General features: G+C 48.1%; 47 protein-coding genes (2 of these 47 cut by a window edge). 17 read left to right on the top strand and 30 right to left on the bottom strand.

What is annotated here, in order from left to right; all coding sequences use genetic code 11:
• A protein-coding gene (locus NC980_RS06495) for an ABC transporter permease (RefSeq protein WP_190377956.1) crosses the window boundary here: on the top strand, nucleotides 1–177 show its end. The gene continues 930 nt to the left of window position 1, outside the view; the window shows 177 of its 1,107 coding nt (coding positions 931–1,107); its start codon lies off the left edge, out of view; the stop codon is at nucleotides 175–177.
• Between the two features lie 5 nt (nucleotides 178–182).
• Nucleotides 183–1,304: an ABC transporter permease gene (locus NC980_RS06490; protein ID WP_190377955.1), complete on the top strand. Its 1,122-nt coding sequence runs from the start codon at nucleotides 183–185 to the stop codon at nucleotides 1,302–1,304.
• A gap of 64 nt (nucleotides 1,305–1,368) precedes the next feature.
• On the opposite strand, the gene NC980_RS06485 is transcribed toward NC980_RS06490, so the two are convergent.
• A complete protein-coding gene (locus tag NC980_RS06485; protein WP_190377954.1) occupies nucleotides 1,369–1,977 on the bottom strand; it encodes a chorismate lyase in 609 nt (202 codons plus the stop codon).
• 27 nt (nucleotides 1,978–2,004) lie between these two features.
• Between NC980_RS06485 and NC980_RS06480 the strand changes: the two genes are divergently transcribed.
• Nucleotides 2,005–2,436, top strand: coding sequence for a hypothetical protein (locus tag NC980_RS06480; RefSeq protein WP_190377953.1), 432 nt, complete (start codon nucleotides 2,005–2,007; stop codon nucleotides 2,434–2,436).
• A gap of 55 nt (nucleotides 2,437–2,491) precedes the next feature.
• On the opposite strand, the gene NC980_RS06475 is transcribed toward NC980_RS06480, so the two are convergent.
• The 22 genes from NC980_RS06475 to NC980_RS06370 all read right to left on the bottom strand — a co-directional run bounded on the left by NC980_RS06475 (nucleotide 2,492) and on the right by NC980_RS06370 (nucleotide 26,696).
• Nucleotides 2,492–3,412 carry a class I SAM-dependent methyltransferase gene (locus NC980_RS06475; protein WP_190377952.1) on the bottom strand — a complete coding sequence of 307 codons (921 nt, stop codon included), beginning with the start codon at nucleotides 3,410–3,412 and terminating at the stop codon, nucleotides 2,492–2,494.
• Nucleotides 3,406–4,665 (bottom strand): glycosyltransferase, encoded by a 1,260-nt coding sequence (locus NC980_RS06470; RefSeq protein ID WP_190377951.1) that lies wholly within the window; start codon nucleotides 4,663–4,665, stop codon nucleotides 3,406–3,408. The genes NC980_RS06475 and NC980_RS06470 overlap by 7 nt, the downstream gene beginning before the upstream one ends.
• 51 nt (nucleotides 4,666–4,716) lie before the next feature.
• The gene (locus NC980_RS06465; RefSeq protein ID WP_190377950.1) at nucleotides 4,717–6,132 is read right to left on the bottom strand and encodes an oligosaccharide repeat unit polymerase; all 1,416 of its coding nucleotides are present in this window, start codon (nucleotides 6,130–6,132) and stop codon (nucleotides 4,717–4,719) included.
• A gap of 5 nt (nucleotides 6,133–6,137) precedes the next feature.
• Nucleotides 6,138–7,397 carry a glycosyltransferase gene (locus NC980_RS06460; RefSeq protein WP_190377949.1) on the bottom strand — a complete coding sequence of 420 codons (1,260 nt, stop codon included), beginning with the start codon at nucleotides 7,395–7,397 and terminating at the stop codon, nucleotides 6,138–6,140.
• Between the two features lie 471 nt (nucleotides 7,398–7,868).
• On the bottom strand, nucleotides 7,869–8,981 hold the full coding sequence (locus tag NC980_RS06455) for a glycosyltransferase family 4 protein (protein WP_190377948.1): 1,113 nt from the start codon (nucleotides 8,979–8,981) through the stop codon (nucleotides 7,869–7,871).
• A gap of 3 nt (nucleotides 8,982–8,984) precedes the next feature.
• A complete protein-coding gene (locus NC980_RS06450; RefSeq protein WP_348253911.1) occupies nucleotides 8,985–10,187 on the bottom strand; it encodes a glycosyltransferase family 4 protein in 1,203 nt (400 codons plus the stop codon).
• Nucleotides 10,188–10,195: 8 nt separating this feature from the next.
• Nucleotides 10,196–10,927 carry an FkbM family methyltransferase gene (locus NC980_RS06445; protein WP_190377946.1) on the bottom strand — a complete coding sequence of 244 codons (732 nt, stop codon included), beginning with the start codon at nucleotides 10,925–10,927 and terminating at the stop codon, nucleotides 10,196–10,198.
• Nucleotides 10,928–10,929: 2 nt separating this feature from the next.
• Nucleotides 10,930–11,883 carry a glycosyltransferase gene (locus NC980_RS06440; RefSeq protein WP_190377945.1) on the bottom strand — a complete coding sequence of 318 codons (954 nt, stop codon included), beginning with the start codon at nucleotides 11,881–11,883 and terminating at the stop codon, nucleotides 10,930–10,932.
• Nucleotides 11,880–12,800: a glycosyltransferase gene (locus NC980_RS06435; protein WP_190377944.1), complete on the bottom strand. Its 921-nt coding sequence runs from the start codon at nucleotides 12,798–12,800 to the stop codon at nucleotides 11,880–11,882. The genes NC980_RS06440 and NC980_RS06435 overlap by 4 nt, the downstream gene beginning before the upstream one ends.
• On the bottom strand, nucleotides 12,794–13,360 hold the full coding sequence (locus NC980_RS06430) for an acyltransferase (protein ID WP_190377943.1): 567 nt from the start codon (nucleotides 13,358–13,360) through the stop codon (nucleotides 12,794–12,796). Before NC980_RS06430 ends, NC980_RS06435 begins: the two co-directional genes overlap by 7 nt.
• A 74-nt stretch (nucleotides 13,361–13,434) precedes the next feature.
• Entirely contained in the window at nucleotides 13,435–14,484 is a 1,050-nt protein-coding gene (locus NC980_RS06425) for a glycosyltransferase family 4 protein (protein WP_190377942.1), read from the bottom strand.
• A 47-nt stretch (nucleotides 14,485–14,531) separates the two neighbouring features.
• Nucleotides 14,532–15,497, bottom strand: coding sequence for a glycosyltransferase (locus NC980_RS06420; RefSeq protein WP_190377941.1), 966 nt, complete (start codon nucleotides 15,495–15,497; stop codon nucleotides 14,532–14,534).
• 179 nt (nucleotides 15,498–15,676) lie between these two features.
• Entirely contained in the window at nucleotides 15,677–16,840 is a 1,164-nt protein-coding gene (locus NC980_RS06415) for a glycosyltransferase (RefSeq protein ID WP_242027064.1), read from the bottom strand.
• Nucleotides 16,795–17,697: a hypothetical protein gene (locus NC980_RS06410; protein ID WP_190377940.1), complete on the bottom strand. Its 903-nt coding sequence runs from the start codon at nucleotides 17,695–17,697 to the stop codon at nucleotides 16,795–16,797. The genes NC980_RS06415 and NC980_RS06410 overlap by 46 nt, the downstream gene beginning before the upstream one ends.
• Nucleotides 17,698–17,736: 39 nt before the next feature.
• The gene (locus NC980_RS06405) at nucleotides 17,737–18,648 is read right to left on the bottom strand and encodes a glycosyltransferase family 2 protein (protein WP_190377939.1); all 912 of its coding nucleotides are present in this window, start codon (nucleotides 18,646–18,648) and stop codon (nucleotides 17,737–17,739) included.
• A 21-nt stretch (nucleotides 18,649–18,669) separates the two neighbouring features.
• Nucleotides 18,670–19,635, bottom strand: coding sequence for a glycosyltransferase family 2 protein (locus NC980_RS06400; protein ID WP_190377938.1), 966 nt, complete (start codon nucleotides 19,633–19,635; stop codon nucleotides 18,670–18,672).
• A gap of 87 nt (nucleotides 19,636–19,722) precedes the next feature.
• Nucleotides 19,723–20,538: an FkbM family methyltransferase gene (locus tag NC980_RS06395; RefSeq protein WP_190377937.1), complete on the bottom strand. Its 816-nt coding sequence runs from the start codon at nucleotides 20,536–20,538 to the stop codon at nucleotides 19,723–19,725.
• Nucleotides 20,539–20,540: 2 nt separating this feature from the next.
• A complete protein-coding gene (locus tag NC980_RS06390; protein ID WP_190377936.1) occupies nucleotides 20,541–21,809 on the bottom strand; it encodes a glycosyltransferase in 1,269 nt (422 codons plus the stop codon).
• A 194-nt stretch (nucleotides 21,810–22,003) separates the two neighbouring features.
• Complete coding sequence (locus NC980_RS06385) at nucleotides 22,004–23,815, bottom strand: ABC transporter ATP-binding protein/permease (protein ID WP_190377935.1); 1,812 nt, start codon at nucleotides 23,813–23,815, stop codon at nucleotides 22,004–22,006.
• 408 nt (nucleotides 23,816–24,223) lie between these two features.
• A complete protein-coding gene (gene crtC / locus NC980_RS06380; protein ID WP_190377934.1) occupies nucleotides 24,224–25,147 on the bottom strand; it encodes a cyanoexosortase C in 924 nt (307 codons plus the stop codon).
• Nucleotides 25,148–25,171: 24 nt separating this feature from the next.
• The gene (locus tag NC980_RS06375) at nucleotides 25,172–25,783 is read right to left on the bottom strand and encodes an HpsJ family protein (RefSeq protein ID WP_190377933.1); all 612 of its coding nucleotides are present in this window, start codon (nucleotides 25,781–25,783) and stop codon (nucleotides 25,172–25,174) included.
• A gap of 169 nt (nucleotides 25,784–25,952) precedes the next feature.
• The gene (locus NC980_RS06370) at nucleotides 25,953–26,696 is read right to left on the bottom strand and encodes a PTPA-CTERM sorting domain-containing protein (protein ID WP_190377932.1); all 744 of its coding nucleotides are present in this window, start codon (nucleotides 26,694–26,696) and stop codon (nucleotides 25,953–25,955) included.
• A 1,325-nt stretch (nucleotides 26,697–28,021) separates the two neighbouring features.
• On the opposite strand from NC980_RS06370, the gene NC980_RS06365 reads away from it, so the two are divergent.
• The 13 genes from NC980_RS06365 to NC980_RS06305 all read left to right on the top strand — a co-directional run bounded on the left by NC980_RS06365 (nucleotide 28,022) and on the right by NC980_RS06305 (nucleotide 47,820).
• Nucleotides 28,022–29,833, top strand: a complete 1,812-nt coding sequence (locus NC980_RS06365) for an SLBB domain-containing protein (protein WP_190377931.1) — start codon at nucleotides 28,022–28,024, stop codon at nucleotides 29,831–29,833.
• Nucleotide 29,834: 1 nt separating this feature from the next.
• Nucleotides 29,835–32,006 carry a polysaccharide biosynthesis tyrosine autokinase gene (locus tag NC980_RS06360; RefSeq protein ID WP_190377930.1) on the top strand — a complete coding sequence of 724 codons (2,172 nt, stop codon included), beginning with the start codon at nucleotides 29,835–29,837 and terminating at the stop codon, nucleotides 32,004–32,006.
• 4 nt (nucleotides 32,007–32,010) lie between these two features.
• Nucleotides 32,011–33,702, top strand: coding sequence for a hypothetical protein (locus tag NC980_RS06355; RefSeq protein ID WP_190377929.1), 1,692 nt, complete (start codon nucleotides 32,011–32,013; stop codon nucleotides 33,700–33,702).
• Between the two features lie 250 nt (nucleotides 33,703–33,952).
• Nucleotides 33,953–35,401, top strand: a complete 1,449-nt coding sequence (locus tag NC980_RS06350; RefSeq protein ID WP_190377928.1) for an FAD-dependent oxidoreductase — start codon at nucleotides 33,953–33,955, stop codon at nucleotides 35,399–35,401.
• 39 nt (nucleotides 35,402–35,440) lie between these two features.
• Nucleotides 35,441–36,487 carry a glycosyltransferase gene (locus NC980_RS06345; RefSeq protein WP_347272625.1) on the top strand — a complete coding sequence of 349 codons (1,047 nt, stop codon included), beginning with the start codon at nucleotides 35,441–35,443 and terminating at the stop codon, nucleotides 36,485–36,487.
• A complete protein-coding gene (locus NC980_RS06340; protein ID WP_190377926.1) occupies nucleotides 36,484–37,572 on the top strand; it encodes a glycosyltransferase in 1,089 nt (362 codons plus the stop codon). The genes NC980_RS06345 and NC980_RS06340 overlap by 4 nt, the downstream gene beginning before the upstream one ends.
• Before the next feature lie 3 nt (nucleotides 37,573–37,575).
• Nucleotides 37,576–38,760 carry a glycosyltransferase gene (locus tag NC980_RS06335; RefSeq protein ID WP_190377925.1) on the top strand — a complete coding sequence of 395 codons (1,185 nt, stop codon included), beginning with the start codon at nucleotides 37,576–37,578 and terminating at the stop codon, nucleotides 38,758–38,760.
• The gene (locus NC980_RS06330; RefSeq protein ID WP_190377924.1) at nucleotides 38,757–39,998 is read left to right on the top strand and encodes a glycosyltransferase family A protein; all 1,242 of its coding nucleotides are present in this window, start codon (nucleotides 38,757–38,759) and stop codon (nucleotides 39,996–39,998) included. The genes NC980_RS06335 and NC980_RS06330 overlap by 4 nt, the downstream gene beginning before the upstream one ends.
• Before the next feature lie 37 nt (nucleotides 39,999–40,035).
• Nucleotides 40,036–40,962: a class I SAM-dependent methyltransferase gene (locus NC980_RS06325; RefSeq protein WP_199298607.1), complete on the top strand. Its 927-nt coding sequence runs from the start codon at nucleotides 40,036–40,038 to the stop codon at nucleotides 40,960–40,962.
• An 11-nt stretch (nucleotides 40,963–40,973) separates the two neighbouring features.
• On the top strand, nucleotides 40,974–42,209 hold the full coding sequence (locus NC980_RS06320) for a glycosyltransferase (protein WP_190377922.1): 1,236 nt from the start codon (nucleotides 40,974–40,976) through the stop codon (nucleotides 42,207–42,209).
• Complete coding sequence (locus NC980_RS06315) at nucleotides 42,206–42,994, top strand: ABC transporter permease (protein ID WP_190377921.1); 789 nt, start codon at nucleotides 42,206–42,208, stop codon at nucleotides 42,992–42,994. The genes NC980_RS06320 and NC980_RS06315 overlap by 4 nt, the downstream gene beginning before the upstream one ends.
• A complete protein-coding gene (locus NC980_RS06310) occupies nucleotides 42,995–44,263 on the top strand; it encodes an ABC transporter ATP-binding protein (RefSeq protein WP_199298606.1) in 1,269 nt (422 codons plus the stop codon).
• Nucleotides 44,260–47,820, top strand: coding sequence for a trifunctional glycosyltransferase/class I SAM-dependent methyltransferase/polysaccharide deacetylase (locus NC980_RS06305; protein ID WP_190377920.1), 3,561 nt, complete (start codon nucleotides 44,260–44,262; stop codon nucleotides 47,818–47,820). Before NC980_RS06310 ends, NC980_RS06305 begins: the two co-directional genes overlap by 4 nt.
• Nucleotides 47,821–47,882: 62 nt before the next feature.
• On the opposite strand, the gene NC980_RS06300 is transcribed toward NC980_RS06305, so the two are convergent.
• The 6 genes from NC980_RS06300 to NC980_RS06275 are packed head-to-tail and all read right to left on the bottom strand — an operon-like array spanning nucleotide 47,883 to nucleotide 55,059.
• Complete coding sequence (locus NC980_RS06300; protein WP_190377919.1) at nucleotides 47,883–50,213, bottom strand: response regulator; 2,331 nt, start codon at nucleotides 50,211–50,213, stop codon at nucleotides 47,883–47,885.
• Between the two features lie 10 nt (nucleotides 50,214–50,223).
• Nucleotides 50,224–52,353: an ATP-binding protein gene (locus NC980_RS06295; protein ID WP_190377918.1), complete on the bottom strand. Its 2,130-nt coding sequence runs from the start codon at nucleotides 52,351–52,353 to the stop codon at nucleotides 50,224–50,226.
• Nucleotides 52,350–53,351, bottom strand: coding sequence for an ATP-binding SpoIIE family protein phosphatase (locus NC980_RS06290; RefSeq protein ID WP_190377917.1), 1,002 nt, complete (start codon nucleotides 53,349–53,351; stop codon nucleotides 52,350–52,352). Before NC980_RS06290 ends, NC980_RS06295 begins: the two co-directional genes overlap by 4 nt.
• Nucleotides 53,352–53,386: 35 nt before the next feature.
• Complete coding sequence (locus tag NC980_RS06285) at nucleotides 53,387–53,785, bottom strand: anti-sigma regulatory factor (RefSeq protein ID WP_190377916.1); 399 nt, start codon at nucleotides 53,783–53,785, stop codon at nucleotides 53,387–53,389.
• Entirely contained in the window at nucleotides 53,772–54,188 is a 417-nt protein-coding gene (locus NC980_RS06280) for an STAS domain-containing protein (RefSeq protein ID WP_190377915.1), read from the bottom strand. The genes NC980_RS06285 and NC980_RS06280 overlap by 14 nt, the downstream gene beginning before the upstream one ends.
• A gap of 10 nt (nucleotides 54,189–54,198) precedes the next feature.
• Entirely contained in the window at nucleotides 54,199–55,059 is an 861-nt protein-coding gene (locus NC980_RS06275; protein WP_190377914.1) for an STAS domain-containing protein, read from the bottom strand.
• Nucleotides 55,060–55,426: 367 nt separating this feature from the next.
• On the opposite strand from NC980_RS06275, the gene NC980_RS06270 reads away from it, so the two are divergent.
• Entirely contained in the window at nucleotides 55,427–57,457 is a 2,031-nt protein-coding gene (locus NC980_RS06270; protein ID WP_190377913.1) for a PAS domain-containing sensor histidine kinase, read from the top strand.
• Nucleotides 57,458–57,485: 28 nt separating this feature from the next.
• On the opposite strand, the gene rpsU is transcribed toward NC980_RS06270, so the two are convergent.
• A protein-coding gene (gene rpsU / locus NC980_RS06265; RefSeq protein WP_190377912.1) for a 30S ribosomal protein S21 crosses the window boundary here: on the bottom strand, nucleotides 57,486–57,671 show its 3' portion. 3 nt of this gene lie beyond the right edge of the window; the window shows 186 of its 189 coding nt (coding positions 4–189); the start codon falls outside the window, past its right edge; it ends in the stop codon at nucleotides 57,486–57,488.

Below are 57,671 nucleotides of genomic sequence, written 5' to 3'. Positions count from 1 at the left end.
TCGCTGGTGACCAACATTGTTCCGGCTCGGTACTTTATTGAAATTTCTCGTGATGCCTTTGTTCGAGGAACAGGTTGGTCTGGTGTTTGGCTCGCTCCCTTGCTGCTCGCAGTGCTTGCTTTTGTCTTGTTTAGTCTTTCCCGCCGCATTCTCGGCCGGATGCAACTTCCTGGGTAATTGATATGAATCTCTTTCGACGTTTCTTAGAAAGCCGTTTCTTTGTGCTTGCAGTCAAGGAAATTAGTCAGATTCTGCGGAATAAACAACTGATCTTCTTGCTGGTGTTCCCACCAACCATACAACTGCTAATTTTCGGATTTGCACTGAGTCCGAATGTGGAGCATATCAAACTCGGCGTGATGGATTACTCGAACACACCGATGAGCCGCGAACTTACCGCAGCAATGACGGCGAACGGGGTCTTTGATGTGAAGTCAAGGACGATCGACGAAACCGACCTAAGCAATCAAGTGAGACGCGGCGATGTCACGGCAGGGTTAGTGATTCCGACGGATTTTAATCGATCGCTGTGGAGCGATCGACCGGCTGAAGTTCAAGTCCTGATTGATGCGGTCGATGCCAACACTGCAGGAATCGCCAGTGGCTACGCTACTCAGATCATCAATCAGTTTGGGCGGCAATTTACGCCTGAAGCTGTGCCTCCGATTCAAACTGAAGCCACGATTCTCTACAATCCGGGTCTTGTTTCCAGTTGGTTTATCGTTCCGGGTGTGATTGGGTTAGTGTTGAATTTAGGCAGTTCGCTTGTGTCTACGTCTGCTGTAGTGCGCGAGAAAGATACGGGAACCTTGGAGCAGCTCCTGATGACCCCGGCGGCAGACTGGGAAATTATCTTAGCGAAAGTGGTTCCGTTGTTTGTTCTGCTGCTGGGTGAAGTGATGTTAGCGCTCTCGGTAGCGCACTTTATCTTTCAAGTGCCATTTCGAGGCAGTCTGCCGCTGTTCCTGTTTTTCTCTGGGCTGTATGCTTGTGTAGGAATTGGAGTTGGCTTTCTGCTAGCAACGATTTCACGTACGCAACAACAAGCCATTCTCACCTCGTTTTTTATCAATCTGCCTTTGATTCAGCTTTCAGGTGCGATCGCACCCGTTGAAAGTATGCCGAAGTTCTTCCAAATCCTGTCGCTTGCGAATCCGTTGCGGCACTATATCAAAATTGCGCGGGGGGTTTTGTTAAAGGGCAATGGGCTAGACGTGTTGTATCCAGAAGCGATCGCGCTATTTTGTTTCGCGATCGCGCTTTTGTATATCAGCACCAGTAAATTTCGTAGCCAGTTGAACTAGCTTGAAAAGCATTTTAGAAGCGCGATCGCGCTTTAGATTAAGGATTAAGCGATCGCTCAAACATTCAAGCTTGCGCTTTGCCCAAATACTTCTCTAAGTAGGGTGAAAACACCTCATAAATTAGCGTAAACGGCTTGCCATGATGCCAGAACAAATAATGTCGTCCCCACAACGGAGTCGAATAGCCAAATGCCGCTTCTAATGCAGGCGATCGACCGTAATGTAAGCCTTTAATTTCGCGATACAACTCCAGGCGCGATCGCGATAAATTCGCCCAAACGGGCTGCGACTTATTCTGCAAATACTCGTCAACATGGCTCAATTCCCACCAAGAAGCAGCATAGCCTAAACGCTGACCTGAAGCAGTTTTCAGCCAAATCTGCCGCCGCAAGCGTTCAGTCGGGATTTGCGCGATCGCAGGGGGCGCATTATCGGTAGAGAAACCGATCGGAGACATATCCAGCACATCGACTTCGGTTCGCTCTCCAGTGAGAAGCTGCAAATGCCGAGTCGGAGAACCATCGCCCAGCAGCATCATTTGCCAAGCGGGAGAGAGTTTGCTGTGCGGTAAACCCTGCTGAATTTCGAGTTCGCTGGCTTCCCAGATCGGATCGAGACAATGCCAGGTGGTCGGCAGAATCGCGCTGTCGGTGGGTCGAATGATCGCAGTCACGCTGTTTACATAAGTTAACTTTCTTTTATGATAACGCTGCCTGCACGTTCGCGCAGTACAAACATCGATTCAGGCGCTCGGATTATGGCGCAGGTGGATCAGCTGAGTTTTGGTATTACAACTTTCCAGCCTTGGCACGAAATATCGAGTTATCGCGATCGACATGATGGATTCGGGGAGTGGATTGATTTGCGTTATCCGATTTTTGCGCTACCGGGGCGCAAAGAGCCATTGATTCAGATGGCGCGGACAAATTTGAATTTACTAGGTGTGTGGGAATCGGTCTATCAGTCGCTTATGCAAAATCTTGCAAACATTACAGCACCCACATTAGTCATCTGGGGCAAGCAAGCTCGGATTATTCCGATCGCTCATGCTCACATTGCCGTGCAGAATTTGCTGAATGCAAAATTTCTCGTGGTGACCCGATTAATCGGGTCACCACGGTCACGGATGTAACGAATCAGGGATCTGCCTCATTAAACTGGGCTAATTCGACTTGTACCGTGTCATCTCAAAGCGTGTCATCTTGAGGGATGAGGGAACGTTGAGCAACACACATCATCACCAGTGCCCCTTCTGCCGAATTAGGATTAACCCCACTCAGCCACTGTGCCAAACGAATGTTCCAAGAAGAGCGTCCCCACCTACCTTGAAGTACATCCGCTCCAGCAGTACGGTTGTGTGGAAAGAGCTTGACACTAAATCCCATAGGCTCCAAGGTGCTGTAGAAAAACTCAGGTGTCACGCCATCACCTGGACTATGATGAACTTCGGTCGCCACCATCCACTTTTGTTCCTCGCTCGTGGCATGCCCACCGCGCTTTAGCAGGCGATACAATGGTAGGCGAACATTCCACAGCCAGTGCGCGATCCTATTGTTGCTCCACATCGTTTTTTGTAGATCGTGATCAGTGATTAACAATCCACCCGGACGCACGATTCGAGCAGCCTCACGTAACACTTGCCGCATATCATCACAGTGATGCAGCGTTCCATTAATTACAACAATATCGGCAAATTCGGAGATAAAGGGAAGGCGTTGAGCATCAGCAAGCACGGGTGTATATCCTAGCTCAGCGGCGATCTTAAGTCCCCCATGAGCAACATCGACCCCAATCAGATGATTTGGCACTCCACAATGATCGCGTAATGCAGCAAACACATTACCCGGACCGCATCCAATGTCTACGATAATCTTATCCTGCCAAGAACCCGTTATCGTAGACCAGCGTTCTTGAAACTCGCGATCGCGATGTACCGCGTCTAAATAGTTCTTTGCCCATTCAGGATGTCCAAAATAGTAAGCATTTGCTTCAATGCCAGGGGAAGGATGATCAATTGGGAATGATAAGACTTCATCTTTCCGAGTTGCAAGAGATTGTTGTTCAACCGAGATGAAGGGTTCGAGCGCTGTATGGTTCCGAGTCAACATATCTGAGTTTTCTTGTCAAAGATGGGACAGGAGATCGGCTGAAAGCAAGGTTCTTTCGGTAAAGGTTGCCTTGCTGCGATCGCGCGATAGGCAGGAATGAGCTGCTGCGCGATCGCTTGCCAAGAATAGCGGGATTGAGCAAGATGCTGTCCGTTTTTGCCAAGTTTTTCGCGCAGGTAAGGCTTCATTAATAGTTGTTCAATTGCCAAAGCTAAAGATTCAACGGTTTCTTCTACCACCAGCCCCGCATCGGCTGCTTCGATTTCTGGTGCAATTTGAATCCCGGGTGTGATCACCACTGGTAATCGAGCATTCAGAGCTTCTGCAACCGCAATTCCGAAGTTCTCAGAAAACGATGGCAACACAAACAAATCTGCACCCTGCAATAAACAGTCTTTTAGCTTCCCTAATACTAATCCTGGAAATGTGATTCGATCGCTTAAATTTAGCGATTGAGCGATCGTGTGGAGCTTCTTCACATAGGCTGGATCACCGTCACCTGCGAGAATGGCATGAAACGATAAGCCTTGACTTGCTAGATGATGTAACGATTGTAGGAGCAGTTCAGGACGCTTTTTCGGATGTAGACGCGACAAGAATAGAACGATCGGCGTTGCATCGGAAATTTGGTACTTTTCGTGAATCAGCGATCGAGCATCTTCAATTTCAATCAGTGGGCTAACGCCAAGCGGTAAGGTAAGCGTTGGCGTGTCTACACCAAAGTTGCGGACATCTTCGACTTCAGATGGCGCAGTGCAGTGAATTGCGGCGGCTCGATCGAGATTGCGACGTTCGATAAGGGCGGCGTAAACTTGCTTTTTCACTAGGCGTTGTGAGAGTGCCCAAGGAGTAAGCTGTCCCATCGTGCGAACGGTATAGGGAACGCGATGCCAACGCGCGATCGCCGCCGCACAGGTTGGAGCATAGCAAAATAAGTAGTGATTATCTAAAACATCATAGTTCTGGGCATTCTGCCATAACCATCGCGTTGCAGCCGGAGAAAAGAGAAACTCTTTGAGTGCTGGACGTTTGAAGGGCATAAACCAAACTGGAACAGTCGCACCATCTTCTCGAAATTGATAGTTCACTCGCTGGGTGAGTGGAACATCTAGCTCAGTTGCGCCATCGTGATTGGTAGTCAGAATCTCAGCGTCCACCCCCAATTGCTGCAATGCCCACACCAAATTCATTGCAACCTGTGGTGGCCCTCCCATGCTAGGACTTAGCGAGGGAATCACGTGCAGAATTTTCATTTCGTTTAACCGGGTTTAGAATTTATTTACAAGCAAGCATCGTCAATCTGATTACCGAATTAGTCCGCTTTTGCGGGCGACAATTAGCCCAATCACAGGTAGTATGGCAGTTGTGAGCCAAAGCATACTTCGCATTGTAATTGAGCCAGCAAAAAAACCAAGAGCGTAAACGACCATTGCATAGTCAGACTGTCGCTGCAATACCAGTCGATTCCACCAGTTTGCCAGCGCTCCCAAGAACAGAGAAGTTGCGATCACTCCCCAGTAGCCCGCCATCATGTAAGCTTCGCCAATGTATGTAGTCGCAAGCGTATAGCCTTCTACACCCGCAATTTCTTCGATGCTTACACTCAATCCTTCGGGTTTACTTGGCAGGAATACTCTGGGAATCGGTTTGATGATTGACCAAACTAGGATCTCACTACCAAGATAGTTGTGTGCTGAAGGAATTGCATCCGCAACAATACCGAGAGAAGCTAAATTGTAGTCAACTGAGAGCGTTTGTCGAACCGTATCACTGGCGTAAACTCGATTTTCAAGATAGTTCCGCAATCCAATGGTTCTAAATTCCAGCATATGGTACGAGCCATAGGCCGCAACCCAGAATGTCAACGCCACTGGAACAATCGTGTTGATAAAGGTATAGCGAGGCAAGGTTAGCAAGTAGCCCACAATGAAGGTGGCAAGATACGCTACAAAGACATTGCGAGTTCCCCCTGCAAAACCTTGAAACATCGTTAATGCAAACACTGCCACCAATAGGCTCTGTTGGTACAGAGGGATCAGATGACGACGATTGCACAATACGCCAAATAGGGGTGGAATCGCATAGCGCAGCAAGCCTAGCTCGCTGATCAAGCTACTTGCGCCTCCTAGGCTAGATCGCGTCCAAGGCTCGCTAAATCGCGCCCCCATCATCGCATTGATCATTTTAATGATGTCGAAATGGACGGACTGAAGCATATAAAGATAGCCCAGTCCCGTTGATATCATGACGACTCGAAAGAGCGTATTGGTCGAGACATCTTCAAAGTTAAGCCAGGGAGACTGCATGGCTTGCGGTTTGATCAGATGACGACCTATTGCAAAAGCGGCAAAGGCAACGAGAACGATCGCGATCGCATTGCGAGTTTGAGCAACGTCTAACAGCGTATTGAACTCTTCTTGGGGAAAGAGGAATTCAGCCAGAATCAGATAGTAGAGCGAAATTAAGCAAAGCAAATCGGTGCGAAAGAGATTTCGTAGTCCTCTTCTGCTGTCGAGATAGATGCTGGTCGTCAGTCCGATCGCAACTGGAATTGCAGCAGCTCTCGCAATTAATGCAGGCTGATCCGATGGGGACTGCATTTCTATGAATCCAAGCGCCACCCCACTGAGAATTGCTAAGGTTGCTGCACCAGAAGCAGAGGGAGGAAAATGCTCGACCTCGGAGTAGATGTCTTCTGAAAAATCGTGGGAGAGTGACATAGAACTCAAGCAGGAATTTGAGCAAGGGTGGGTTGCGGACGTTGGGGAATGACCTGCTCTAAGATCTGAACCAGTTCTGCGGCTTTGACATTCCAAGTGAGGTGATGCTGAATCAGATGTTGGGCTTGCTGTCCCATTTTGAGTCGTTTGTCATCCTCGCTGAGCATTCGATCGAGCGCGATCACAGTTTCGTCAATGTTCTTCGGAGGGACGGAATAGCCGTGAACTTCCTGAGTGATGACATCATTAATGCCACCATCGTTGCAGCAAATGATTGGCTTTCCGACTGCCATCGCTTCAAGGTAGACCGTAGCGAAGGGTTCATCCCATCCCACTAAGGCAAAACAATCTGCCCAAACCATTTCTTGCAGCACTTCGACATGGGGCTTTCTCCCGACCAGTTGGACTTGAGCGGTGACATCATAGCGATCTGCGGCTTGTTGCACTTTCTCTGCATCCGGGCCGCTTCCAATAATTCGCAGTACCGCATCTGGATGTTTACCAGCGATGCGACAGAACGCTTCGATTAACAATGGCACGCCTTTTCGTTCGGCAAACAGTGCACAAGCGAGAATTACTTTTTTGCCTTGAAGTGAGATCGGGCGGGGTGTGTTTAAGGCTTGCTCACTCGGTAGATTGACGCCGTTGTAATTGATGCAAACTCGGCTCTTAGGAAATAATCTACGTAAGTCTTGCTGCATCGGTTTAGAAGCGGCAAGAAGAAGTGAAGCGCAATTGACAACCGTTTGCATTGCAGCTTTGCGGTGCGGATGGAGGCCTGCGTCTCGAACTTCGTCGAAGTCTTGATCAAAGGTCACGATCGGCGGACGAATGGCTTCGGGAAGTTGAGCCGCAATCCAACCGTTCGGTAGCGTTTGGTGGCACAGCATCACATCGGGCTGAAAGTCTTGCACTAAACGGCAAAGATTCTGCTGAATCGACTTCCAGGCAAGTTGCAGATAAGGTTCGGGATTACGATGTGCCCAGGCTTTGAATGGAGGCACTGGATAGTAGAGCCACCGGGGATAGCTGACACGAACTGAATTTGACCAAGTGAATGTGTCGGGACAGTTGGCATAGGCTTTTGCTCCGGGGGTGAGCGCGATCGCGCTTGGGAGCCAGGAGGTTGGGGAAACAACGAACAGTTCGATGTTCTGCCGTGCGAGGGCTTCGGCCTGAGAAAGCGCCCAGGTTCCCATCAAGGGATTATCTGGTCTGGGGAAGTAGGAGGCAAGTAGGAGAACACGCAGACGGGGAATGGTCATGCTGAGGCGGCGGTAGTTGGGAGACGGTAGAAACGGTGGTGCTAAATAAGATGTACATCGCTTCGTCCTGAGAAGAGCGATAGGTTCTATGTATATTTAGCAACACCGAAATTAGAAATCAGGACAAATTAGTCGATCGCGTTCTCTTTTTTGCGCTTGCGGCAGGCAACGTCGCTTAACAGACGAAACAAATTTCATAAAAGTTGTGACTCCGCAATATCATTGAGTTTGATTGGTAGGAGTCCCCTGAAGATTGACGAAGTTCCTACACTTCTCAGGCTTAATTTGCAACCTGAGAAACTGTAGTGTGGAATGAAGGAGAGTTTCGGCAGGTCAATCGCGAAAAAGATTCTTGCTTGAATTCTAGGCTGAACTGCTGCGTGCGTTGTTTAACCTTGAACTCCCTGAGTTGTCTAAATACTACCGCAGCTAGGAAAGTGTAGCACCAGCCTTTAAGCAATCTTCATAGATTTACTTTGTGTAACAAATTTTATGCTGCTTGGATACCTGCACACTTAGAAGCACCTCACACCAACATTTCGCGCCTGCTTCTGGGGTCAGTGTTGTCGCCTTGATCTGGGAAGCTTGACTCGCTTGCTGTATCGCTTTGGAATCCTGAGTATAAAAAGACAAGGCCTGATAAAGCGCGATCGCGTCACCCGCAGGCACGATCGCACCATTGACCCCAGGCTCGACTAAATCAACTGCCGCCCCAACCGCATCGGAACAAATAATTGGCAATCCCGCCCCTACTGCTTGATTCACCACCACGCCCCAACCGTCATAGCGACTCGGCAACACAAACAAATCTGCTCGCTTAAAAAACTGCGGTAAATATTCGGGATCGTGAAAGCCCGCATAGTTTATTTGTTGTTGAGTTTCGGGCGAGAGTGATCGCATCATCTCAGGCAGCTCCGCTTCGCGCCCAACGAGCAACAATCGCGCTTGAGTGCCCGATTGAATTAATTGATCGAAAGCTTGCAGCAACAGATCAACTCCTTTGCGCTCGATCATTTGACCACAAAATAGAATCGTGATCGGATTGCGGGGACGCTCGATCGAGCTTTGGAACTCGGATAGATTGCAGTAGTAAGGAATGTTAAAAATGGGATGCTTGGGAAAGCGCTGTTGATAGTCTTCTTGAGCGCGAGAACCAATTGCCGCGATCGCAGCACATCGATTCAATGCGGCTGAAAAGACTTTCTGTAATTGCCCTTTGATGCCGCTAGACTCTCCGACCATCTTTTCACCCCAGAAAATACAGGGAACTCGATCGGCATAAAACCGGAGTATCAGTTGCGACATCAGATTTTGATAGCCATTGAGCACAACAACATCCACATGCTTCAAAGCGGGAAGATGCCAATTGAGATGGAATCGCGACAATCCCCAAGTTAAATGGAATCCTGGAAGCACAGTTTCGTAAGCTTGAATTGGCTTCTCAGTCCAGGGAGAATCTGCACAACCGGATTCAAGATAGTACACCTGTAAATCAATTTCTGGACAGCGAGACAAAGCGTAAAACAGATCTCGCTGATAGGGAGAAGGCACGATCGAATAAATGACAACTTTAAGCGGGCGCATACGTCAAGAAACAGCCAGAGACACTAAAGATTGCAGCCGATCGCTCAGTTGCTCTAAATCGAGAGCAGAGCGCGATCGACTTCCTTGGGAAAGTTCGATTAGCTGCTGCGGCTGATCGAGGAAGGATTGAAGGACTTGGGCGATCGCAGATCCTGAAACTTCAGGCAACACCTTGCCATTGATGCCATCGCTCACCACTTCTCCGCAGAACTTTGACACAATCAACGGGAGCCTCCAGGCTTGGGCTTCGAGTTGTGTCAGTCCAAATCCGTCTGACAGGGTGGGAAACAGAAACACATCCGCCTGCTGATAATATTGAGCAGTCATACTTCGAGGAACGCCATTGAGCCAGCGAATCTTCAGATGCTCGGTTGAGGGCGGCTCGATTTCGGAGGATCCTACAATCCAAAATTCGATCGGTCGATCGCGCAATTGTGCCGCTGCTTCTAAGACGGCTGCAATCCCTTTGCGTAAGATCACTCTTCCAAGAAACAACACTCGCAAGGGACGCTCTGAAGAAAACTGCGCTGGATAAGTCCGCTGAAAGGTTTGAGCCTCAATCGGAGGACGATACACCAATGGAACGACTCTTAATTTATCTGCCTGGATGCCTGCTTGAATTAGAGCTTGCCGCGACCATTCTGAATTCACAAGAATACAATCTGCGATCGCACATTCTTCTCGCCAACTCTCCCAATATGAAGGCGGTACCGGACTCCAACTCGGAGAGAGTGTTGGATATCGCTGCTGTTCCGCTTTCACGATTTGTTCTTCAACAATTCCGGGATCAATCTGCCCTAAAACTGTGTACCAACCCTGTGATCTCGCATATTTCAGCAAGTCTAAAGCGGCATAGCTATAAGTGAAAAAGATCGGACATCCTTGAGGTGGATGATTGCGAAGCTGTTGTAAAACTTGATGCTGAAACCAATGATTTCGAGCAATCATGTCATTCCAAAGCGTTGTTTTCTTCAGCTTTTGCCTCAATTCAAACTGAATCAGCGAAGCCGTCATCGCCTCAACCGTTGCATCGGCTAAATCGGGATGAAAGCGATCTCGCAAACTTCGCAGTTGTGGAATTGGAATAGATTGAATCATTGATCGTGGAGTCACCCAAGCATCAGTAATCAATCCCGCTAACTGCCCGGATTGATGTAGGGCACGAGGAATGGCGTAGTGCTCACGCGCACCTAGTTGGCAACACATCCAAGAACTCATGTCGCTTCAAAAGTTTCCTTGCGAATAAAAATGCAGTCATACTGCAGGACATGCCCTTTCTGAGAGTCTACATGGACAGGCGACATCGAAATCAACTCAAACCCCAAACCACGAATGTAATCAAGCATTTCTGGAAAGAGCTTTTCCCCGCTGTAGAACGATCGCATCGAGAGTTCGACTTCTAGCATCTGAATGTTTTGGCCCTGAAGCATCCCTTTGCCTCCCCGCAAAACATTCTCCTCAAAGCCCTGTGTGTCTACCTTCAGAAATATTTGGTGCTGATTTAGCTCCAACTCATCGCTCAGAGAATCTAATCGACGAACCTGGATTTTCGCCTGAGTGTTGCCCTTCCAGTAATTGGTATCCGCGATTCCAGTTGCCGTTAGGATCGAACTGACCTGCGAAAAGGCAGAGACATTAATCTTTGTATATCCGTCAAAGTCTCCCAGCGCCTCATTTCTAGCAGTCCAACTTGAATGGGATTGGCACTGCTTTGTCAAGGTTTGAAACACCTGCTGCACAGGCTCAAAGGAGATGATTTTGCCCTGATAGCCCAATCGCCTAAGCAAAGCGCCAAATTGCCCTTCATTTGCCCCAACATCCAGCACCAAAGAGATATTCTGTTCTTTCAAGAACTTCACCCGTCGGACTTCATGCGATCGCAAAAAGTTGTAAGCATTCACCTCATAACCAAAACTACAGAGTAGATTTCTCGCAAGTTCTTTCATCTCTAATGCCCTTTGGTAGAATTTAAGCAAGACTGAGGTCCTTTTTTCAACAACATCCAAGCCTGAATTAGACCTGCAATCACACCCGGAATCACCGTTACTTGCCGCCAAGGACGCTGTAAATTCGACTTCATCAAGATTGTTTTTCTCAAAACATGGTTGTAGAGCAAGTGCCCAAACATATCAGGTGTGCTGTGCCGCAGCAGAAATAACCAAAATCCAGTTGAAGTTCGGCTGTAGCTAACCTGATTTTTCGGATCGCTCATTCTCAATCCGCCCATTGGCACTTTCAGATGAATTAACCAAGTATTGGGATCATAAACACTGTGATACCCCTGCTGATGTAAGCGTAAAATCAGATCATAATCATCGCCGTAAGAGTTACCGCGAAAGTTCTCATCAAAGCCGTTGACTGCGAGAAAAGTTTCTTTGCGAATCGAGCCGTTGCAGGTCGAGAATGTACAAATAGAGGTACGAATCTCGCTATTGCGATCAAACCAAAGTGCTTGTCGAAGTGGAGAAAGCTGTTTGAGGGACTCTAGTTTCTCAGAATCAGCCTGTGTGTTGGCGGTTGGGTCGGGTAACGCTTCTAATCTGCACTCGCGACCAATCACGACATGAATTGATGGATCAGAAAAGTTCGCAATGTGTCGTGCAATAAAGTCTCGCTCTGGTATCTCGACATCATCATCGATAAAAATTAAGATATCGCCAGTGGTATATTTCACGGCTGTATTTCTAGCAGTGACGACTTCAGGCTTCTCCTGTGTTAGCCAGAGCACTCTCGGATCTTTGCGAATCTCTGCTAAGTCAGTCTGATACGATTCTGCCCAAACTGGATTCTGATCAACAACGATAATTTCAAACTCTGGATACTCCTGCTTCTGCACTGCTCGAACTGTATTAATCAGCGGTTGGAAACGTCGATACGAAGGGATGATAACGGAAGCTTTCATGAGTTTAATAGATGACTTGTGTGAGACAGCAGATCTAAGGCGAACCACTCATCAACCGGAGCCTGACGAAGCTGGAGGTAGGATCTGAGCGTTTGTGAAGAGACGGGATGACGATCCTGTTGATACTGTTGTAGCAGTCGAGGAATTGCGAAAATTCCTTGAACAATTCCAGCCCAGCGCCCATGGCGAACGAGCCAAATAATTCGATTGAGACATTGTGCTAATGCAAATCCCCAATACTTTGAGGGATATCGCAAGTAAGCGAGTAATGCTCGATTGCTAATGCTAGCAGCGGTAATTTTAGGATGGAGATGATGATCTAGAATCGTGTCATGAAACACTCTCAGCCACGAGCTTCGGAGAATCCGCCATCTTAAATCATGCAATCGTAGCGACAGATCGACTTCTTCCATGTCATAAGCTACTGGAAGCTGTACATATCCAGTGGTTTGGAGGAACACAGATTTACGGTAGGCACATCCACAACCCACAAAATCCGCCGTCCACTGGGCAACAGGTTCATCTGCTGCAATCGCTTCGTTGCGATGATAAATTGCTGCTCCAATCACCGCAGCATCAGGAAAGCGATCGAACAATTGCAGCAAGCGACCGAAGTAATCCGCATCGATCGGATAAGAATCATCATCGAAGCTGGCAACAATTTCATGTTTTGCTTCGGCGATCGCGCGATTGCGTCCGCCACCCGGACCCACTTGGCTTGGACTACGAATGATTTTAATGTTAGGGAGATGTGCGATCGCAGGTTCCGTAACCGCATCATCTCCATCAATGTGAACAATGATTTCACTTGGTCGAGGCTGACACGCTGAAATTTTTTCCAGTGCCTCGATTAGCTGATCCACGCGATTGTAGGTTGGGATCACCACAGTGACCGAACAAGACTCTAGGTTTAGCACTGTTCTATTAAGGTTGAGGGTTGCCGATGTCGAATCACTTTAGCTGGAACACCAACCGCGATCGCATTGGCTGGAATATCTTTGGTCACGACGCTTCCCGCACCGATTACGGCTCCATTCCCGATCATGACTCCTTTGAGAATGGTGGCATTTGCGCCGATCCAAACGCGATCGCCAATATAAGTCGGTTGAGAGATTAGAGGTTGTGCCAGTGGTGGCAGAGCCGTCTCAATGCCGTGATCATGATCAGTGATGTAGCAACCGGGGCCGATCGCGCAATCTTGACCGATCACGATCGACAATGACGCATCCAACATCGTATTGCGATTGATGTAAGTTCTTGCGCCGATCAAAATTTTGCAATGATCTACAGAATCCCCGCTACACAGGAGCGTAACACCCCGATCAATCGAGCAGCCTGCCGCGAGTTGAATCTCTCGAAAATTGCGAGGAATATCAACTTCGCGCATCCAAACATAGCCGTGAAATTTAACTCCCAACAACTGATAGTAAGCGTTGAGCCAGCGACTATGTAGCCCCATTAATATCCGTAGTATCATGACAGATTCACCTGATAAATATAATCATAAGATCGTGTTGCTCGTGATGTAAGAATCCGCCTGATCGCGCTCAGTTAAAGCAGCGAAAGGTATAAAGTTTCGACCTGTTTTGCAACATTTGACCACTCCAGTTCTAAAGCGCGTTGACGAGCAGATTTAGCCATTTCAGCCCACTTGGCGGGGCGATTCGCTAGCATTGAGATGGCTTCAGCAAATGCTTCAGGCTGGTTCTCAACAAATATCGCACAAGCCTCACTTGCATATTCCTCAATTCCACCAATTTTTGCTGTGATCGTTGGCAATCCACAAGCCAATCCTTCCAGCAAGGCATTGTTGGCAGTTGCGTTTTCAACTGCGACAATCTGACAAGAAGCAGATTGATAAACCTCAAGCAATTGACCATCACTGAGATTGCTCATGAATTGAACGTTCTTCAGATCTGCAAAATAATGGCTGTTTGCTCTGGAGCTGACAACTTTAATGCAAATCTCCGAGTTCTTCTCTAAACGTTGAAATACTTCTCTTAGAAGCGGAAAATTGCGGCGGTAGTTACCAACAGATAGCACGGTAAACGGTTGCTGAGACTGCTCAGACTGCTTCGGCGTAAAAAAGTTAGTGTTAACTCCAAGCGGGATACAGTGGATTCGCTCAGGCTTGACTCCGCAGGTTTCAAAAAATTGTCGCTGTGTTTCGCTTACGATTACGATCGCTGAAAGATTTTTCAATCGTTCTGGACTATAAAAAATATTTGGTAAATCATCAGAGCAAGCATGAAATGTACAACATAGCGGATTGAGAGCGGCATTATTCAAGTGGTCTAAATAGCCTAAATCGCGTTCTCCCCATAAGATGTGAATGGGTGAGTATTTTCGGCTTCGGCTCCTCCGCCAAGCTAAAAACTCAAGTCGAGCAGAACTCAGTTGATACCAGCTAGAGACCGCGAAGGTTCTGAGCAGTCGGCTCAAAATTCGGGTGTGAATCTGGGTGGTTGAGCGATGGGATGTAAAGAGCTTCTCGCAGGTGGGCAGATAGTTTGCGAGCATTTCATAGCTGGAAATAGAGCCATGAATGCTAGCATTCGATGACAAGAGCAATGGTTTAACTTGAGATGACAGGGTTTGCATATTTACACTTCTTTCTATGGGTTCATTAACCGGGTTGTAACGTTGATTCAGAAATTTTGGCGAATCCATGAGCGTTGAAACTGCCGCTTGCTATTTGCAATCTTCTCTGCGGCAGAAAACCCCAAAAATTGATATGACAAACGATACAGTAGAGGAGCAGCATTGCCAGACGGCAGGAATCGAGCTTCGCTCCGCTGGATCTGAGAAATAATTTGAAGTGCCCAAGTTGGATCAGAGAGCCAAATTATCCGAGCGCACTCAAACCGAGCCTGATTAATTGCAGTCTGACGTGGCTCTGTCAATTGAGCGATCGCTTTCAAATGCTGCTCAACTTGGTCTTTTATCACGAGGCGATATCGCTGGGTTCTAAGTTTATCCCGCTTACAGACGGTTTCTTCGCTCCACTGTCGATAAACCGATCCCGCAGGCTCAAAGTATTTGAACTTTTTGTCTGCCATCAGAAGTCTTAGGTAAAGCTCATGTTCTTGACAACAGGGTTGATCCACTTTCCAGCCGCCCACATCGAGTAAGGCTTGCTTTCGCCAGAGTGGGCTGCCTGTTTGGGGAAGATACCAGCGAGCAAGCAAAATCCAGGGGTCATGAGGTTCAGGAATCACTTCAACTTCGCGATGAGATGTATCATCTTGCCAATACTCATAGATTGAAGGGCTGTAAAGAATATCAGCCTGCGGAACTTGAGCGAGATGGTTCACTTGCTGCTCAATTTTCTGAGGAAGGAGGTAGTCATCTGCATCAAGATATTGCAGCCAGTTTCCGGTACTCAGTTCAAGTAGACGATTTCGGGCTGCGTTTCCGCCTCGATTCGGTTGTGTTTCCCATCGAATGCGATCTCCATAACTCCGAATGATCTCTAAACTGCGATCGCTCGAACCATCATCGACCACAATCACTTCGGTATGCGGATAGGTTTGGTTGAGAGCGCTCTCGATAGCTTGAGTAATCCAGCGATCGGCGTTGTAGCAGGGAATGAGAATACTAACCTTGGGAAGCATCGTTGAAATCTCGACAGTAAAAACTGAATGGTTCACCATATTCAGTTCGTTGAGCGAAAGGACGATCGCTAGCTTTCAGAGTTGTCTTATACGAACACAAGCTCGTGCCAAGTTCAAATTCCTAAAGCAATCAATCCTGGAAACAGATTTAGTAGAGCTTTCTACTAATAGAAAACAGCTTATTCAATTGATGAAAGCGCAGATTCGTAGACCTGCTGAGTTTTTTGTCCGATCGTGTCCCAATCGAGTTGATCGCACGCAGTTCTAACGCGCCGGCTCAAATCTTCTAGGTTGACCTGGGTACTATTTTTGAGGGCTTGGAGCAAGCCTTCCTGATGCTGTGGTGGGTACAGTAAATCACCTGCTGTATCTAAGGTTTCAGCAATACTATGAAGGCGCGGCGCAACACTTGGTTTATCGTAAGACATTGCTAGGATTAAGCTACCTGATGTCAGAACTCGCTCAAATGGCAGAACAACAATATCCGCAGCACTAAAATAAGTCGGAATATCATTATTCTTGATGAATTTAGAATGAATGATGACATTGTTAAGTTTGGCAGCTTTCTCAATGAGACTACAGCCATATTGCTCATCTAGCGCCTTTCCAGCAATTAACAATGTGTCTTGAGCAACGTGGTGCCATGCCTGAAGCAGCCGTTCAATTCCCTTGTAGGGGCGTAACATCCCTAGAAATAAATAGATTCGTCCCTCAATCGGCAATCCTAACTGATGGCGAGCTTTCGTTTTATCGATCGCTTCCCCGTACACCCCTCGATAGTGGCCATGCGCGATCGTTACGAGTTTGGTTGGGCAAATATGATAAGTCTGTGCGATTTCAGGAACGATCTGAGCATGATGAACGATCGCACGATCGACAAGCTTCATTAAGCCTTGCTGTGTCCATCGTTCTAATCTAGGGAACCTCGCATCATGCGCGATCGTGTTGTGAATTGTCCAAACGATCCGCACTCCTGCGAGTCGAACGAGTAAGATATCTAGCAAAAATTTGATGCAGTACAAGAATTTTACCAGCCAGGTTTCTCCTTTGAGATAAGGACTGAGCCAATGAAGATGCAGAACATCAATCCGTACAGAGCTACCCTGAATTGCTCTAAATATAGGAAACACTCTGCGATAGCCAAGTGGGAATTCAACCCCAAGATTATTTTTTTCTAGCGCTTGTGATAGCAAGGATTGATAGGGATTGTCCGCCCGATAATCTGGCATCATTAACACATGCAGCGATTTCTGCTGGGTTGCGCTTTGTCCTAGTGACTTTGATTGAATCGTGGTACTCATGGCTGCAACGCTTTGAAGAATCCCTGCTGTACTAATTGACATATGCCTTCGCCATACATGAGATGCCGAATTTTGCCAACATAGTGGCGACTAGGCGCACTATTGTTGGTTCCTTCTAAATGCACATCGTAAGCAGACGGCAGCAACTCCACACCAAAACGTGAGCTACAGAGCGCATACAGGGTTTGCTCGATTCGCCAAAAATGTCCGATGATATCCGGTAGCGCTAGAAATTCTTCGATCCAATCGAGATTGAGTGACGCTTTATGGATTAATCCTAGACCTGAATTAAATCGATCGATTAACTCAAATCCGCACTGTTGCCGCACTACGTCTGCATTAGTCGTGTAGGCGTTGGCAACATCCCCATTCACGGTATTGAAGCGATAGTTTGGGTCTTCGATCCGGGTTAACAGTTCTGTCGGTTCTTCAAAAAATAAGACATCGCTATCGAGCAGCAACATGCGATCGCTTTCTAAGTACGCAGCAAAGTCGAAGACTTTAGGCGAGAGCTGATTGGCCTTGCGAAACTGTAGACAACGGGGATGATTCTCTAATAACTTCAAAACTTCCTCATCTGCTGATATGCGATGAATGAGGCGAGCATCTGGAAAGTGTTGCTGTAAAGTCGAAATTCCCTCCGAGGTTAACGTCCCATCGTCGTGGATGCAAAGTGCATATTTCCGCTGAGAATACTGATAAAAAGACTTGAGCGCCCAAACTAAATTTAGCCAATCTGAGCTAGAAGTTAAAACATGGATTTCGCAAGTCAGATCTGTTGTTCCAGAAATCGGCTGAGTACTCAAAATGCGGTGTCGAACCACATCCCGGTAGTAAGCCGTAGGTAAGCCGTGCTGATACTTTTGTTGAAGTTGCAGAACCAAACCACCGATCGACATTTTCATTCACCTATAACAACACTGAGAGCACGATTGAATCTATGCCAAAAGTAATCGCCGAGCTGTGCCATACCAGGGACGGAACCCAGATAATGCAGCAGATAACCCAACCTGCGATGTGAGTTCTCTCCAGGCTAATTCGGGCTTGCCTTGGTTTTGATAAAACCCAGCTTTGCGAACGGCAAGCCACTTCTGCTGCTCTTGAATCTCGCACTTGACCGTTTGGCGATCGCGCTCGTCTAAACACTGAAGATATTGAAGAGCCATCCGCACTTCATCTTCTCGAAATCCATATGCAATTCCTTGCTTCAATGTTTTGCTCTGTGGATGCCATCGCCAACGACCTAAAATATCAGGGATCAATTGCGGCTCGATCCCGGTTTGGAAAACGACTCGCACATAGTATTCGATATCCATTCCATAGTCATAGCTTTCATCAAAATCCCCACATTGCTCAAGCAAATGTCGTCGCATAAAGCACACATTTGAACAAGGAAAGACGTACTGAATTTCACGCTGCCACGGCGTGAGATAATCTCGGCGGTTCAATGGGCGCTGTGGTACGACATACCCTTTGAGACCCGTTTCATCAAAAATCTCCGAAACCCCTCCTAACCAATTCACACCCGGGTTTCTGAAGCTTTCTGCAACTTTTTCTAGGCTACCAGGACACAGCAAATCGTCACTGTTTAGATAAGACCAAATCTCCCCGGTGCTTCTTCTTAACCCTTTTGTAATGGCGTGGGTTTGACCTCGATCGCGCTCACTCACCCAATACGCCAGATGGTTAGAATACCGTTTGAGAATCTCAACGCTTCCATCCGTGCTGCCGCCATCAATCACAATCAGCTCTAAGTTTGAATAGTGCTGCTCCAAGACTGAACGGAGTGTTTCCTCTAAATAATCAGCTTGATTGTAAGAAGGAATGGTAATACTAATTTTAGGTAACATAAACTGATGCTGATTTGGATGTCAATACTGCACAAATGAGGATGTGCTTAAGGTATACGCATTAGATTGAAAGTCCCATTGTGCAATCTGCCCAGTGTACTGCTCAAGTTTCAATGCTTTACGCATTAAATGGCGGACTCCCGTGTACGGCTTCCACCGCTGATATCGTTCTAGATCAGCCCAAATCTTCTGATAAGCTTGCTGGCGCTCATCTGGCCATTCTCCAATCACCTGATTCATTTCATCAAAGTAAGCAGTTAGATTGTCGCGATGGCGATTTGCCTGACGGGTAAAGAAGCCGCCCAAGAGGCAGGAAACAGAAACTAAGTCTGCGTGTTGTGCAAACCGAGTCCAGAGTTCAAAATCTGCTGCGTACTTCAAATCAGTTCGTAATGGCCCAGCCTTTTCCCACAGAGAACGCCGCCAGAAAAGGCTCTCCTGCTGAATCCAACCCAATCGATCTCCTCGAAATAAGCCGTTATGGATACACTGCCGTGGATAGGGTTGCAAAGAACCAACGTGCCGAATTACCCCATTCTGAATCTGAGTGGGGCGACCGATAATCCAGTCAATCTGTGGGAATTGCTGAAAGATCTCAGCCACAACATGCAACGTCCAAGGCAGATAGATATCATCGCTGTTGATCCACGCCATAATCTCGCCTGTTGACTTTGAAAAGCCTTTATTAATGGCAAAATACTGACCCGCGTCACTTTGATGTTCCCAGTAGGCGAGGTGGTCGGAATAGCGGCTGATGATATCAACGCTCCGATCGGTGCTGCCACCATCAATCACGATGTACTCGCAATTTGGATAGTTCTGGTCGATCACCGATCGGAGCGTTTTTTCAAGAGTAAACGCATAGTTGTAGTTTGGTGAAACGATTGAGATTTTCGGATACTTTTCCAGACAAGAACCAGAAATATTAGCGATGGGCCAACTACTCAGAAACGTTAAGCCTTTATCCTCGGTGATAGCATTCATCATACTGCTCATTAATGTGCAAAAGAAGGCGATTTTGTAGTCCTACTGAAACTCATCCACAACAAAATTATTTAGCGCAGCGGCGATCGGTTAATGATACTCTTGCTCTAAAAGTTGCTGGTTTAGCTTCTGTCGTTGCTCTCGACTCGCGTAATAGTGCTCCTTCCTGAGAACGCCGTCTTCTCTTACAAAAGCCATGTTTGCTTGCGCCATCGCATTATCTAGCATCCTGTAACCGAGATCGAAGATGTCATAAATCACAAATCCTCTCTCCTTCATAAACTGAAAGCAATCGAATGCAGTGGGTCCTCCCTGGAAGAAATCGAAAAAAGAGACTTCTAGAATAATCAAGTCTGTTTTCTGCAACAGCGCAGTGGCTCCTTGGAGAACATCCAGTTCTGATCCTTGAGTGTCAATTTTGATTAGATAGGGTGCTTCTAGCTTCTTCTCTAAAACGATTTCGTCGAGCGGCAGCGCCGGAACTGCTCTTTCATAGCCATTGACATCTGAATCCTCATCTTCTTTGTAGATTGATGATCCAACTAAGTCTGGATGGACATTGATTGTAATCTCACCGCGCTGAGCAGTAGCGGCAGCTAACACATACTCAGCATGTTCTAGATCCTGAATCCATTGTTCGAGGTAGGGAACATTCTCTTCCAAAGGTTCAATCAAAAGGTGGTGAGCTTGCGGGAAAGCGCGATATAGCTCAGGCGTACCTGTGGCAGCTCCAACATCAATCACGGTTTTCGGAGCAAGTCCGTTTTGAATTGCTTGATTTAAGCAACCATCAAAAGAAGTGCGATCGACGGTTAGACTCTGAACCTGAGCGCGGTGAATCTCAAGCCCTGCATGACGAAACGCTTTTTTTATCAACCGTTGTGGAAACTGTTTGAAATCAATCATGGTTAGGTTGTAGTCGTGGTTAGTACCGCGGAAGAGTTTAAGCTTGAACCGAGAAGCTGCTGGTAAAGCTGAATGTGCCGCTGTGCTTGAAGTGTAAGACTGTATTCCTCTAGAGCAACTGCGCGACAGGACTGGCTAAGCTTTTGTCTGACGGCATGATCCTCTAAAAGTGAAGCAATTCCTTGACTTAAATCGACCGCGTCTTCAGCAGCAGCTAAGTAACCTGTTATCCCTGGACGAACCAAGTCCGGTACGCCGCCGACGTTGAAGGAAATGGTGGGAGTACCACAGGCAATACTTTCCTGTAACACCAGGGGCGAGTTATCAGCGCGAGTTGGAAACACAAACAGGTCTGATGCAGAATAAACTACTGCTTTTAGGGGTTCATGCTCGATGTAACCCAACTGGAGAATCTGAAACTCCCTCAGTTCCTTTTCAAGCCCCACTTTTCGTCCACCCATCGCCAGCAGCACAATCTCAGATCGAAGAGACTGCGGAATATGCTGCAACGCTTTAATCAAAAGATCCATTCCTTTACGGCGATCGTTTAAGTCAGCGGCTGAGATCAGGAGTACACGTTTATTTGCAGGAATTCCAAGCAAATCTTTGCAGGTCGCCGCATTGAGCGGTTTAAAAAGATTCGTATCGAGTCCATGAGGAATGTAGTGAATCGGAAGATGATTGAACAGACTCGTTTGGGCAAGCTCTGTCATCCAACGACTAGGAGCAACAAACGCCAAGTTTGAGTGATGATAAACCCATTCCTTCAACTTCCACTCAAGATGGGTACTATCATAGCGAACAGCAGGTGCAGTTTTAGGATAAGGACACCGACCGCAGCCAGTTTGCCAGCGGGTGCAATCGTAGCTATAAGCACAATGACCCGTGAGCGCCCACATATCATGCAGCGTAAGGATCGCTGGCTTCTGCTGAGTTAAGGTTGGGATTGCTAGATAGTTAAAAAAGCCACTGTGAATAATATGAAGATGAAGCACATCTGCATCCTGATACGCTTCCAAATCTCTAATCTTGAAGCTACCCACTCGATGGATATCGTTTAAGCCAATGCGCTGAGTCCATCGCTGAATCTGTCTTTCTAACCGAGGGGATTGAGGAATTTCCAAGCTCTCAGAAGATTCTAGGGTTTTCATTTTGCAAAGAATCTGGCTTGCAATGCCTTGCTCCTGTAACCCCTGATGCAGGCGATACATCGCGATCGCCCCGCCGCCGCCTCGATGTAAATCGCTATAGTTAATCTGTAGTACTTTCACAAGTGGGAATCAAGTAGAGAATTGTAGAAGAGCAGATTAGAAGATCAGTTGTGGAATCACGAATGTTGCGGTTGCCTTTATCTAAGCAGATGCAGTTCTGGTCGCTTGAAATTCTTGACAAGCTAACGCCTTTCTTGTCTCGAATAGCGCTAGACCCTTCTTTCTACTGCCAAGGCGCAAGCTTGAGCCGTCAGCTAAATAACCATATTTTGAGTTTGCAAATCCCAGTAGCAGGCATACCGACCGTGTTGATTCATCAGTGCCCTGTGATTACCGCTTTCTACGATCTGTCCTTTCTCCAAGACAATAATTTGATCCGCTTCAGCGATCGTAGAGAGGCGATGAGCAATGACAATGACAGTTCGATCCTTTTGAAATCTAGCAAGAGCTTGCTGAATTAATCGCTCGGATTCGCTATCTAACGCGCTAGTTGCTTCATCCAAAATCAAAATCTCAGGCTGTTTCAAAACTGCTCTAGCTAATGCTAATCGTTGTCGTTGTCCACCTGACAGACGATAACCCCGTTCACCCACAATAGTGTCGTAACCCTCCGGCATTTCCACAATGAAGTGATGAGCCTGAGCTGCTTTAGCAGCCTCAATGACTGCTTCAGGCGTTGCCTCTGGTGCGCCATGCCGCAGATTATCCAAGATACTACTATTGAAAATAAAGGTATCTTGACTGACAACTCCAATTCGTTGTCGCCAAGCTGCCTGATTGTAGTACTCCAAAGGTTTGCCATTGACGATGATCTGCCCCAGATTTGGCTGATACAATCCGATTAATAGATCAACGATCGACGATTTACCCGCCCCCGATTGTCCTACCAGTGCCGTGACCTGATTTTTAGGAATCGTGAAGCTTAGATTTTGCAGCACAAAGTTTTCGTCATTCGTGTACGAAAGGCTAACCTGCTTGAAGTTAATATCAGTTTGCAGTAACTCGAAGTTTTCGCCTCCCATTGTTACGAACTGCTTATTACGTCTGTCTAAGATTGTACTGAGTCTTTGAAGATTTGCGCTGTTGTCAGCGAGTTGAGTGAAGGCTCCAGCAACTCCTCGTAGACGGATTGCTAATCGCTGTAAGGTTAACAAAAAGGTAAGGAGTAAGGGTAAGATGCTTTCGGGTGTACTGCTGATCACCATCGTAAGGCTGGCTAGAACTGCCAGTGCGATCACAGGTAGCACATCGAAAATCGGCTCTGGCAGATAAAAGACTTTGGCTCGTTTCTGGAGCTGTGTCTGCACGTTATGAAGCAACTGGAACGTTTCTGCGATCGCACGTTGCTGAGTACCGAACGTATGAAGCAATCTGAGCGCCTGAATGTTCTCTGTCATATGCTTAGACAACTCCACTTGAGCAGAGTTGAGCCGGAAAGCAGCAGATCGCAGTTGAGGAAGTAATCGTTGTTGTACTCCAATCACCACAAGTGCTAATAATACAGCGACTAGGGCAAGAGCAGGAGATAGCTGAATCAGAACCAAAGCATAAACGCTGGAGAATGTGAGGCTGACAATCAGCTCATTCACCGTCTGAATCTGGCGATTCACAGTCATTGCTGCGTCATTCACAAACATTACTAAGTCGCCCACTTTGTATTGGCTTGCACACGCAAAGCTGAACGACATAATTTGCTCGAAAATTCGTCCTGTGACTTGGGGTTGTGCTCTTGCTGATAGATAAGCTGTACTCAATTTATTAGTGTAGCCGCTGAGCGCGAGTAGAATTTGTAAGAGAACAGCGCATCCCAATAATGCGAGAAATTGTTGAGATTGAGTTAGAGAGAAAGCCGATAGCAATTGCTTTAGAAATTGGGGTTGTTGGCTCTGTTGTCCTTGAGAAAGGATAGAAACAGCCAGGTAGATGACGCCTAGAGTGCTTCCTTCTAGCACAGCACTAAGCAGATTTGCGACTAGATTAATCGCGAGTAAACCCCAATTCTGATAAGCGATCGCTGTAATCAAACGATAAGCGGGTAAATTGAGTGTTGTTCTGAGTTTTTGCAACCTGAAAGTCTCCTCTTACTGTAGGGCTTGAACTACTGTCTTGTGTTAGCGAACTGAGATAGCAAACAGAGCAATTTAAGCTTCTAATTTTTTGTCACACCTTCTCCGTCATTCGGCTTCTTTCAACGATGTTGAGAAGAAGTTACGCTGAAGAGACTGAGATCTACAGACCGTCAAAGCCCCTTTCCAAGAGAGAATTATTGAGTTGATTAAGCCATAAACTTCTATGTTTTATTTTACGGCTTGTTGATCTTGAATCAGGAGAATCCTAAAGCAAATCGCTAGTGGTCAATTAGACAGAACTTACAGAAAATTTGCAGTTTGCTTTGGACTCAGTAGATTATTTTATCCAAGAAATTGTTGAATTATTTAATTTAATCGTCATGATTCTGGTGCTTAAAACAAGAGCTATTTGGCTGGTTTTCGCTTCGCGATCGCCATCACAACGTAGTAGTAGATCGTGAACAAAATTGTTGAAAAAATTTGCCCTCCCCAAGGGCCATGCCAAAACTCAAATGCGGATCGTCCCCAGTAAGCTTCGGACATGGCAAGTAACATAATCCGTGGTACATTCGCGATAAAGGCTAAAACAATCCCGATCGCCATCATCAATGTGATTTTGATTGGACTTTGTTTAAGAAACAATCCCAGTACAAAACTGGCAACCGCTAAAATTGTTGCCATATCAAATCCACTACAGCCCCAATTTACATCGACCGTCTTTCCTGCCAGCGTGATCCAGGTTTCGTTCTGAACGGCAGCATGACCGATCGCGTTGAGTCCTCCAGTTCCGCTCCATGCCATAAAGTTTTCCAGCATTCTGGGGGGCGTGAACACTTGCCACAAGTTTTTTGCAACCGCAGTCGGCTGAGGGAATAGTCCAAGTCCAAGTAGGGCGATCGGCAATGGATAGCGACGAAAGAAAGGCAGTCCCCAACTGCTTAGCGCAATTCCAATTAGGATCAGGATGAAGATCAATCGTTGCGCCCATTCGGAGAAGAAGCCCAGCGGGGATAGAACAATTCCGCAGCCAATTATAATGTGTCCGAGTAAGCGATCGTCCTCAGAGGCCGCGAGAACCGTGATTTGCTTTCGTTGTTGCCAAAGACGATAGCTGCCGAGTCCGATCATGATTGCCATCAACACGCTTGCCGAACCGTGAAAGGATCGAACAATCAAATTAAACAACCAGACCGGAAAATAAGCCGCTCCAACCAGTAATCCTCCTGCAACGAGACGAGTATGTAGAGTCTTGATACTTGCTCGCCAGAGATGGTGCGCGATCGCTTTTAGTTTCACAGAGTTGATCGCGCTTGCTTTTTGCCAGTTCATGATGATTTCCCAAGCAAATCGGGACTAATGTTTGCGGCTCAGTTGCAGCCCGATTCGTCCTAAGCAGAGTAGTCCTAATCCCACCACCGCTAGGTTTCCGACGGTCGAAGCTCCTGTTTTAATTACGGTACGCTTCGCATTCTCTTTAACGGTTGAAGCTTGCCCAGTCAGTTGATTCGAGACTCGCTTAATGTCTTCTAAGCTGACATTTGCACCGAGCGAAGCTGGGTTTGCTTGAGCGTTGCGGAGTTGGGTTTGCAGTTGGGAAGCTTGGGAGTCGATCGTAGAAACCGCTTGCTGTTGTAAAGATAAAGTATCACTGATTGCAAGAAAGCAAGACAGTAAATAAACTATACCGATCGCTAAACAAAACGTCGAAAACTGTCTGAGCCGACGACGTGCGCCAATGCTGCCGAAGATTGTTAGGGCAACTCCCAGAATGAAGATCAAACTACGATCGCTAAATTGTTGCAGAAATCCAACGCGCCATTCGATGCTGCTGAGTTGAAGTGGAAGCAGCACGATGAGCATATCGATCGCGAAACCCACTAGACAGACGAGACCGACAACTTGAGCGATACCTTTACCCGTCGGAGCCGATGCAATTTTTTGAGGAGCCGAAGAAAGAGAAGCCATAACTTAAGAATAAAAGGGATGAGATGAGAAGTGTGAAGAGACGAATCCTGATGTAGGTTTAGGAACGCTTTACAAGACGAAGGTTCACTAAACGCACGGTATTGTGTCACTCTGAGAGGGACAGTTAGACAACACAGCCGACTCTCAGAGTGTGGGATTAGAAAGCGACTTAAGCCTTTACTTCTGCCGTTTCTACTTCGGTTACTGCTTCACCTTTGCGCTTGCGAAGAGCAGCAACACCGAATCCAATCAAGCTAGGTAATAGTGCAGGGGTCGGAACAGCAGTAATTGACCCTGAGAAACTTGCAAAACCTGGAGCGTTTGCATTCCCCTGCGACGTAATCGAACCAGTGCCCGCGCTCAAAAGTTGGCCTAAGACCAGGGGATCTCCGTTGACTCCTGTTCCGGTAGTGCGGAAGAACGAGCCTCTAAATTGCGCAATTTGAGACTGAGTGTTATAAGTTAACTGCTGCACTACAAAGGCAACGTTAGGATTTCCAGCGATGCCAGGAGCGTTGATCCCAGAAAGAAGGACATTGGCAGGGACAAAGTTAGGAACGGGTACTGTGCTCGCGAAGTTGCGGACTTGACCTGATCCACTAAGCAAGATGTCTAGAATACGGGGTGGGGGTGGAGATTGATTCGGAACTGTTTGGGTTCCCAGGAAACTCCCTGTGCTTGCAGTAGGACGTACGATTTGCCCTGTCATATTTCCTGGCGGGGGGTTATCGCTGAAGAAGTTTAGACGATTTTGAGCGTTGTTAAACTGAACACCTCCATTTGGGATGCTCGTGAAATTGAGGACACTGCCGTATTGCAAACCTGCCGCATGAGCAGGTTGGACTGCAACAGTAGCGGCAGTAAGGGTCGCGGCAGCGGTAGCTGCTCCTAAGAATGCCGATTTGAGTTTCATTGCTTTCTCTACTTCAATGATTAGATGTTCATTAACAAAGTGTCGAACAGAGCCAAGAGCTATCAAGACATAAGAAGCGGTGAAGCTGCTTCTATTCAGGTCAACGAAGGCAATGAATGAAAGCTCTTTACCTTCGACTCCAGGCAGAGAAACCAAGTCACTTGCCCTGATAGCGGGATGCACCAGCGGTAGAAGCAAAACACCTGATTCCCTGGGTGGAAATCACGAAGCGCTGCTGATTTCCTTGCCTGAATTCTAGTAAAAAGCTTATAGAGCCTTAGGTAAAACCTTGGAAACGCAGGGAAATCTCAATGAATCAGCAGAATCCGTAGCTTTACTCGCTTTTGCAACATTGCCACACTTCCCACCGACCGTATAACACTGAGAACTGCGATCGTAATTCCACTGACACACTTTACGCACCCTTCTGGAGTCGTTCCGGATAGATTGGATGTAGCGTAAAAGATTTAACCGACTTCTCCAGATATCAATCGAACGCAAACGGGACTCAATCAAGCTCTGCAAAACCCAGAGCGTTAGCAAACCATACCTAAGTGAAATCATTACAGTCCGGGGGCAAGAATTGAGGAAGCTAGGATAACCAACTATGTCGTTCAAATGCAGTTGTTTCTATGGTGCTGAAGTTGAGCTCTAGCATTAATTTGCTATTAATCAACTAGGCAAAAATGCAGCTTGAAACAATCGTTCTGGCTCCTACAAAAGCTAAACGTTGAAAACCCTGAAACTTCTTCTTGTTAACTCTTTGTCGAACACTATTTCTTTTAATTCAAATAGTCTCAACTCAAAGGACAGATGCAGTGAAGGCGAGAGCGATTTAGAGCGCTCGACCAAAACAACCCGGAAAACTCTACAAAAACAATGATTGATAATCAAATTCATTCCACTCAGCATAGAAATTCACTGCTGCTGATCGAAATCGAGCAATTATCTTATTGTTTGTAGGATTACCTGCGGCTGCTGGAGAATAATGTACAGAACTTTTGCGGTAATGATCCCATGCCGTAATCTTACACACGGTTTCTTTATATACAGCTTGCTTTTCATAAAAGGCTAATAAAGTCGCAACGACTTCACGCAGATTTACCCTGATTAGAAGACTTAGAGCAAATGAAAACAGGACTTTGACGCTGATAAAACTCAAATTAACTTTAACTTCACCAAAGCTTCTTAGTCTCTAAAATCGTGGCGCACGATTCGTCATAATCCGAGTTTTTTACGTAGGTAATCCTGATCCAGACCTCGGCATCTGTATAAAAGAGGGAGCGACTTGCTATTGTCCCTTCCCTATTTGTCCTTGTATAACGATGCGCCTCCTCACCCTGTTACAGCTTTCTACCGCCGCGACCTGTCCGCTTCTCCTGCTCTCGCTGCCCAAATTGGGTGCTCAGCCTGTAACACCCTCAGATTCACTTAAACCCGAAGAAAATAACGATTTTCAATCCTTTTTACGTTCTGCTGCGATCACTGCACCCACTCCAAGCGTTGCTCCTCCAAACGTTACCGCCCGAGCGACGATCGCAGCGCCTCAATTTAGTACAAAACTTAGTGTAAAACCCGTCACTGCTCCTCCAGCGGCCACCGTTAAATCTCAAGCGAAGCCTGTTACGAAGCCCGCTGCTCCTGCAATCCGGCCTAATTTCACTCAGCGACCCGATTTCTCCTGGGATCGAATCATCGAACGCTCTTTACCTGCCTCGCTGCTAAGCCGTCCCGCCTCACCCATTGCCGCCAAAAAAGCGATCGCCTCTCCAAATCAAGTCAAAGCTTCAAAACCAGGACCGAAACAAGCCCAAACTCCGCGTCAATTAAACACACCCTTAATCACCGCAATTCCACCTACACTCAATGATTCTTCCGCAGTAATACCCCCGATCGACACCCCTTATGTCTTAGGAACAGGCGACACAATTCAGCTTACCGTTGTCAATGTGCCAGAGTTCAGCGGACAACAGCAAGTTGGAACAGATGGATCAATCCTGCTTCCGGTTGTGGGTCGAGTCGGTATTGCTGGATTAAGTGTCCCAGAAGCCGAAGCAACGCTCGCCAATCGGCTCTCGCGAGAATTGCGCCGTCCCCGCATTCTGATCACTGTACTCAAATCTCGACCGCTCCGAGTTGGCATTGCTGGAGAGATTAAGCAACCCGGATTCTATACCATGTCAGCAGCAGATGCGATTCAAGCTCCCAGTATTGTGCAAGCGATTCAACAGGCTGGTGGAGTCACGCTTTCGGCAAATCTACAGCGGGTGGAAATTCGACGACGTGATCGCGTCAAAGGAACACAGAAAATCACGGTCAACCTCTCGGAAATTGCTCAAACCGGAGACCTCAGCCAAAACCTTTCACTGCGCGATGGTGACTCGATCTTTATTCCGACGGTCGATGCGATCGATTTAGCCGCGATCGGACAGCTCGCAGAGTCGAACCTCGCCACCACTGGACAAGCGATCAATGTTGCCTTAATCGGTGAAGTCACTCGACCCGGCGCTTACAAAATGGAAGGTGCGAAAGAGGGGGGCAGCCGTCCGACCCTCACCCAAGCGATTCAGCAAGCCGGTGGAATTACGGCTGACGCAGATTTACGCCAAGTCCAAGTGCGACGACTAACTCGCAGCGGTAAACCACAGTTGATCAGCTTGAACCTGTGGCAACTGCTTCGAGAGGGCGATCTGAGTCAAGACCTGCTGTTGCAGCCTGGAGATACCATTCGTCTGGTCAAAGCGCCAGACATGAGCGCAGAAGACCTGATTCAACAAGGAAACGCAAACGTTTCACCAGGTGCGATTCGCGTCAACGTCCTCGGTGAAGTGAAAGGAGCCGGAGCCGCGCAGCTCCCTCCGAACTCCACGCTGAATCAGGCTATCCTTGCCGCAGGTGGACTCGATCGCCGTGCTGCCAAAACGGTAGAACTCATTCGCCTCAATCCCAACGGAACGGTCACTCGGCGATCGATTCGCATCGATCTCAGTCGCGGCATTGATCCAGTGAACAATCCTGTCCTTCGGAACAACGATGTCATCGTCGTGGGTCGATCGGGCTTCACGAAGTTCTCTGATGGGCTTTCAGATGTTCTGTCACCGATTTTCCGTTTGCTCCCACTCCAACTCCTGTTCTGACATGATGCAATCTCCCCAGTCGAACTCGCTATCTACCATACGCAACGGCAGTACCCCAGCTAAACCCCTCTCGGTTTCTCCTCCCGGTAGCTCCCCCAACAAACCCGAAGAAAAAGATTTTCGGCAGCATCTTCAAATGGTGCGGCGGCGCTGGCTTGCGATGTCTACAGTCGGCATCGCTGCTTTTTCATTTTTTGTCTGGAGAACCTTAACGACTCAGCCGGTGTATGAAGGGGGCTTTCGACTGTTAGTTGAGCCGATTAATCAGCCGAATCGGAATATCTCTAGTCTTACGGGTGATCGACCTGCTTCTGAAAACTATGACTACGACACTCAAATCCAGGTGCTACAAAGTCCTGAACTTCTATTTAAAACGATCGAACGGTTAAAACCTCTACAACCTCAACTCAGCTATAGGGTGGTTCGGAGTGGATTGACCATCAAGCGTGTTCCTAGAACAAAGATTCTTGAAATTCGATATCAGAGCGGCAATTCAACCGAAATTCGTGCCGTTTTAGAACAGCTATTGAAAGATTATTTAGCTTACAGCGTCAACGAACGACAATCTGATCTCAACCAAGGATTGAAATTTGTTGAATCTCAAGTTGCGTCTGCTCAAGGTCGAGTTGATCAATTGCAGCGTCAACTTCAGGCGTTTCGTCAAAACTATCAGTTGATTGAACCAGACAGCGCGGGTGGACAGGTCACGGCGCAAGCCGACCAAATAAAACAGCGACGATCGACGCTAGAGCAGGAAATTAGGAGCGCGAGGGCATCAATTGATAGTTTGCGGGGTGAAACGGGCGCGATCGTGGCGTTGAACAATAGTCAGACGTATCAAGCCCTGATTCAGCAACTCCAAGGAATCGAATCGAAAATTGCTTTAGAATCAACTCGATTTGGTGATGAGAGTGCTGCAATTCAAGATCTCAAAGATAAACGAGGAAATTTACGGGGCTTGTTGCGCGAGGAAGCGAGAAAAGCGATCGGATTCAAAGCAGCGGAACTCCTGACTCAACTGCAAGGGCTAGAAATGCAGCAGCAAGCGCTTGTTCAATCCGAGCGAGCTTTGAGCCAGCAATTTCAGCAACTTCCAGTCTTATCGCGGCAGTATACGGATCTTCAGCGAGAACTTAAAATTGCCACGACAAGCTTAGAGCGATTCTTAGAGACTCGTGAGAAGCTACAAGTTGAAGCTTCTCAGAAAAAGCTGCCTTGGCAAGTGATGGAACCTCCACCCGCCCAAGCAGCCTTGGTATCTCCGAATGTGAGTCAGGATCTAACCACGGGTGCCGCGATCAGTGTGGCGCTCGCGATCGCGGCTGCCTTACTGTTAGAGAAAGTTGATGCCAGCTACCGCAACGTGGGCGATCTGAAGAAAGCTTCTGCTGTCCCCGTTCTCGGTCAGATTCCGCACGAGCCGATGATTCAAACCGAGCGCGAGTGGAAACTGTTGCCACAGCGGACTAAAAAATCGAAGAAAGGCAAGAAGAAGCGGATCAAACGTCTGGAAGACTCCACAGGAACAGTGCTTTCCCTGCCGATTACATCTTTTCACGAAGATGCTGATCCAGAGGATGTGTCTGAGTTCTCGGAAGCCTTTAGAATTTTGAGAGCCAATCTCCAGCAGCTAAATCCGGGCCATCCGGTGCGATCGCTGGTCGTGAGTTCTGCGGACGTGGGCGATGGCAAATCCACTGTTGCGCTGTATCTGGCACAAACGATCGCGGAAATGGGGCAGCGGGTGTTGCTGGTCGATGCTGATTTTCGTCGATCGCAGCTTCAGAAGAGATTACAGCTATCTGACGATCGGGGGCTAAGTCAAGTCTTGTTTGAAAATGTCGAAGTGCAAGATGTAATTCAGCAGCCGTTTGCGGATCTTCCGTTCTATGTGTTAGGCAAAGGCAGCAATGTTTCTGACCCGGTGCGAGTATTGACTTCGCCTCGAATGCCTGAGTTGAAGCTGAGCCTTACGCAATCCTTTGATTTTGTGGTCTATGATGCGCCGCCGCTGGATGATATTGCTGATGCGATGTTACTGACTCCGCACACGGATGGGTTGCTCTTAGTCGTTCGGCTTCAGAAAACGGAACGGGTGTTGGTCACGAAAACTCTGGATAATTTGGCTGTCTCTGGCATTCCCGCATTGGGGATTGTCGTGAATGATATTTAATTCAATGCTCTATTTTCTGTTCATTTGGGTTATTCTGCTGGTTGGATGTGCGAGCATTGGCATCGCTTTACTGGCTCGATTGAGTGCAACAAGCTTAGAAAGAAGTCACGATCATTGGATGATTTCACTCTGGCTTGGATTGATTACACTCGCTGTTTCATTTCTCGCTGCTTCATTGGTGATTCCCTTATCGCCTTGGGTGGGTGCGATCGTCTTTGGTAGCTTGATCGCACTCTCGCTGCGCTCTAAACTAACCCGCGCTGAACTCAGACATATAGCATCTAACCTTAACAAAGCAGTGATTCTCCGATTTTTTGGAGTTGCAATTGTGGTCGCTGCAATCACTAGCCAGCCTATTACCTGGGTGGATACTGGCTTTTATCATTACGGCATCATTCAGTGGCTCGCTCAATATGGAACAGTGCCAGGACTCGCTTTGCTCTATAGTCCTTTGGGCTTTACGTCTGCCTGGTTTGCCCTTGCTGCCCCTCTAAATCCAAGCTTTTTTGAAGCGCGTTTGAGTGCGGCTGCAAATGGGTTTGCTGCACTCATTTTTGTATTGCACGTTTGGAGTTGTTTAACCCAGATTCGTCAACGTCAAGGCACGATCGGGGATTGGTTTATTGTGATTACGGGATTGTTTTTACTGCCGTTGTTCTTGCTTTCAAAAACGCTACAGGCAATTTTAGTTTCCCCTTCTCCTGATCTACCCGTTGTCTTTTTGATCATTATTGCCGCTTGGTCGATGTTAATCGTTGGCGATCGGCGTTCGCGGCTCATTCCTTTAATACTTGCATCAGGAGCCGTCACCATCAAGCTGACAGCGCTGCCACTGTTGATGACGTCAAGTCTATTTTTTGTGATAGGAACGCGGCGAATTCAGCAATGGCTCATCGGAATGGCGATCGTGAGCGTAATTCTAGCTCCCTTGTTCGTTTCCAGTATCCTGACTTCTGGATGTCCTCTGTATCCTTCTACCACAATTTGTTTTGATTTACCCTGGTCTCCAAGTTCTAGTGCCCTACAGCAAGTCGCGAACAGTACGCATCGCTGGGTGTCTTGGTATGGAACTCAACCCGCAGAGCTGAACGAGTGGCTTGCCTTGATATGGGCTTGGCTGAATACTGCGAGGCGGAACCAAATTGTCGTTGCGCTGAGCGTGGTTTCTGTTTTATGTCTAGGTTACTTTGCAAAGCACCTGGCAACGTTTCCAGGTCAAGGACAGTTTTGGGCGATCGCAACCGGATTGTCAGGCATAGGATTCTTGACGCTAACCTCTCCATTGCTGCGGTTTCAACTTGCCTACATGATTCTGATTCCTGGCTTGTTAATGGCTCATTACTGTACAGCTATTTTTCGCAAACGAATTTCAGGTAAACCTGGGAGAAACAATCTTGTAGCAAAGAGGTTCTATCTACCCTTCAGCGTTCGCTTATTAACTCTGAGTTTGATGCTGGTTGTTGTCATTCAGACTCATGCGATCTCTCACATCGTCCTACCGCCCCGCTTGCCGAATGTCGGAGTTGTTCAAAAACAAGTGAATGATTTCGTCTATTTCTACCCCAGCAACGCTAAAAACCGAATGTGCTGGGCAGCACCCTTGCCTTGCAGCTCGATACCCCCAACAAATATCAGAATTCGCGATCGAGATCAAGGAATCAAAGGGGGACTGATTCGGCTTCAGTCGCAGTTTTGAGTGGCTCGAAGGACAGCATCCTGAGCAAAACACTTGGCTTCTTAATGATTCGTCTTTTAAAACAACAGTGATTTCCTCAGTAGACTTTTGTGTTTTTTGTAAAACTTTCCAAAATCTACCGGATATTACGTAAGTAATGGCGCAGAGGTGCTTAGTGGGAATTCTTTGACGGTAAAGTTTAGTTTTTTACATCAAAGCCGTTATGAACGATGTTTGTTTACTCCATCCTCGGTTTTAGTAGGAAAGTTTAATGATTACTGATTTGTTATCGGTAAAGGCACTGACCATACCAGAGCCAAAGCCAGCCTTAAGCCAGCATTTTGTGGTTCTGGGAGGTGGAATTGCAGGACTCGCAACCGCCTACGAACTTTCAAAACGAGGAATTCAAGTCACGGTGGTTGAAAAAGCGGAAGAAGTGGGCGGGCTTGCTCGAACACTAAATTATGACGGCTTTCGCTTTGATATTGGCGGACACCGATTTCATAGTAATAATTCCAGCGTGGTTCAGTGGCTGAAGGATTTGTTACAAACAGATTTGCAGGTTGTACCTCGGATTAGCCATATCTATCTAAACCAGCAGTTTGTCGATTATCCGATTCAATTTGCAAATGCGCTGGCTATCTTTCCACCCCTGAAAGCAGCGCAAATGGTGATGAGTTATCTGGGTGCCAAAATCAGCCCGACTCGGCAAGAGATTTCCTTCGAGGATTGGGTGATCAAACGGTATGGAAAAGCGCTCTACGAAGTTTTCTTCAAACCTTATACCGAGAAAGTCTGGGGGATGACTTGCGATCGCTTAGCCGCAACTTGGGCAGCACAGAGAATCCGCGTTCCTAGCCTCTGGAAGACGCTTCAGAATATGCTATTCCAGAAGCAAGGCGGGACTGCTCCGATTTCTCAGTTCTACTATCCCAGATCCGGCTTCGGCATGATCCCGAGCGCGCTCGAAGCAGAAATTATCAAGCGGGGCGGCATCGTTTACACCAGTACAGCATTGTCTGAGCTAGCCCCGACCTCTAATGGATTTGATGTAACGATTCAGCAGCAAGACGGCACGACTCGCACGATCGCAGCCGATCAAGTTGTTTCAACGCTGCCTTTGAATTATTTGCTGCAATCAATTCCAAAGCAGTGGGGCAGTCAAGAGATTCTCGACGCTTACGATCTGAAGTATCGAGATATGGTTTGCTTGTTTCTTGCACTCAAGAAGCCTCAAGTCAGCCAGGATAGTTGGACATATTTCCCGATGCAGGATCTAGTGTTTGGGCGCACTCACGAGCCTAAGAATTGGTCGAGCGAAATGGTGCCTAGCCCAGAGTTTACGTCACTGGCGGTCGAGATTTTTTCGAGTCGAGGAGAAGCAATTTGGCAACTACCCGATGCCGCGATCGCAGAAACCGTAGTTGAGCAAATGAGCCAAATTGGCTGGATTCAAAAAGCCGATGTGCATCAAAGCTGGGTCTTGAGGGTTCCCTATGCCTACCCGATCTATGAAGTAGGCTATGAAAACCGTCTAAAAGTTGTGAAAGACTATCTAGGTCAATGGCAGAATTTGCATCTGGTTGGCAGAACCGGATCATTTCACTACATGAATAGTGACGGTGTAATCGAAGATGTGTTCCGCTTAATTGAGCAACTGTTTCCTGAGCAAGCAGCAGCCGTTTCTCCGCTCGGCTCTCAAGTCGGGCGCTGGCTATAGACCTGACCGAATGTAAACCCTTTGTTCCCGACCCTTGCTGTGACTCAGCCTTTCCTATCAATTATTGTTCCGGTTCATAACGGCGCTTCTACTCTGGCAAGTTGCTTAGGCGCGATCGTCGCCTTTCGCGATCCTGCTTGGGAACTCATCGTGATCGACGACGCTTCGACTGATGCTTCCGGGTGGATTGCCCAAAAGCTTGGTGCCAGAGTGATCAAGGCTCCAAGTCAGCAAGGTCCAGCCGCTGCCCGTAATCTGGGCGCACAGATTGCACAGGGAGATTATCTGTGCTTTATTGATGCAGATTGCGAAGTGAACTCAACCACATTTTCGCAACTTGTCCGACTCTTGCTGGAAGAGCCAGAGTGGGATGCGGTCTTTGGTTCTTATGATGATGCGCCCAAAGCAACAAATTTTGTGGCGCAGTATAAGAATCTTTTCCACCACTATGTTCATCAAACTGCTAAAGAGGAGGCATCTACGTTTTGGGCAGGATGTGGAGCAGTCCAGAGATCGACCTTTCTGCGGTTGGGTGGATTTGATGTTGATCGATTTCCTCGTCCTAGTGTCGAGGACATTGATTTAGGCTATCGTTTGCGGCTCGCAGGATACCGAATTCATTTAGCAAAAGAAGTGCAAGTCAAACATCATAAAGCTTGGAGCTTTTGGGGGTTGCTGAGAACGGATGTCTGCGATCGTGGCATTCCTTGGACTCAACTCCTACTTCAGTATCGTTCAGGATTGATCAACGATCTGAACCTAAAACTTTCTCACCGCTTGAGTGTTGTCCTTGTTTATTTACTGTTGCTCTTTTGTTTTCTCAGTCTCTATCAACCGATGGCGATCCTGCTGATTGTGTTAGCAGTTGCTGGACTACTCATCTTGAACGCTGAGGTTTATCGATTTTTTTATCGAAAGCGCCGCTTCAACTTCATGCTTGTCGCTGTCCTAATGCACTGGTTCTACTACTTCTACAGTGGACTCTCGTTCGTTTTGGGAGCAGGGCTATACTGGCGGACTCGGTTCAAACCTAAGCAGCAGTTAAAAAAGCTCTTTCACCTGTCGTTCAATAACTCAACGCTATGAATCCTGCCTTTGATCCGCCGCTGATCTCGGTCATTATTCCTGCCTACAATGCTGAAACGTATATTGCAAAAACACTGAGTTCTGTTTTAACTCAGACCTATCAAAATCTTGAGGTAATCATCATTGATGATGGATCTCAAGATCGCACCGTAGAAATCATTCAACCCTTTGCCGAGGAAGATACACGAGTTACGATCGTGCAACAGTCTAATCGCGGCGTTGCAGCCGCCCGCAACAGAGGGATTCAGAAAGCGCGGGGACAGTTTATTGCACTACTCGATGCCGATGACTTCTGGTTTCCGGATAATCTGGAAAAACAGATGAACTGTATGATGTCAGCTCCACCGAAAACAGGATTTGTCTACTCTTGGTCGGTGGATATCGATGAGCATGACCAAATGACCGGGGATTTTAATGCCGCTCAAGTAACCGGAGATGTGTATCTGCTATTGCTTTGTCATAACTTCGTAGGAAATGCCAGTTCCACCTTAATTCGCAAAGAATGCTTTGATCGCGTTGGCGGATTTAATGAAAGCTTCAAATCAGTAAATGCTCAAGGCTGTGAAGACTGGGATCTGTATTTGCGGATTGCTGAAGCCTATTACTGTCAAGTCGTACCAGAATTTTTGATCAGCTATCGAAAAAGTAAGAATAGCATGTCTCGCGATTATTTCAAGATGGCGGCATCTCACGCACTGATGCTACAAGCGATTCGCCAAAACCATCCAGAGATCCCTCATCTCTTATATCAATTATCAATTAGTAGCTTTTACTTATATTTCGCGCGTCAAAGTATTGATAACCACGATCGAGGACAAGCTCACTTTTGGCTATCCGAAGCCTTGAATATCGATCGAGTCGCTTTGCTTTTCCGCCCAGATTATTACTGGCTTCTACTCAAGAGCGTTCTGCTACAGCAAACGACTTCAGTGCGCACCCTTCACAACGCTCCTTCTCGCCTCAGCATCACGCTCAAAGTCTTTGCCACAGCTTGCCTACATCAATTCTTACGGATTGTCGATCAAGGATTACGCGATCGATCTGTTTCCAAAGCCCCCAGTCGTTCTCTTCTCACTCGTTCTTGACCTATGGCAACCGCGATTCTTGATCTTGATTTGAACCATATTCCATCTACGATCGCCGTATCAGAGCATTACAGCAAGGCATTGATTTTAATTCGCCTGAATGGTCGGCCGATCGGACAAACAACATTACCTGTTGTCGCTGGACAAATTTCTGGAGTCAATCTGCGCGAACAGTTAATCTGCGCTGCAGGCGAACGATACTGGCAGCAATGGCTTCACGACTACCTAAATTGGAACACATCGAGGGAAACCGGGAAGCTTCCCACAGCCACTGTTGCTGTTTGTACCCGCGATCGTCCTGATGACCTACGCCGTTGTCTCGATGGGTTGATGCAACTCCCCGATGACGGACAAGAATTTCTAGTCATCGATAACTGTTCTTCAACCGATGCCACTCAACAACTCGTTCAGAACTATCAGCGCATTCGCTACATTCGAGAAGAGCGACCAGGACTAGATATTGCTCGAAATCGGGCATTGCGAGAGGCAAAGCACGAAGTCGTTGCGTTCACCGATGATGATGCAGTTCCAGATCCAAACTGGCTTCGCGCACTGCTACCCAATTTTAATGATCCATTGGTGCTATGTGTGACTGGTTTAACAATGCCATTAGAGCTAGAAACCGAGGCTCAAGAATGGTTTGAACAACATTGCCCATTTGGGAAAGGCTTCTGGCGCAAATCCTTTGATTTGACAAAACAAAATCCCTTGGCTGTGGGATGTATTGGGGCTGGAGCAAATATGGCGATACGGCGAAGTTCGCTTGAGCGGGTAGGTGCTTTTGACGAGGTGCTGGATGCTGGAACAAAGACCTGTTCCGGTGGAGATCACGAAATGTTTGCACGCATTCTGACAGCGGGATACCGCATCATCTATGATCCAACCGCTCTCAGTTGGCATCGTCACCGTCGAACTTGGGAAGCGTTGCGACAGACTTTCTATGGCTATGGTGTGGGAGTTTATGCCTCATTTACTCGTCATTTGCTCGCAGGAGAGCTAAGTGTTTTGCAACTTGCGTTGGGCTGGTTCTGGCGCGATCAGCTTCCCAACCTGAGAAAAGCCTTACTTCAGCAATCGGGCAGCGTTCCACTTGATCTCGTTCTCGCTGAGCTACAGGGATGTCTAGTCGGTCCTTGGGCTTATCTTTCTGCTCGTAGACAACTCATCACCCACCGCCAAACGCTATGACTCTCAATTCTCTACCCATCAGTGTGATTATTCCAACCCATAACCGTCTAGAGTCTTTGAAGCGGTTACTCAATGCGCTACAGAATCAAAGCTATCCATCCGAACATACGGAAGTGATTGTAGTCGCGGATGGATGTGAAGATGGCACAATCGATTTTTTGCGCGAATACCAATCTCCATTCCGCTTGCGCTACTTAGAGCAGCCTGGTCAAGGAGCGGCATCGGCGCGGAACCAAGGCGCGTCGATCGCATCCGGGAAAATCCTGCTGTTTTTAGATGATGATATTCAGCCTGCTCAGCAGTTAATTGAAGCGCACATCTATCAGCATCAACAATCCCAACAGGTCGTCATTGGCTACTTAGTTCCAAAATTGCAGACTGAGACAGCTTTCTTTCACATTCGTTTACGAATTTGGTGGGAAGAGAAGTTTCAGACGCTAGCTGAAGTCGGACATCGCTTCAGCTATGACGATCTACTCAGCGGCAATTTCTCGGTCGCGGCAGAGCTATTCCATCAAGTTGGAGGTTTTGATCCAACATTCAAATGTCGCGAGGATTATGAACTAGGTGTTCGATTAATAGAGTCGGGAGCACGCTTTACGTTTGCTCCCGAAGCGCTGGGATATCACTGCGATGAAGTCACTAATTTAACGCGCTCACTGCAACGAAAACGCAACGAAGCCTGGGCTGATGTGCAGTTTGGGCGATGTCATCCGGAGCTAATGTACAAGCTCCGACTCAGTTGCTATGTCACTCCCCAAACCCGACTTGACGCTGTGACGATTTGGCTGACCTTCCTGATTCCAGGTCTCACCGATCTGTTGATGTATGGTCTCAGAAGCTGTCTCGATGTATTAGAGGCATTGCGCCTATGGCACACTTGGCAACGCTTGAATGAGCGATTGCATGGATATTGGTACTTACGCGGCGCGATCGATCAACTAAAAACGCAGAACGCTTTATTTGCGCTGATGCAAAGCGGTTTCATCCGACCAGACGAACGCGATCCCGAAATCGAGCTAGATCTGCAACAAGGCTTAGAGGTTGCGGAAAAACAAATTGATGACATTCGCCCTGGGAGTCTTCGCATTCGCTACGGTAACTATCCTTTAGGTCGAATTCCGCCACAGGCAGGCGTAGAAAGGCTTCGAGGCGTTCATCTGCGCCCGCTATTAGGAACGCACTTCACCTTGCCATTATTTCAAGTGCTGACCTTGGATGAGGGCATGAGGCAGTAGCACATCAGCGATAAACATCATCAAAAGGAGCATGGCAATGTTGATCAATCCGCTTCATTATCTTAAGCAGTTGTCTGCTAAATCTGATTCAAAGCAGGCTAAAATTAATGATTTGAATGCTCAGCTAAGACGCTATCAACTAGGCTGGGAGCCAGGACACTTCTATTCCCCGATTCCATCTTTAGACGAGGTGAGAAGCCGAGAATACGAAATTTTTGGAGAAGTGCCTCGACAGCTAGCAGGAATTGATCTCAATGAGCAAGAGCAGCTTGATTGGTTCAAGCAACTCGTACCCTACTACGCACAGCAACCGTTCCAAGACACCAAGCAAAGCAATTTAAGGTACTTCTTCGATAACCCTAATTATTCTTATGGCGAAGCAATCCTGTTGTATTGCATGATTCGCCATCTTCAACCTCGAAAGATCATCGAGATTGGCTCAGGCTATTCTTCTTGTGTTTCTCTAGATACGAACGAGTTATTTTTCGATGGTGCGATTGCCTGTACCTTTATCGAGCCTTATCCTCAATTGCTGCTGTCATTGATGAAAGAATCCGATCAAGCACAGACTAAAGTTCTTTCTAGTCCGCTTCAGGAGATTGATCCTGCTGTATTTACATCGCTTGAGGCTGGAGACATTCTACTGATTGACTCTACCCATGTTTCTAAAGTAGGAAGCGATGTCAATTGCATCTTCTTTCAAATCCTGCCGCAGCTCAACTCTGGTGTTTACATTCATCTCCACGATATTTTCTATCCCTTTGAATATCCAAAGGAATGGATTTATCAAGGTCGGGCTTGGAACGAAAACTATTTGTTAAGAGCATTTTTGCAGTACAACGAGCGATTCAAAATTATCCTTTTCAACTCTTTTTTAGGATGTTTCTACCATGATCGATTACGGCGTGAAATGCCGCTGTGTGCGAAAAACCCGGGCACTAGCTTCTGGATGCGAAAACGATAGGACGAAGAGCGATGCCGACTAAAGTACTTGATTTAGAATTATCAGAACCCATTGCACCGATCTGGGCTGGGGAAGAATTTGATAGCTTTTGGATTTTTGTTCGCGATCGAGGTCAACTCGTAGGTCGAGTTCGGCTATCTGCGGATCAGTCCAACTTCCCTGTTCTTTCTAGCGATCGTATTCAACACGCGATTCTCGAACAGTTGGGACAAAACATTCTTCAGATGGCAACCCAGCAGCAACTTACGGAGCCAACTCCTCCGGTTCAAGAGCCGATCAGCGTTGTTGTTTGTACACGCAATCGAACGGGACAGCTGAAACGCTGTCTTCGCTCTCTGACAGCACTCGACTATCCCACTTACGAAGTGATCGTGGTCGATAATGCGCCCAGCGATGACTCGACTTATCAACTGGTCAAAGAGCTGCCTGTCCGATACGTGCGCGAGGATCGTCCTGGCTTAGATTGGGCAAGAAATCGGGGCCTTACTGAAGCACGGTATGGCATCGTTGCCTTTACCGATGATGACGTTCAGGTGGATCGTCATTGGCTAAGCGCGATCGCCACTGCCTTCACGAACCCAGAAGTCATGGCAGTAAGCGGCTATGTTGCGCCTGCTGAACTAGAGACTCTGCCACAATTTCTGTTTGAATTCGATTACGGCGGAATGGGGCATGGACTACACCGTCGCCTGATTCGGCGCGATCTGCTGAGCGATCGACAATTGTTATGGTCGAGCAGCTTTGGGATTGGGGCAAACATGGCGTTTCGCCGCGATCTGTTTACCAGGATTGCACCCTTTGACCCGGCTTTAGATGTAGGAACTCCCAGCGGGGGTGCGGGAGATGTGGAACTGTTCCACCGACTTGTGGCGCAGGGATACACGATGCTGTACGAACCGAATATGCTCGTGTGGCACACGCATCGGCGCTACTTCTCAGGACTCAAGCAGCAAATTTATGATAACGGTCGGAGCTTTGGCTGCTACTTGCTGACCTGTTTTCGAGAGGGCACAGTGAGCTGGCTGGCGATCGTTTATTTCTTTCTCTGGGATTGGCTCTGCAAATGGATTTTAGTTCGATTAGTGCGTCCTCCACGTAGGCTGCCCCGTGGGTTAGTCCTCACCGAATTAGCTGGAATGCTATCTAGTCCGTTTGCTTACCTAGCAACCCAAGCACGAGCGCGGCAAGTCGCCAGACTGTCTCAAGTTCCAGAAACCGCAGCTTCAACGATTCAGGTGGCATCATGACAACGCTTCATCGAACGTCGTTTCCCAGGCTACGGCAACGCATTGATGTTTTGCGTCAATTAGTAGATCGCGATATGAAATTACTGTACAAGCGATCGGCATTAGGGGTCGCTTGGACGCTGATTAGTCCTTTACTTCAGCTCATTGTATTTGCGTTTGTGTTTCAAGTGGTATTGCCGTCGGGTGTTCCCCGGTACGCTTCATTCACGTTTACCGGACTGTTAGTTTGGAACTGGTTTCAATCCTCATTGTTCCAAGCAACTGCTGTGATTATTAGCAACCGTTCACTCATTCGCCAGCCTGGTTTTCCAAGTGCAATCTTGCCTATCGTAACCACTACAACAGGACTAATTCATTTTCTGCTGGCGCTCCCTATTTTGTTGGGATTTTTGTTATTCGATGGAATTGAACTTAAACCTGTCGTGTTGTTGTTGCCAGTGCTACAGATGCTTCAGTTCGCGCTGATCGTTTGCTGTGCTTATTTTCTAGCAGCACTCAATGTGACTTTCCGGGATGTGCAGCACACGCTTGGTGTAGTGCTCATGCTCTTGTTTTATGTCACTCCGGTCTTTTATGACCTTAAGAATCTGCCGGCTCAGTATCAACTTTTCTACAACCTCAACCCAATGGTTCATCTGGTCAGGGCTTATCGAGCCATTCTCATGCAAGGCACCCTGCCCGATGTGCAATCTTTGCTGACTCTGGCGCTAATCGTCGGAATTAGCTTACCAGTGGGCTTGTTTGTGTTTCGGTGTCAGAGCGATCGCTTTGTGGAGGCACTCTAGATGCAGAAGTCCATTATTATTGTTCAGAACTTAGGCAAGCGCTTTAGCCGCTATCATGCCAATCGTCCAAGGACCTTAATGGAAGCAGTGCTATCTGGCTGGCGATGCACCCAGCCGATCGGACAATTTTGGGCACTACGAGATGTAAGCTTTACCGTTTCTCCGGGAGAAATGCTCGGAATTCTTGGCAGAAACGGAGCGGGCAAATCGACCCTGCTTCAGTTAATTGGCGGAGTCGGTCGTCCAAACCAAGGGCGTGTTCAAGTGAATGGACGAATTGGCGCGCTGCTCGACTTGGGAGCCGGATTAAACAGCGATTTAACCGGACGTGAAAACGTCTTGATCTGTGGAGTGGTTGCTGGGCTAACCCGCAAAGAGGTTGCCCGCCGGTTTGATGTGATCGTGGCGTTTGCTGAACTCGAAGACTTTATCGATAATCCAGTCCGCACCTACAGTAGCGGAATGCAAATGCGGCTAGCCTTTGCGATCGCAATTCACACTGATCCTGATGTGTTGCTGATCGACGAGTTTCTATCCGTAGGCGATCTGGCATTTCAGACGAAGTGTTTAGCTCGAATCCGTGAGCTCAAATCTCAAGGGTGCGCGATCGTCTACATCTCTCATAGTCCGGATCAGATTGAGAAATTATGCGATCGAGCATTGTGGCTCCAGCAAGGACGCATGGTGGCTTATGGTGAACCGGGAGTCGTTGCAGGACAATACTTAGCAGATATGCAGTCAGAAACTCGCAAGCGCACTCCTTCTCGTCCCGTTCAGTTCACCGAGGCAGGAACAGAACTGCGCGTCAACGAAAACCGTTTTGGGTCTTTGGAAGTTGAGATTACGGCGGTGCGATTGTTGCCTGATTCAGAAATTCGCAGTGGAGACTTGCTTCAAGTTGAAATCGAATATTGGACACCATGCCGGATCGAATCTCCGATTTTTAGCGTTTCAATTCACCACGAAGATAGTACACTCTGCTGCGATTTCAATACTAAATCTCAGCAACTTTCTATCCCTTACATTGAAGGTCAAGGAAAGTTGTCACTTTCTCTAGATCGATTGGACTTAAACCAAGGACAGTATTTTATCGATGTAGGAGTTTACGAAAAAGACTGGGCATATGCTTACGATTATCATTGGCAAGCCTACTCACTCCTCGTGCAAACCTCGCTCAAGGCTCAGGGAATTTTGCATCCTCCTGCTAATTGGAAGCTGCAAAGCATTCATTCTTCTCATACTCGTTCACCCGGTAAAGTCTTAAGATGAACGGCTCTAATACTTCTGTAATTATTCCTGCTCATAATGCAGCAGACACGATCGCTCACGCTCTAAAATCCTTACAGAATCAATCCTATTCCAACTGGGAAGCGATCGTCGTCGATGACGGATCAACCGACGAAACTTATACGATCGCTGCTCAGATTGCAGCCGAGGATTCGCGAATTCGAGTGGTACAGCAATCACAACGAGGCGTTAGTGCCGCTCGGAACACAGGCATTGATCTTGCTCGATCGCCTTGGCTTCTATGTCTAGATTCGGACGATTGGATTGCATCGGATTATCTCGCAGAAATGACTGCCGCGATCGAGCGTGATCCGACTTTAGATGCGGTTTGTTGCGGTTGGGCTCAAGTTACCCCAGAAGGAACTGAAGTCAACCGAAAGCAAGCGCTTGCATTAGACAACTTGTTTGAAATTTCGTCTGGACGCAGCCCTTTTATCATTCATGCCTGCCTCGTCCGTCGTGAAGTTGTTCTATCAGTCGGGGGATTTGATGCTTCACGGCAAACTTGTGAAGATTGGGATTTGTGGCAACGCATTGCTCGATCGACGGTACGCTTTGGCGCAGTGAACAAGGTCATGGCTTTCCATCGAATGAGGTCTAATTCGCTCTCTCGACAAAGAATGCAGATGTTCAAAGATGCAATGCAGATCATCGAGCAAGGACACCTTGCCGATCCGCGAGTGCCTTATCCTCAGCCCCGATTTCTCAAGGGTCAGCCCGCCGAACAATTACCGCTGAAGCAACTCTACTATCTGAGTTGGTTAACAGGAATGTTTCTGGAGCAAGGTGAGAATTCGAAGTCGTTACTCGCATCGATTTCAGCAGATTTGGGCATAGGTTTAGATGCGACTACAATTGCATCCTGTCTCGCGGAAGGGCTACTATCTTCGGCTTGCCAGCCACCAGAAAACAGTTTGAAGCTCTGGTTCCGCGTAGAAGATCTACTGCAAGATTTCTTATTTGCCCTTGAAGAACGAGTTCAGGTGCCCGGATTAGCGCGTCGAGTTAGGACTATTTTAGAGCGGTTTATTGCAGATCAGACTAAAATCACTGAACCTGTGACGATCGGAGCAACTCATGCTGTCCGAGTTGAGGTAACTCAACAGATTGCGAACATTATAGCTCCAAGTCATGCAGAGCGATTGTACGCTGTGATTGAACTCGAAGAAACCCGACTGGGAACGATCGAACTACCAATTTGCGATCGTCAAGTTGATCGCGCTGTATTAGTGGATGCGATCGCATCCCGATTTTTCTGGGCAATCTTAGGTCGCTTCTTCGAGAATACCTGCTATCGTCATATCCCTAAAGCGCAGCTCGATCGACAAACCTTCCATTTTTTCTGGGCAATCTTAGGCCGCTTCTTCAAGAATACCTGCTATCGTCATATCCCTGAAGCGCAGCTCGATCGACAAACCTTTCATGACCAAAACGGCTGGACAATCTTTCTCCGCGAACTTTGGAATCGCCCGAACTGGTCTAGTAGACAGCTTTATGATCCACTGCTTCAGGAAGCATCGACGAAGCGGATTCTCGTCACCGAGCCTTGTTACATACTGGAAGTCAGTGCAGAACTTCCAGAGATTGAAACAACCCATTCAGCACTAGAAATTGTGATAACGATCGGCGGCATGGCGATCGGAGCTTTTACGGTTCCAGTTGAGCAAAATTTGATTTCTGCTCAAGCCTTAAGATGTGCGGTGATGCTAGAGGCAGGCGTAGAACTTTGTATTGCGAGTGTTCGTGAGGCACTTGTGGGACGTTCTCTCACAGACGCTATCCCCTTGCAGCAGCGCTTGGCGGAAGCAGCCCAAAGCCGCAAAGCTGCTCAATCTTCTACCCAATTCTTCGCCTCCCAATCGTTTCCTGATTCTAGTCTGGTGATTAGTCATTACCCTGCTGCCATTGCAACCAGTGCTTCGCGACGTGCAAATTTGCCCACAGCAGTTGTCCCTTTGCTGCTGCAAAGCTCTACCGCAAGATTGGCTCCGTCAAATCCTGAGTTGATCGATCGAGTCATCTATGCTCCGGATTTGATTGCACGATCGCACTTTTCCCAGCCACTCAGAACTCCTCAGACTGATCAGAAAAATTTGTCAACCTCTAGCTCATTCAATGCTCGAAATCACTTTGAAACGCTATTTGCCACTCAACCTGATCCCTGGAAATATACCTCCGCATACGAGCAAATCAAGTACGAGCAAACCCTTTCTCTACTGCCGAAAGCTAGGTTTCCACGTGCCTTGGAATTAGCTTGTGCAGAGGGACACTTTACCGTACAGCTTGGGTTGCGTGTGCAAGACTTGCTCGCCGCTGACATCTCGCAGGTTGCGATCGATCGAGCCGCAGAGCGATGTACTGGCGCAAAGAACATTCGCTTTATGCGTCTTGATCTGAGCTGTGATCCGATTCCTGGAACCTTTCCTCTGATTATCTGTAGCGAGGTTTTGTACTATCTGAAAGATCGAGAAACGTTACGGTCATTTGCTTACAAGGTTGCTGAGGCATTAGAACCAGAAGGATATTTTCTTCATGCCCACGCGAATCTCGTGGTTGATGAACCCAATCGGGCTGGGTTTAGCTGGGATCATCCCTTTGGTGCCAAGGGCATTGGCGATGCGTTTGCTCAAGTCGAATTGCTTGATCTCGTAAAAGAAATTCACACCCCACTTTACCGGATTCAGCTTTTTCAGCGGCGTTCCCGCATTCAGCTTTTGCCGCGTCGGCTTCCCCAAATTGTTGAACTGCCGCAGCCGACTGCTCCACCCGAGCGGGTTGCTTCGTCGATTCTTTGGCAGGGCGGGCAGCCTTATCGAAACCCATCTACAATCGTAACCGAGCGCCTACCCATTTTGATGTATCACCGCATTGCTGCGGTAGGTTCAGCCAAACTCGATCGCTGGCGCATCACTCCTCAAGACTTTGCGGAGCAACTAAGCTATCTACACGATGCAGGTTACTACAGCATCACTTTGGAAGCGTGGCACCGTGCCACCCTAACCAACACGCCGTTACCAGGTCGGGCAATTCTGCTGACCTTTGACGATGGCTATGAAGATTTCTTAGAGGCATGGCCGCTACTGAAACAATACGGCTTCTCGGCGACGGTATTTCTCGCTGCCCAAGCGGTGGGTCGATCAAATCTGTGGGATCAAGCCTACTCGGAAGCAGTGCCATTATTGGGGTGGCAGCAGATCAGACAGCTTCAGGCAGAAGGAGTAGAATTTGGGTCGCATTCTTTCAGCCATCGTCCACTGACAGCGCTTTCTTCGACTGAGATTGTTGAGGAAGGATTGCGATCGCGTTCCATCTTAGAGCAGCAGTTAGGTAGACCGATCCGAGCGTTTGCTTATCCTTATGGCGATGTCGATCCAGTCGTTCAACATCTAATTGGAGCTTGTGGGTATACCTTTGGGTTATCTTGCAGCACTGAATTCGCTAGGTTTCAAGATTCCTTGATGGCGTTACCTCGAATTGAGATAGCGGGTTCAGACACTCTAAAAAGCTTTATCACAAAAATCTCTTCTATCACCCTCTAAAACAGTTTGAAGTAATGTTGTCATAAATGCAGAGCCATTCTGCCTTCACCCTCAACGATCGTTCATCGGGCTAACCGCGAGACTGTCGCAACTAACTCAGCCGGATTAATGGGTTTCGATAAGTGCTTTTGAAACCCAGCATTTAACACTTGACGTTCATTTGCTTCCCCCGCGTAAGCAGTTAGCGCGATCGCACGCACTTGAGAAGCCGGAGCAGGTAGCTGAGTGCGGATCGATTCAATCAGCATATACCCATCGACCTCTGGCATTCCGATATCGCTGACGAGCAAATCAGGTTGAATGTGCAAAATCGATCGCAGCACTTCGCTTGCCGAGGATAATGCCACGATTTCGGCACCGGCTTGCTCCAGCACAAAGGCAACAAAATCACGCGAATCAGGCTCATCGTCTACGATCACGATCTTTAACCCGCTCAGCGAAGCTTCATCATCTGTTAACCGTGCATCATCAGGGTTACTGTCTAACTGCATTGATTGCTTCAGGAGCGGCAACCGCACCATGAACGTAGCGCCTTGATCTTCACCTGCACTTTCGACCCTCACTGTCCCGCCGTGTAACTCGACCAATCGCCGCACGATCGCGAGTCCTAACCCTAATCCCCCGAACTTGCGCGTCGTCGCTCCGTCCTCTTGGCGAAAGTATTCAAACACATACGGTAGAAACTCTGGATGAATGCCTTTTCCGGTGTCTCGTACCTGCATCTGAGCGTGTGTTCCAAGCTGCTGTAACTCGATCTCGACTTGTCCCCCTTCCGGCGTGAACTTAATCGCGTTGGTTAGCAAGTTCCAGACCACTTGCTGAAGACGAGCCGAATCCCCCAGCACTTGCCCCACCTCTAAATCCAGATGTGTTTGAATCTGAATTGATTTGGCTTCTGCTGCTAGTCGCACAGTTTCCAGCGCTGCACGAATGATCACCGCGAGATCGATCGCTACCGGATTGAGCTGGAGTTTGCCTTGAAGAATCCGGGAAACATCGAGCAGGTCTTCAATCAGTTGAACTTGTAGTTGGGCGTTGCGCTCGATCGTTTCTAGCGCATGAGCCGTTCTTTCAGCATCTAAACGACCTTTGCGAAGCAGACTTGACCAGCCGAGAATCGGATTGAGCGGAGAACGTAATTCATGCGATAACACCGCCAAGAACTCGTCTTTGATGCGGTTGGCGGTTTCCGCTTGCTGCCGCGCCCCTTGCTCACTCGCTAGAAGCTGTTCACGTTCCGCTTCCGCTTGCTTTTGTTTGGTAATGTCGCGTGACACAACTAACAGTTGCGAAACCTGTCCGGCTGGACTTCGCACTGCAGAAACGATCACATCCCACCATCTTGGCTGACCTTTTCTGGTTGGGCAATAGCCGTTAAACTGTCCCACGCTGCCCGCTTGAGCTAACTCAATCGCAGTGCTTGCCTTTTGTTGGTCTTCGCCTTGCCAAAAGGTGAGCCAACTGGTACCGAGGACAGACTCAAGCTGATCTATTCCGAGAAGCTGCAAGCCGCCTTTATTTAAGTACAAGATTCGCCCATCTAAGTCTAGAACTTTGATGCAGTCATGAGTGCTCTCTAAAATTCGTTGCTTTAGCTCTTCACTCTCTCGCAGGTCTGCTTCGGCTTGTTTGCGTTCTGCTTCGCGGTGCTTCGCGGCGGTAATATCCGACAGGATGAGAACCGCACCGGTAAACTTTCCCTGCGAATTGAAGATCGGATCAACGGTTTTGGCAAGCCAGCGTGCCTCTGCCTGAAGTTCTGTGACTTGACGCTGATGTGTTTCTCTAGCCAGACGAAAGCAGGTACCGTCACCGATTCCCAGTTCTGCTTGTAGAAGTTCATAATGAAGACAGCCTACGATCTCTTCAGCAGGCTTACAAAAAAGCTGGCTCATCGCTCGATTACAGCGCAGAGATCTGCCTTCCGAGTCTAATAAACACACACTATCATTGATTGCATCAAACGTTGTTTGCCATTCTCGCGCCAGAGAAAAGGCTGTTTCTTCAGCGCGACGAGTTCGCAGCAGCGATCGCACCGTCGCTAACAGTTCGATCGATTCAACGGGCTGAACGAGGTAGCCATCGGCACCGCTATCGAGTCCTTCGGCTTTATCTTGACTTTTGACAAAACTGGCTGAGAGATGCAGCACCGGAATAAAGGCAGTTTCGGGATTTGACTTAATCTGGCGACAGACTTCAAAGCCGTTGAGGTCGGGCAACTTCACATCCAGAATTACAAGCGCGGGCTGATGCTCCTCGATCGCTTGGAGTCCTGCGGCTCCGGTTTCTGCCCCAATGACGATGTACCCCTCTTCTTGCAGAACTCGCGTCACGATGTAACGAGTCGTTTCGTTGTCGTCGATATGCAGAATCGTGACTCGTGACTCAACCATGAAATCTCCCTTAAGTATCTAGAACCAGTCTGGCTTTGATCAGTGCCTCTCGAAGTTGGGAAGATTCTGCTTGGGCAGTCGTTTCTTTGGAAACAATTGCGATCCCCTGCTTGCTTAAATTGCTCTGCGTTTCCGCATCCAATTGGACGGATGAATGGATGATAACAGGAATTAATTGAGCAGTGGGACTTTGCTGGAGTCGGTCGAGGACATCAAACCCTCTCATATCGGGCAGTTCCAGATCAAGCAGAATTGCGGCTGGCGATTCGAGCGTCGCCAAGGCAAGTCCTTCTTGTCCACTTGCAGCTTCTAAAACTTGCAGTGGTGTATCGGACAATAATTGCTTTATCACATAGCGATGAGAGGAATCATCGTCAATTAGGAGCAGTTTTTGAGGTATACCCGCATTAATTAACCGATTCAGTTTATTCAGCATCGGCAATTTGTCTACGGGCTTAATCAAAAATCCATCAGCTCCGAGCGCAAGTGCCTGTTTCTCGTTATCAACCACAGTCGCGACGATGACGGGAATCTTGCAGGTGGTACTATCGCCTTTAATTTCTTTGAGAAACGTCCAGCCGTTTTGCCCTTCGAGCAGGATATCCAGCACGATCGCAGCAGGTAGAATCTGCTGTAAAACGGATCTCGCTTGCTCTAGAGAACGGGCTGAAATTAGCTGATAGTGCGAGCCTTGCAGGTGTTTTTCATAAATAAACAGCGTTTCGGTATGGTCTTCGATCACCAGAATCGGCAGTCGAGCGGGTTGGAGCGGCGCGATCGTTTGCAGCGAAGAGGTGAGTTCGGTAGTGTGGGGATAAACGATCGGGATCGAGGCTGAAAAAGTTGAGCCTTTTCCCAGTTCGCTGATGACTGTAACACTACCGCCCAATAGCTCTGTTAACTTCCGAGTAAGCGGCAATCCGAGTCCTGTTCCTTTGGTTCGCTTTTGCAGATCAGACTCGATTTGCACGAAATCTTCAAAAACTCGCTCTTGGTCTTCAGGGGCAATCCCGATTCCGGTATCTGATACAGAAAAGGTAATCGTCTGACCCGTTCGCGCTGCCGTCACTCGCACTTCACCTCGATCGGTGAACTTGAGCGAATTCGAGACAAAATTTCTCAAAATTTGCGCGACTTTCCCTTCATCGCTATAGAGCGGCGGTAATCCGATCGGTTCTTCAAAAATCAGCACCACAGGGCTATTTTGCACCAGCAAGGGGCGCAACATTCCCCGCATCGTGCCGAACAAGTCGCTGACCTCAAATGCACTGGGATGGACTTCGACTTTTCCAGCTTCTACCTTTGCTAGATCCAGTAGATCGTTGACTAGAACAGATAATCCGTCTGCCGCCTTTTGGATAAAGGTCACTTGTTTTGCTTGCTCTGAGGTTAAGTCTCCGTCTAAGTGGTTGAGCAGTATCCGAGACAACGAGAGGATCGAATTTAACGGTGTCCGAAACTCATGACTCATATTCGAGAGAAAGCGGGTTTTGAGTTCGTTTGCCTGTTGTAGAGAGTCCGCCTTTTCATCGAGTTCGGCGTACAGAGCCAGCACGCCGCGATTGGTATCTTCTAGCTCCCGATTGAGTTGAATTAGTTCTTCTTCGCGCTGGCGCAGTTCTGCCATCGCTTGCAGCAGTTCCTGATTTTGGCGCTGGATCTCTTCGTAAGGATTCTGGGGCGATCGCTCGATCATATCATCCCGAATCTGCTGCAATTGCGCTTCAGTCAGCGGAGTCGCTCGCTTCGGCAGCGTTTTGCTCATGACGATCGTAGTTCCGGTGGGCTGCGATTCTATCTCAAAGCGCTCCATCAATCGGCGCGTACCCAGGATGCCAAGCCCCATCCCTGTTTGGGAGGTGTAGCGTCCTACCAACACTTCTGCGAGATGCGGAATGCCCTGACCCTGATCCCAAATCCGAATCAAAAAGGTCTGAGGATTTCCATCTAGATAGAATTCAACGGTTCCGCCCCCGGCATATTGAAACGCATTGCGGCTAATTTCTGAAACTGCCGTTGCCAGTCGTGTTTGATCTTGCGGATCAAATCCTAAGCGATCGGCAAGTTCGCGGGTTCGTTGCCGCGCCTGTACGACATCTTGTTCGTAGTGAACTCTGAGCGTGAATAAAACAACCCTCATCGTGCTTCTCTTGCCACCAGTACGGTCACGTCATCTCGATCGCGGTTAAAGTCTCGATACAATACCCCCGCGATCAGACTGGGATGTTTCTGGCGCAGCCCAGGATAACGATCGAGCCTCCACTGCGTCCCCAATCCGTCAGAGTGCATAATCAATAATCCGTTCGGATACCAGGGATGAGCAAACTCCTGAATTTTGCGGACTTCATGCCCAACGGTGCCATTGTGCGACACCAGATTGTAATGCTCGGTAAACGAAGAGATGCTGGTTGCAATGTTACCGATGCCCGCGTAGCGAACTGATTGCTGATCAAAATTAATTTCAGCGATCGCCAATACCGCTCCGCGTGTACTTCGCAAAGCTTGATGTGCCGCCTCGACGATTTCATGGGGCGATCGCTGATAATTTTCCTCTAGCATTCTGACGGCGGCTGAAGAGGCATTAGCCGCCGCACATCCATGCCCTAACCCATCTGCCATTAGCAATACGCTGCGATGCGGTTCGATTTGGTTTGCCCAAGCATCTCCAGAAACTTCCTCGCCGCGCTTCGGTAAACAGACTGCTCCGATTTCTAATAGGATCTTGGGTGGCTGGGAAAGCGGTTCTGACCAAAGCTGCGCGAGAATTGCGGTTCCAGAGCCAGGAGTCGAGTAAATTTCAAACAAATCAGAAAGACGACGAACCGCGCCTAATCCGTTGCCTGCGGTTCCAGCGGTCGAAAAGCCATCTTGTAAACACTGATCTACATCAATCATTCCAGACCCTTTATCCAGGGCTAAAACTTCAATGCCGATCGTAGGTTCTTGGATCGCCCGCAGCACAATTACGCCTCCCTGGGCGTGCTGTAGCAGATTACTCGCAACCTCAGTCACGACAATGCCAACCCTGCCCCGCTCGACTTCTTTAAACCCGAAACGAGTTGCCAAGTGCAGAGCCACCCGTCGCGCTTCTCCCATTTGACTGGACTCAGTGATTGCAATGGCGATCGATTTTCTCATGCCCTAATTCTGACGCATCCCCAATTAAATCTCCGTTATTTCCATCGAACGATCGTCACCCGCGTTCCTTGGCCGATCGCAGATTCAATCACAAACTCATTCGCCAATCGTTTAGCGCCACCCAATCCCATTCCTAATCCACTCCCCGTGGTGAATCCATCTTTGAGCGCTAGTTCAATATCCGGAATGCCCGAACCTTGATCTTCAAAAGTGAGCCGGAGTCCTCTGCGTCCTTCTGTCTCCAGCGTTTCTAGCTTCATCAGTCCGCCACCGCCATAATCTAGGGTGTTGCGGGCAAGTTCACTCGCGGCGGTGACAATTTTAGTTTGATCCACTAAGCCGAAACCGATCGCGATCGCAGACTGGCGCACAGCTTGTCGCACTAAAATCACGTCTGTAGAAGATGCAATCGGTACCGTTTCAGTCTTCTTCATCGTCGTGTACACTCCGTCCACGCTCGACGATTGGAGGATTGGCAAGTTTATTCGGTGACGATCGGAGCAGTGCCATGCCTTTTTCTATGTTTAGGGCAGTCCGAATTCCGGTTAGCGATAATCCCAACTCTACCAGAGTAATTGCCACGGCGGGCTGCATTCCAACCACGACGGTTTCAGCATCCAACACTCGCGACATTTTCGCAATGTTGCTTAAAACCCTGCCGATAAAAGAATCCACAATCTCCAAGGCAGAAATATCAATCAGAACCCCATGCGCCGAAGTTTCAGAGATACGGGTCGTTAAGTCATCCTGTAGCGTTAGGGCTAAACGATCGTGCATATCAACCTGGATTGTAACCAAGAGAAAGTTGCCCATTTGCAGGATAGAAATGCGTTCCATGCGATTTCTCCTATTTCGCCGAGGTGCGGACGATCGTCGCTCCCACTCGCGTCAGTGCCACTCGAAACGCATCGGCTAACGTGGCTTTTGTGATCACATTAGTTAAATCGATGCCGAGATACACGATCGTTTGAGCAATTTGAGGACGAATGCCGCTGATAATACAGTCTGCCCCCATTAATCGAGCCGCAGTCACGGTTTTAAGCAAGTGTTGAGCGGTGAGAGTATCGACGGTCGGAACCCCAGTAATATCGATAATCGCAACTTCTGATCCAGTCTCAACGATCGCTTGGAGCAGGGACTCCATCACCGTCTGAGTCCGAGCGCTATCGAGCGTCCCAATAACCGGCAGAGCGAGAATCCCGTCCCAAAGTTTTACAACGGGCGTAGAAAGCTCAAGCAACTCTTCCTGCTGGCGCTGAATCACTTTTTCCCGCGACTTTTGATACGCTTCCATCGCCAGTAATCCGAGTTGATCCAGCAAAGTGGTGGCTTGCCAAATTTCCTCACTTAATGCAGCCGAATCTGTGAGATGCTGACGCATTCGATCGAACAGAGGTTGCTTGAACGAAAACACAAACATCGCCGTTTCAGTTGGCGTGAAGCCTTTTTGCAAGCGCGATCGTGCCACGCTTTCCACCATTTCCCGCACGTCGCGCCACTCTGAAGCTTGAAGATTTGTCAGATTATTGTGCTGAACAGCGCTCCGAAGCACATTGAGAAATTCGCGGCATTCCTCTTGCATTTCTGCTTCTTTGATTAGCCCCCCGCGATTGTTCGCGATCGCCAGTTCTCGACTCCACTCTGCTAGCAAGTCTGTTTCATAGGCTTCGAGAATTTCCGGGATCGTACTGCGACTCGTCATATCCATGGGAGCATCTTCTCATAGTCCAAGCTTTAGTGTAGGACTGCTTCAGCCCATCGGGATGGAGTGAACCATTTTTCATAAGCTTTCAGTGTGATCCAGCTTGTACAAAGCCACAGGCGATTGAGTGAGGTCGAGACAGCTGAAATACAAGCCCTCAGACCGCAATCTATAAATTTAGAAAATTTAGACAACGGATAAAGTCTGCTCAGCAGCAACGATCACACCCCAACAATCAGGTTGATCAACACTTGGAAAGATAACCATCGCAGCAACCTTCCCTTCCCCGGTGGATGTAGTGTTGGCAATTACACCCTAAATTGAGCAATAAGACTACTTTGCTTGTTAAGCAAGATGCGTTGCGTAGACCTTTATGACAAACCTTGCCCCTCTGCATCAAACCGCGCATCTCGATCTGACCAAACTCTTTCAGCGAGGCGCGATCGCCAGTAGCGCGATCGTGTTTTGCATCGGTTTGAGTGTCCTTATGGGATGGCAACTGCACTTACCCTTACTGATGGGCAGCTTTGCCGATGACCTTGCCCCCATGAGCATCCAGAGCGCGATCGTGTTTATGATCGCAGCCCTGTCGCTGGGTTGCTTAAAATGGCGACATCGGCATCAAGCCACGCAACGGATTTCGCAAATATTGGCGATCGTCGTGATTGCTTTCGGGCTTTTGAGCTTAATCACAACTATCTCAGGCTGGCAGCTTGATCAACACTGGATAACGCCTTTGGTAGACTTCCAACTTGATAGCACCATTCGTCCAACGGCAATGAGCACCGGACTGAACTTTGTCTTCATTGGCAGTGCGCTATTGTCTTCGAGTCGAACCGATCGCACCTGGCAGCGTGTCGCTCAAGTGCTCACGTTGGCTGTCGCACTCATCGCAGTCAATGCACTCCTCAACAATGTGCATCCGATCGGCTTGCCCTCGCTGTATCCCGTCCCAAAAATGGCACTGGCAACCGCACTCACGTTTCTGATTCTGGGTGCAGGAATTCAGGCGCTGCATCTCGATGAAGCCGTGATGCGAGTGATCCAAATCAGCGAGGGATCGAGCGAAGGCATGGTGTGTCAACTGTTGCAAGCCGCGATCGCGCTTGCAATTCTCGAAGCGTTTGTCACACTCTGGGGACAACCCCAAACTCCAGAAGATACAATTTTCAATTTGTCGTTTCTGACGCTAAAAACGGCTGTCATCTTTACCTTGCTGATCGGCTGGAGTATTTCGCTTTTAACTCGCATTCAGCAAGATTATCAGCAAGCGGAAGCGGTCGTCGAAGACCGGGAAGTCTGGCTAGAAATGGCGCAGGAGGCGGCTCATTTAGGGTGCTGGGATTGGAATGTGCACCAGAATCTGCTGCAATGGTGCGATCAGCAAAGAAAACTCTTTGGTATTGCTGCGGAAGCGTTTAGTGGAACGCGTGAGACCTTCTTATTGCGGGTTCACCCAGATGATCGATCGCGAGTGCAGCACCATCTAAATCAAACGATCGAGGCGCAACAGAACTATTACGATGAGTTTCGGATTGTTTGGGCGGATCAGAGTGTGCATTGGATCGCCTCGAAAGGACGGTGTTTCTATAACGAAACCGGACAAGCCATTCGCATGAGTGGAGTCAGCTTTGAGATTACAGAATATCGCCAGATGCAGGAGGAGCGCGATCGATTACTCCAGCTTGAACAAGCCGCCCGCACCAAAGCTGAAGCCGCCAACCGTACCAAAGACGAATTCTTGACCATTTTGTCGCACGAGATCCGGACTCCGCTTAACTCTGTACTGGGCTGGATTCGCTTGTTTCAATCTCGATCGCTCAATCCTGAGATGGTGGCACGTGGCATGGATGCGCTCGAACGTAACGCAGAAGCACAAGCGCAAATCTTGGAGGATATGCTAGACATGGCGCGGGTCGTGCAAGGCAGACTCCAGTTGCAAATGTCACCAACCGATGTCAGCACTGTAATTACAGCCGTTATTGATACCATTCGTCCGGCGGCTCAAGCGAAACGCATTCATATTCACACCCAGCTTGATCCGACGGTCGATCGACTCGTCTGCGATCCCAATCGACTGCGCCAGATACTGTGGAATTTAATGTGCAACGCGGTGAAGTTTACACCGCCTGAAGGCAAGATAGAAGTGACCTTGATGCGAGTGGATCAGTTCATTCACATTCAGATTAGCGACAGTGGAAGAGGAATTGATCCAAGCTTTTTGCCGTATGTCTTCGATCGCTTTCGTCAAGAGGACAGTACGCTGACTCGAAGTTACGGCGGATTGGGGCTAGGGTTAGCATTAGTGCGCTATCTGGCTGAGCTACATGGAGGAACGGTTGAAGCAACAAGCCCAGGCATCAATCAGGGTGCGACCTTTACGCTGAAGTTGCCCTGCGGTTAGAGCAACATCGAAGCCACAGCTAATCTGATTAATACCGGGGCTTTCTCTTGAACTGTCGATGCTTTGCCAGCGCCTTGCGCTTCCGTTTCTCGATCGGTGTTTCAAAAAAGCGATGTTTTCTCATATCTGGAAAAATGCCCGCTTTAGAAACTTCGCGCTTGAATCGACGCAGGGTTGACTCAATTCCTTCATTCTCACCCGGAATAACTTGGGT

Source organism: Leptolyngbya sp. AS-A5 (assembly GCF_039962495.1).
Classification (GTDB): domain Bacteria; phylum Cyanobacteriota; class Cyanobacteriia; order Leptolyngbyales; family Leptolyngbyaceae; genus Leptolyngbya.
This window is presented reverse-complemented; position numbering and strand designations above follow the sequence as displayed.

Excerpts from the sequence above, each read along its gene's own strand:
- NC980_RS06470 (WP_190377951.1), bottom strand. The coding sequence starts at position 4,665 with ATGAAAATTCTGCACGTGATTCCCTCGCTAAGTCCTAGCATGGGAGGG.
- NC980_RS06270 (WP_190377913.1), top strand. The coding sequence starts at position 55,427 with ATGACAAACCTTGCCCCTCTGCATCAAACCGCGCATCTCGATCTGACC.
- NC980_RS06350 (WP_190377928.1), top strand. The coding sequence starts at position 33,953 with ATGATTACTGATTTGTTATCGGTAAAGGCACTGACCATACCAGAGCCA.
- NC980_RS06465 (WP_190377950.1), bottom strand. The coding sequence starts at position 6,132 with ATGTCACTCTCCCACGATTTTTCAGAAGACATCTACTCCGAGGTCGAG.
- NC980_RS06330 (WP_190377924.1), top strand. The coding sequence starts at position 38,757 with ATGACTCTCAATTCTCTACCCATCAGTGTGATTATTCCAACCCATAAC.
- NC980_RS06320 (WP_190377922.1), top strand. The coding sequence starts at position 40,974 with ATGCCGACTAAAGTACTTGATTTAGAATTATCAGAACCCATTGCACCG.
- NC980_RS06425 (WP_190377942.1), bottom strand. The coding sequence starts at position 14,484 with ATGCAAACCCTGTCATCTCAAGTTAAACCATTGCTCTTGTCATCGAAT.
- NC980_RS06355 (WP_190377929.1), top strand. The coding sequence starts at position 32,011 with ATGCTCTATTTTCTGTTCATTTGGGTTATTCTGCTGGTTGGATGTGCG.
- NC980_RS06455 (WP_190377948.1), bottom strand. The coding sequence starts at position 8,981 with ATGCGCCCGCTTAAAGTTGTCATTTATTCGATCGTGCCTTCTCCCTAT.
- NC980_RS06375 (WP_190377933.1), bottom strand. The coding sequence starts at position 25,783 with ATGGCTTCTCTTTCTTCGGCTCCTCAAAAAATTGCATCGGCTCCGACG.
- NC980_RS06415 (WP_242027064.1), bottom strand. The coding sequence starts at position 16,840 with ATGTCAATTAGTACAGCAGGGATTCTTCAAAGCGTTGCAGCCATGAGT.
- NC980_RS06325 (WP_199298607.1), top strand. The coding sequence starts at position 40,036 with ATGTTGATCAATCCGCTTCATTATCTTAAGCAGTTGTCTGCTAAATCT.
- NC980_RS06430 (WP_190377943.1), bottom strand. The coding sequence starts at position 13,360 with ATGATACTACGGATATTAATGGGGCTACATAGTCGCTGGCTCAACGCT.
- NC980_RS06300 (WP_190377919.1), bottom strand. The coding sequence starts at position 50,213 with ATGGTTGAGTCACGAGTCACGATTCTGCATATCGACGACAACGAAACG.
- NC980_RS06460 (WP_190377949.1), bottom strand. The coding sequence starts at position 7,397 with ATGACCATTCCCCGTCTGCGTGTTCTCCTACTTGCCTCCTACTTCCCC.
- NC980_RS06420 (WP_190377941.1), bottom strand. The coding sequence starts at position 15,497 with ATGCTTCCCAAGGTTAGTATTCTCATTCCCTGCTACAACGCCGATCGC.
- NC980_RS06310 (WP_199298606.1), top strand. The coding sequence starts at position 42,995 with ATGCAGAAGTCCATTATTATTGTTCAGAACTTAGGCAAGCGCTTTAGC.
- NC980_RS06315 (WP_190377921.1), top strand. The coding sequence starts at position 42,206 with ATGACAACGCTTCATCGAACGTCGTTTCCCAGGCTACGGCAACGCATT.
- NC980_RS06440 (WP_190377945.1), bottom strand. The coding sequence starts at position 11,883 with ATGAAAGCTTCCGTTATCATCCCTTCGTATCGACGTTTCCAACCGCTG.
- NC980_RS06305 (WP_190377920.1), top strand. The coding sequence starts at position 44,260 with ATGAACGGCTCTAATACTTCTGTAATTATTCCTGCTCATAATGCAGCA.
- NC980_RS06290 (WP_190377917.1), bottom strand. The coding sequence starts at position 53,351 with ATGAGAAAATCGATCGCCATTGCAATCACTGAGTCCAGTCAAATGGGA.
- NC980_RS06335 (WP_190377925.1), top strand. The coding sequence starts at position 37,576 with ATGGCAACCGCGATTCTTGATCTTGATTTGAACCATATTCCATCTACG.
- NC980_RS06450 (WP_348253911.1), bottom strand. The coding sequence starts at position 10,187 with ATGTGTTGCCAACTAGGTGCGCGTGAGCACTACGCCATTCCTCGTGCC.
- NC980_RS06365 (WP_190377931.1), top strand. The coding sequence starts at position 28,022 with ATGCGCCTCCTCACCCTGTTACAGCTTTCTACCGCCGCGACCTGTCCG.
- NC980_RS06405 (WP_190377939.1), bottom strand. The coding sequence starts at position 18,648 with ATGTTACCTAAAATTAGTATTACCATTCCTTCTTACAATCAAGCTGAT.
- NC980_RS06280 (WP_190377915.1), bottom strand. The coding sequence starts at position 54,188 with ATGGAACGCATTTCTATCCTGCAAATGGGCAACTTTCTCTTGGTTACA.
- crtC (WP_190377934.1), bottom strand. The coding sequence starts at position 25,147 with ATGAACTGGCAAAAAGCAAGCGCGATCAACTCTGTGAAACTAAAAGCG.
- NC980_RS06410 (WP_190377940.1), bottom strand. The coding sequence starts at position 17,697 with ATGTCGATCGGTGGTTTGGTTCTGCAACTTCAACAAAAGTATCAGCAC.
- NC980_RS06490 (WP_190377955.1), top strand. The coding sequence starts at position 183 with ATGAATCTCTTTCGACGTTTCTTAGAAAGCCGTTTCTTTGTGCTTGCA.
- NC980_RS06340 (WP_190377926.1), top strand. The coding sequence starts at position 36,484 with ATGAATCCTGCCTTTGATCCGCCGCTGATCTCGGTCATTATTCCTGCC.
- NC980_RS06285 (WP_190377916.1), bottom strand. The coding sequence starts at position 53,785 with ATGAAGAAGACTGAAACGGTACCGATTGCATCTTCTACAGACGTGATT.
- NC980_RS06395 (WP_190377937.1), bottom strand. The coding sequence starts at position 20,538 with ATGATTGATTTCAAACAGTTTCCACAACGGTTGATAAAAAAAGCGTTT.
- NC980_RS06400 (WP_190377938.1), bottom strand. The coding sequence starts at position 19,635 with ATGATGAATGCTATCACCGAGGATAAAGGCTTAACGTTTCTGAGTAGT.
- NC980_RS06360 (WP_190377930.1), top strand. The coding sequence starts at position 29,835 with ATGATGCAATCTCCCCAGTCGAACTCGCTATCTACCATACGCAACGGC.
- NC980_RS06475 (WP_190377952.1), bottom strand. The coding sequence starts at position 3,412 with ATGTTGACTCGGAACCATACAGCGCTCGAACCCTTCATCTCGGTTGAA.
- NC980_RS06480 (WP_190377953.1), top strand. The coding sequence starts at position 2,005 with ATGATAACGCTGCCTGCACGTTCGCGCAGTACAAACATCGATTCAGGC.
- NC980_RS06275 (WP_190377914.1), bottom strand. The coding sequence starts at position 55,059 with ATGGATATGACGAGTCGCAGTACGATCCCGGAAATTCTCGAAGCCTAT.
- NC980_RS06445 (WP_190377946.1), bottom strand. The coding sequence starts at position 10,927 with ATGAAAGAACTTGCGAGAAATCTACTCTGTAGTTTTGGTTATGAGGTG.
- NC980_RS06295 (WP_190377918.1), bottom strand. The coding sequence starts at position 52,353 with ATGAGGGTTGTTTTATTCACGCTCAGAGTTCACTACGAACAAGATGTC.
- NC980_RS06370 (WP_190377932.1), bottom strand. The coding sequence starts at position 26,696 with ATGAAACTCAAATCGGCATTCTTAGGAGCAGCTACCGCTGCCGCGACC.